59 protein-coding genes and 1 pseudogene (1 of these 60 running past the window's edge) are annotated in these 46113 nt (G+C 65.6%); 19 read left to right on the top strand and 41 right to left on the bottom strand.

Annotated elements, in window-relative coordinates; translation table 11 throughout:
- From ACTFO6_RS05300 to ACTFO6_RS05280, 5 genes are all read left to right on the top strand, one after another.
- On the top strand, nucleotides 1–324 hold a 324-nt coding region (locus ACTFO6_RS05300), incomplete at its 5' end, for an integrase core domain-containing protein (RefSeq protein WP_439933400.1).
- A 63-nt stretch (nucleotides 325–387) separates the two neighbouring features.
- The gene (locus tag ACTFO6_RS05295) at nucleotides 388–738 is read left to right on the top strand and encodes a hypothetical protein (protein ID WP_439933399.1); all 351 of its coding nucleotides are present in this window, start codon (nucleotides 388–390) and stop codon (nucleotides 736–738) included.
- Nucleotides 739–858: 120 nt separating this feature from the next.
- Entirely contained in the window at nucleotides 859–1263 is a 405-nt protein-coding gene (locus tag ACTFO6_RS05290) for a hypothetical protein (protein WP_439933398.1), read from the top strand.
- A gap of 51 nt (nucleotides 1264–1314) precedes the next feature.
- Nucleotides 1315–1749: a NirD/YgiW/YdeI family stress tolerance protein gene (locus ACTFO6_RS05285; protein WP_439933397.1), complete on the top strand. Its 435-nt coding sequence runs from the start codon at nucleotides 1315–1317 to the stop codon at nucleotides 1747–1749.
- 58 nt (nucleotides 1750–1807) lie between these two features.
- Nucleotides 1808–2392 carry a Uma2 family endonuclease gene (locus ACTFO6_RS05280; protein ID WP_439933396.1) on the top strand — a complete coding sequence of 195 codons (585 nt, stop codon included), beginning with the start codon at nucleotides 1808–1810 and terminating at the stop codon, nucleotides 2390–2392.
- A 189-nt stretch (nucleotides 2393–2581) separates the two neighbouring features.
- Here ACTFO6_RS05280 and ACTFO6_RS05275 read toward each other — a convergent pair whose 3' ends face one another.
- A complete protein-coding gene (locus ACTFO6_RS05275; RefSeq protein ID WP_439933395.1) occupies nucleotides 2582–3388 on the bottom strand; it encodes a TonB-dependent siderophore receptor in 807 nt (268 codons plus the stop codon).
- Nucleotides 3389–3569: 181 nt separating this feature from the next.
- Here ACTFO6_RS05275 and ACTFO6_RS05270 point away from each other — a divergent pair, with 181 nt between their 5' ends.
- Both ACTFO6_RS05270 and ACTFO6_RS05265 read left to right on the top strand, forming a co-directional pair.
- A complete protein-coding gene (locus tag ACTFO6_RS05270) occupies nucleotides 3570–4040 on the top strand; it encodes a CopG family transcriptional regulator (RefSeq protein WP_439933414.1) in 471 nt (156 codons plus the stop codon).
- Nucleotides 3994–4281 (top strand): annotated as a pseudogene (locus ACTFO6_RS05265) (type II toxin-antitoxin system VapC family toxin); the annotation flags it as partial. The gene ACTFO6_RS05270 and the pseudogene ACTFO6_RS05265, both read left to right, overlap by 47 nt.
- A 113-nt stretch (nucleotides 4282–4394) precedes the next feature.
- On the opposite strand, the gene ACTFO6_RS05260 reads toward ACTFO6_RS05265, so the two are convergent.
- The gene (locus ACTFO6_RS05260) at nucleotides 4395–4814 is read right to left on the bottom strand and encodes a hypothetical protein (protein WP_439933394.1); all 420 of its coding nucleotides are present in this window, start codon (nucleotides 4812–4814) and stop codon (nucleotides 4395–4397) included.
- Nucleotides 4815–5173: 359 nt separating this feature from the next.
- On the opposite strand from ACTFO6_RS05260, the gene ACTFO6_RS05255 reads away from it, so the two are divergent.
- Together ACTFO6_RS05255 and ACTFO6_RS05250 are read left to right on the top strand one after the other, a co-directional pair.
- Complete coding sequence (locus ACTFO6_RS05255; protein WP_439933392.1) at nucleotides 5174–5416, top strand: DUF2191 domain-containing protein; 243 nt, start codon at nucleotides 5174–5176, stop codon at nucleotides 5414–5416.
- Entirely contained in the window at nucleotides 5403–5834 is a 432-nt protein-coding gene (locus ACTFO6_RS05250; RefSeq protein ID WP_439933391.1) for a type II toxin-antitoxin system VapC family toxin, read from the top strand. The genes ACTFO6_RS05255 and ACTFO6_RS05250 overlap by 14 nt, the downstream gene beginning before the upstream one ends.
- 63 nt (nucleotides 5835–5897) lie before the next feature.
- Here the strand turns inward: ACTFO6_RS05250 and ACTFO6_RS05245 are convergent, their stop codons facing one another.
- From ACTFO6_RS05245 to ACTFO6_RS05150, 20 genes are all read right to left on the bottom strand, one after another.
- Nucleotides 5898–6056 carry a hypothetical protein gene (locus ACTFO6_RS05245; RefSeq protein WP_439933390.1) on the bottom strand — a complete coding sequence of 53 codons (159 nt, stop codon included), beginning with the start codon at nucleotides 6054–6056 and terminating at the stop codon, nucleotides 5898–5900.
- A gap of 36 nt (nucleotides 6057–6092) precedes the next feature.
- A complete protein-coding gene (locus ACTFO6_RS05240) occupies nucleotides 6093–6500 on the bottom strand; it encodes an antibiotic biosynthesis monooxygenase family protein (RefSeq protein ID WP_439933389.1) in 408 nt (135 codons plus the stop codon).
- An 11-nt stretch (nucleotides 6501–6511) separates the two neighbouring features.
- The gene (locus ACTFO6_RS05235; RefSeq protein WP_439933388.1) at nucleotides 6512–6784 is read right to left on the bottom strand and encodes a hypothetical protein; all 273 of its coding nucleotides are present in this window, start codon (nucleotides 6782–6784) and stop codon (nucleotides 6512–6514) included.
- Nucleotides 6785–6878: 94 nt separating this feature from the next.
- Nucleotides 6879–7079, bottom strand: coding sequence for a hypothetical protein (locus ACTFO6_RS05230; protein ID WP_439933387.1), 201 nt, complete (start codon nucleotides 7077–7079; stop codon nucleotides 6879–6881).
- 233 nt (nucleotides 7080–7312) lie between these two features.
- Nucleotides 7313–8335, bottom strand: a complete 1023-nt coding sequence (locus tag ACTFO6_RS05225; RefSeq protein ID WP_439933386.1) for a hypothetical protein — start codon at nucleotides 8333–8335, stop codon at nucleotides 7313–7315.
- Complete coding sequence (locus ACTFO6_RS05220) at nucleotides 8329–9717, bottom strand: TonB-dependent receptor domain-containing protein (protein WP_439933413.1); 1389 nt, start codon at nucleotides 9715–9717, stop codon at nucleotides 8329–8331. Before ACTFO6_RS05220 ends, ACTFO6_RS05225 begins: the two co-directional genes overlap by 7 nt.
- The gene (locus tag ACTFO6_RS05215) at nucleotides 9717–10481 is read right to left on the bottom strand and encodes a TonB-dependent receptor plug domain-containing protein (RefSeq protein ID WP_439933385.1); all 765 of its coding nucleotides are present in this window, start codon (nucleotides 10479–10481) and stop codon (nucleotides 9717–9719) included. Before ACTFO6_RS05215 ends, ACTFO6_RS05220 begins: the two co-directional genes overlap by 1 nt.
- 190 nt (nucleotides 10482–10671) lie before the next feature.
- Nucleotides 10672–10986, bottom strand: coding sequence for a hypothetical protein (locus tag ACTFO6_RS05210; RefSeq protein WP_439933384.1), 315 nt, complete (start codon nucleotides 10984–10986; stop codon nucleotides 10672–10674).
- A 108-nt stretch (nucleotides 10987–11094) separates the two neighbouring features.
- The gene (locus ACTFO6_RS05205) at nucleotides 11095–11730 is read right to left on the bottom strand and encodes a hypothetical protein (protein ID WP_439933383.1); all 636 of its coding nucleotides are present in this window, start codon (nucleotides 11728–11730) and stop codon (nucleotides 11095–11097) included.
- A complete protein-coding gene (locus ACTFO6_RS05200) occupies nucleotides 11727–12350 on the bottom strand; it encodes a hypothetical protein (RefSeq protein ID WP_439933382.1) in 624 nt (207 codons plus the stop codon). The genes ACTFO6_RS05205 and ACTFO6_RS05200 overlap by 4 nt, the downstream gene beginning before the upstream one ends.
- Before the next feature lie 2 nt (nucleotides 12351–12352).
- A complete protein-coding gene (locus ACTFO6_RS05195; protein ID WP_439933381.1) occupies nucleotides 12353–13096 on the bottom strand; it encodes an ABC transporter ATP-binding protein in 744 nt (247 codons plus the stop codon).
- The gene (locus ACTFO6_RS05190; protein ID WP_439933380.1) at nucleotides 13089–14057 is read right to left on the bottom strand and encodes a FecCD family ABC transporter permease; all 969 of its coding nucleotides are present in this window, start codon (nucleotides 14055–14057) and stop codon (nucleotides 13089–13091) included. Before ACTFO6_RS05190 ends, ACTFO6_RS05195 begins: the two co-directional genes overlap by 8 nt.
- Nucleotides 14058–14160: 103 nt before the next feature.
- Nucleotides 14161–15165, bottom strand: coding sequence for an ABC transporter substrate-binding protein (locus ACTFO6_RS05185; protein ID WP_439933379.1), 1005 nt, complete (start codon nucleotides 15163–15165; stop codon nucleotides 14161–14163).
- Between the two features lie 92 nt (nucleotides 15166–15257).
- Entirely contained in the window at nucleotides 15258–17375 is a 2118-nt protein-coding gene (locus ACTFO6_RS05180; RefSeq protein ID WP_439933378.1) for a TonB-dependent receptor, read from the bottom strand.
- A 126-nt stretch (nucleotides 17376–17501) separates the two neighbouring features.
- A complete protein-coding gene (locus ACTFO6_RS05175) occupies nucleotides 17502–19466 on the bottom strand; it encodes an FTR1 family protein (RefSeq protein WP_439933377.1) in 1965 nt (654 codons plus the stop codon).
- A 2-nt stretch (nucleotides 19467–19468) separates the two neighbouring features.
- Nucleotides 19469–19888: an ExbD/TolR family protein gene (locus tag ACTFO6_RS05170; RefSeq protein WP_439933376.1), complete on the bottom strand. Its 420-nt coding sequence runs from the start codon at nucleotides 19886–19888 to the stop codon at nucleotides 19469–19471.
- 1 nt (nucleotide 19889) lies between these two features.
- Nucleotides 19890–20645 (bottom strand): MotA/TolQ/ExbB proton channel family protein, encoded by a 756-nt coding sequence (locus tag ACTFO6_RS05165; RefSeq protein WP_439933375.1) that lies wholly within the window; start codon nucleotides 20643–20645, stop codon nucleotides 19890–19892.
- Between the two features lie 3 nt (nucleotides 20646–20648).
- A complete protein-coding gene (locus tag ACTFO6_RS05160) occupies nucleotides 20649–21380 on the bottom strand; it encodes an energy transducer TonB (protein WP_439933374.1) in 732 nt (243 codons plus the stop codon).
- Nucleotides 21381–21394: 14 nt separating this feature from the next.
- Nucleotides 21395–21544 carry a hemin uptake protein HemP gene (hemP, locus tag ACTFO6_RS05155; RefSeq protein ID WP_439933373.1) on the bottom strand — a complete coding sequence of 50 codons (150 nt, stop codon included), beginning with the start codon at nucleotides 21542–21544 and terminating at the stop codon, nucleotides 21395–21397.
- Nucleotides 21545–21761: 217 nt separating this feature from the next.
- Nucleotides 21762–22010, bottom strand: coding sequence for a MoaD/ThiS family protein (locus ACTFO6_RS05150; protein WP_439933372.1), 249 nt, complete (start codon nucleotides 22008–22010; stop codon nucleotides 21762–21764).
- A gap of 103 nt (nucleotides 22011–22113) precedes the next feature.
- On the opposite strand from ACTFO6_RS05150, the gene rtcA reads away from it, so the two are divergent.
- Nucleotides 22114–23148, top strand: coding sequence for an RNA 3'-terminal phosphate cyclase (gene rtcA / locus ACTFO6_RS05145; protein WP_439933371.1), 1035 nt, complete (start codon nucleotides 22114–22116; stop codon nucleotides 23146–23148).
- A gap of 32 nt (nucleotides 23149–23180) precedes the next feature.
- Here rtcA and ACTFO6_RS05140 read toward each other — a convergent pair whose 3' ends face one another.
- Nucleotides 23181–23480: a hypothetical protein gene (locus ACTFO6_RS05140; RefSeq protein WP_439933370.1), complete on the bottom strand. Its 300-nt coding sequence runs from the start codon at nucleotides 23478–23480 to the stop codon at nucleotides 23181–23183.
- A 378-nt stretch (nucleotides 23481–23858) separates the two neighbouring features.
- Between ACTFO6_RS05140 and ACTFO6_RS05135 the strand changes: the two genes are divergently transcribed.
- Entirely contained in the window at nucleotides 23859–24965 is a 1107-nt protein-coding gene (locus ACTFO6_RS05135) for a phosphotransferase family protein (RefSeq protein WP_439933369.1), read from the top strand.
- On the top strand, nucleotides 24962–26248 hold the full coding sequence (gene eno, locus ACTFO6_RS05130) for a phosphopyruvate hydratase (protein WP_439933368.1): 1287 nt from the start codon (nucleotides 24962–24964) through the stop codon (nucleotides 26246–26248). The genes ACTFO6_RS05135 and eno overlap by 4 nt, the downstream gene beginning before the upstream one ends.
- 10 nt (nucleotides 26249–26258) lie before the next feature.
- Here the strand turns inward: eno and ACTFO6_RS05125 are convergent, their stop codons facing one another.
- Complete coding sequence (locus ACTFO6_RS05125; protein WP_439933367.1) at nucleotides 26259–26876, bottom strand: cation transporter; 618 nt, start codon at nucleotides 26874–26876, stop codon at nucleotides 26259–26261.
- A 161-nt stretch (nucleotides 26877–27037) separates the two neighbouring features.
- Between ACTFO6_RS05125 and ACTFO6_RS05120 the strand changes: the two genes are divergently transcribed.
- Nucleotides 27038–28252 (top strand): DNA polymerase Y family protein, encoded by a 1215-nt coding sequence (locus ACTFO6_RS05120; RefSeq protein ID WP_439933366.1) that lies wholly within the window; start codon nucleotides 27038–27040, stop codon nucleotides 28250–28252.
- A 135-nt stretch (nucleotides 28253–28387) separates the two neighbouring features.
- On the opposite strand, the gene ACTFO6_RS05115 is transcribed toward ACTFO6_RS05120, so the two are convergent.
- From ACTFO6_RS05115 to ACTFO6_RS05085, 7 genes are all read right to left on the bottom strand, one after another.
- Nucleotides 28388–28546: a hypothetical protein gene (locus ACTFO6_RS05115; RefSeq protein ID WP_439933365.1), complete on the bottom strand. Its 159-nt coding sequence runs from the start codon at nucleotides 28544–28546 to the stop codon at nucleotides 28388–28390.
- 128 nt (nucleotides 28547–28674) lie between these two features.
- Nucleotides 28675–29340 (bottom strand): MOSC domain-containing protein, encoded by a 666-nt coding sequence (locus ACTFO6_RS05110; protein ID WP_439933364.1) that lies wholly within the window; start codon nucleotides 29338–29340, stop codon nucleotides 28675–28677.
- Nucleotides 29341–29502: 162 nt separating this feature from the next.
- Nucleotides 29503–30063, bottom strand: a complete 561-nt coding sequence (locus ACTFO6_RS05105; protein ID WP_439933363.1) for an NADPH-dependent FMN reductase — start codon at nucleotides 30061–30063, stop codon at nucleotides 29503–29505.
- A gap of 58 nt (nucleotides 30064–30121) precedes the next feature.
- On the bottom strand, nucleotides 30122–30832 hold the full coding sequence (locus tag ACTFO6_RS05100) for an SDR family NAD(P)-dependent oxidoreductase (RefSeq protein WP_439933362.1): 711 nt from the start codon (nucleotides 30830–30832) through the stop codon (nucleotides 30122–30124).
- Nucleotides 30833–30992: 160 nt separating this feature from the next.
- Complete coding sequence (locus tag ACTFO6_RS05095; protein ID WP_439933412.1) at nucleotides 30993–31868, bottom strand: NAD-dependent protein deacetylase; 876 nt, start codon at nucleotides 31866–31868, stop codon at nucleotides 30993–30995.
- Between the two features lie 22 nt (nucleotides 31869–31890).
- Nucleotides 31891–32262, bottom strand: a complete 372-nt coding sequence (locus tag ACTFO6_RS05090) for a type II toxin-antitoxin system VapC family toxin (RefSeq protein ID WP_439933361.1) — start codon at nucleotides 32260–32262, stop codon at nucleotides 31891–31893.
- Nucleotides 32262–32507, bottom strand: coding sequence for a hypothetical protein (locus ACTFO6_RS05085; RefSeq protein ID WP_439933360.1), 246 nt, complete (start codon nucleotides 32505–32507; stop codon nucleotides 32262–32264). Before ACTFO6_RS05085 ends, ACTFO6_RS05090 begins: the two co-directional genes overlap by 1 nt.
- Before the next feature lie 244 nt (nucleotides 32508–32751).
- Between ACTFO6_RS05085 and ACTFO6_RS05080 the strand changes: the two genes are divergently transcribed.
- Nucleotides 32752–33743 (top strand): IS630 family transposase gene (locus ACTFO6_RS05080; RefSeq protein WP_439933359.1). Its coding sequence is split into 2 segments (ribosomal slippage): nucleotides 32752–33214 and nucleotides 33214–33743, totalling 993 coding nucleotides; the frame shifts between segments, so codons are not numbered across the junction.
- A 55-nt stretch (nucleotides 33744–33798) separates the two neighbouring features.
- Here ACTFO6_RS05080 and ACTFO6_RS05075 read toward each other — a convergent pair.
- Nucleotides 33799–34503 (bottom strand): IS4 family transposase, encoded by a 705-nt coding sequence (locus ACTFO6_RS05075; RefSeq protein WP_439933358.1) that lies wholly within the window; start codon nucleotides 34501–34503, stop codon nucleotides 33799–33801.
- Nucleotides 34442–34954 carry a DUF4372 domain-containing protein gene (locus ACTFO6_RS05070; RefSeq protein WP_439933357.1) on the bottom strand — a complete coding sequence of 171 codons (513 nt, stop codon included), beginning with the start codon at nucleotides 34952–34954 and terminating at the stop codon, nucleotides 34442–34444. Before ACTFO6_RS05070 ends, ACTFO6_RS05075 begins: the two co-directional genes overlap by 62 nt.
- 206 nt (nucleotides 34955–35160) lie before the next feature.
- On the opposite strand from ACTFO6_RS05070, the gene ACTFO6_RS05065 reads away from it, so the two are divergent.
- A complete protein-coding gene (locus tag ACTFO6_RS05065) occupies nucleotides 35161–36105 on the top strand; it encodes a DUF481 domain-containing protein (RefSeq protein WP_439933356.1) in 945 nt (314 codons plus the stop codon).
- A gap of 6 nt (nucleotides 36106–36111) precedes the next feature.
- Here ACTFO6_RS05065 and ACTFO6_RS05060 read toward each other — a convergent pair whose 3' ends face one another.
- From ACTFO6_RS05060 to hyfB, 7 genes are read right to left on the bottom strand one after another with little or no spacing between them, the layout of a single operon-like run.
- On the bottom strand, nucleotides 36112–36399 hold the full coding sequence (locus ACTFO6_RS05060; protein WP_439933355.1) for a hypothetical protein: 288 nt from the start codon (nucleotides 36397–36399) through the stop codon (nucleotides 36112–36114).
- On the bottom strand, nucleotides 36396–36947 hold the full coding sequence (locus tag ACTFO6_RS05055; protein ID WP_439933354.1) for an NADH-quinone oxidoreductase subunit B family protein: 552 nt from the start codon (nucleotides 36945–36947) through the stop codon (nucleotides 36396–36398). Before ACTFO6_RS05055 ends, ACTFO6_RS05060 begins: the two co-directional genes overlap by 4 nt.
- Nucleotides 36948–36971: 24 nt before the next feature.
- Nucleotides 36972–38513: a hydrogenase large subunit gene (locus ACTFO6_RS05050; protein WP_439933353.1), complete on the bottom strand. Its 1542-nt coding sequence runs from the start codon at nucleotides 38511–38513 to the stop codon at nucleotides 36972–36974.
- Between the two features lie 16 nt (nucleotides 38514–38529).
- On the bottom strand, nucleotides 38530–39990 hold the full coding sequence (locus ACTFO6_RS05045; RefSeq protein ID WP_439933352.1) for a hydrogenase 4 subunit F: 1461 nt from the start codon (nucleotides 39988–39990) through the stop codon (nucleotides 38530–38532).
- A gap of 3 nt (nucleotides 39991–39993) precedes the next feature.
- Nucleotides 39994–40653: a formate hydrogenlyase gene (locus ACTFO6_RS05040; protein ID WP_439933351.1), complete on the bottom strand. Its 660-nt coding sequence runs from the start codon at nucleotides 40651–40653 to the stop codon at nucleotides 39994–39996.
- Between the two features lie 5 nt (nucleotides 40654–40658).
- Nucleotides 40659–41618 (bottom strand): respiratory chain complex I subunit 1 family protein, encoded by a 960-nt coding sequence (locus ACTFO6_RS05035; protein WP_439933350.1) that lies wholly within the window; start codon nucleotides 41616–41618, stop codon nucleotides 40659–40661.
- Nucleotides 41619–41620: 2 nt separating this feature from the next.
- The gene (hyfB, locus tag ACTFO6_RS05030) at nucleotides 41621–43639 is read right to left on the bottom strand and encodes a hydrogenase 4 subunit B (protein ID WP_439933349.1); all 2019 of its coding nucleotides are present in this window, start codon (nucleotides 43637–43639) and stop codon (nucleotides 41621–41623) included.
- Nucleotides 43640–43778: 139 nt separating this feature from the next.
- On the opposite strand from hyfB, the gene ACTFO6_RS05025 reads away from it, so the two are divergent.
- Nucleotides 43779–43982 (top strand): CopG family transcriptional regulator, encoded by a 204-nt coding sequence (locus tag ACTFO6_RS05025; RefSeq protein WP_439933348.1) that lies wholly within the window; start codon nucleotides 43779–43781, stop codon nucleotides 43980–43982.
- An 88-nt stretch (nucleotides 43983–44070) separates the two neighbouring features.
- Here the strand turns inward: ACTFO6_RS05025 and ACTFO6_RS05020 are convergent, their stop codons facing one another.
- Nucleotides 44071–44520, bottom strand: coding sequence for a DsrE family protein (locus tag ACTFO6_RS05020; protein ID WP_439933347.1), 450 nt, complete (start codon nucleotides 44518–44520; stop codon nucleotides 44071–44073).
- A gap of 192 nt (nucleotides 44521–44712) precedes the next feature.
- Here ACTFO6_RS05020 and ACTFO6_RS05015 point away from each other — a divergent pair, with 192 nt between their 5' ends.
- The 3 genes from ACTFO6_RS05015 to ACTFO6_RS05005 all read left to right on the top strand — a co-directional run.
- Complete coding sequence (locus ACTFO6_RS05015; RefSeq protein WP_439933346.1) at nucleotides 44713–45261, top strand: sigma-70 family RNA polymerase sigma factor; 549 nt, start codon at nucleotides 44713–44715, stop codon at nucleotides 45259–45261.
- Nucleotides 45258–45965, top strand: coding sequence for a zf-HC2 domain-containing protein (locus ACTFO6_RS05010; RefSeq protein ID WP_439933345.1), 708 nt, complete (start codon nucleotides 45258–45260; stop codon nucleotides 45963–45965). Before ACTFO6_RS05015 ends, ACTFO6_RS05010 begins: the two co-directional genes overlap by 4 nt.
- A 91-nt stretch (nucleotides 45966–46056) precedes the next feature.
- Nucleotides 46057–46113: the start of an acylphosphatase gene (locus ACTFO6_RS05005; RefSeq protein ID WP_439933344.1), read on the top strand. The gene runs 210 nt beyond the window's last position; 57 of the gene's 267 nt are visible here — the first part of the coding sequence; the start codon lies at nucleotides 46057–46059; the stop codon falls past the right edge of the window.

The raw sequence follows: 46113 nt of genomic DNA, 5'->3' as shown, positions 1-46113 counted from the left end.
AACGGAAGTGAGTTCGAATCGAGCTTTGCCAAAACCCTCGAAGCCCACGGCATCGAACGCTGGTACACCTACCCCAAGACTCCCAAAATGAACGCCCACGTCGAACGCTTCAACCGCACCATCCAGGAATCCTTCGTCGACTACCACGAAGACCTGCTGTTCACCGACCTCGCACGCTTCAACCAGAAACTGGCCGACTGGCTCCTCTTCTACAACACCCAGCGCCCCCACCATCGCCTCGGCCAGCGCACTCCTCTATCATTCCTCCTCCAACACCAACCCGAGTGCCAAAGGTGGTGGACTCATACACAGCCTGGCAAATGAGAATAACTTGCATTACACTACAAAGTGTTCCCTCAGTCGGGGATAGCCGCAACGGAGGTCACTATGATGAAGGCGAGGACCTTTCTTTCCTCTTCCGCGGCGGCGGCCGTTCTGCTCCTGGCCGACGGCTTCGCTTGGGCTGAGCCGCCCGGCCTCGACACCGCTCGGGAAAACGTGCGGCAAGGCACGGCCGTGGCGCCGGAAGTGCTCCGGGGCGTGGAGGACCAGGTGCCCGAAGACGCCAAGCCCGCCATTCGCCGCAGCCGCGAAGCCAGCGGAATCGGCCGACGGGAAGCGCTGGAAGCCTTGGACCGGAGTCGAGACATGGGGGGCGGCCCTCCCTTTGGCGCCGTTCCCAGCCGACCGCCCTTCGCCGGCGGGCCGCCCGCGGGCGTGGGTCGGGGCCGTCCCTGAGGAACGGCCGAAAGGCGCGGGCCGAGCCACCCTGACGCCGTTGTCCCGCCCCTGCCCCTCAGGGCGGAGAAACATTGGCGCTCGGGGAGCGTCCAACCGGTAACGCTATCGGAGATCCCCATGATCCTCCGCGATCCGGTTCGGTGGTTGGCCGTGGGCGCGGTGGGCCTTGCCCTCCTCGCCCTCTCCGGTTGCGCGACCCTGGGCAAGCCCCTTCCCCCGCCGCCCACGACGGCGGAGATCGTGCAGATGGCCGAGGACGGCCGCTCCGCCGACGAGATCATCGCCCGCATGAAGGAATCCCGGGCGGTCTACCGGCTGCCGGCCAGCGAGCTGGCGAAGCTCAGGGAGCAGGGCGTGCCGGATGCGGTCATCGACTACATGCAGCAGACCTACATCGAGGCCGAGCGTTACGAGGAATACCGCCGGGCGCGGGATTTCTACGGGTGGTACGCCTGGCCCAGCCCCTACTGGCCTCACCCCGCCTACCGCTACCGGTTCTGGCCGTACTACTGGTGGTGGTAGGAATGCCACCGGGCTTGGCGGGCAAGTTTTCAGCGCAGAAGGATGGCAACCATGAAGAAAATCCGCTACTTCATCGAGCCCCTAGTCGCCTGCCTGGCGGGCACTGGCGCTGCTCTGGCCCAGGGCCCCTTCCCCACCACCGCGGCCGACATCCATGCCAGTCCCACGCCGGGCCAGCTCGTCGAGCTCAGGGGCCGGGTCGTGGAACGGCTGCGGGACAATGAGTTCCGCTTCGACGACGGGACAGGCCACCTCGTGCTGGACGCGGGGCCGCCCTGGTGGCATACGGTCTCCCTGCCCGCCGGCGCCGAAGTCACGGTGGTGGGCCGCGTCAGCCTGGGCCCGCCCCACGCGCGCCGGGCGTTGGAGCCCGAGATCGACGTGCACCGGCTGCAAACGCCCGCAGGCGAAATGATCCGGGTCCGGGATGTGGGCCCGGCGCCGTGGGCCGGCGGCCTTCCGCTGGCGGCTGTATTGAAGCGGTAAGTCTTGCCGCTACAATGGACGCATCGGAAAAGGGAGGTCCCCGGCGGGAAGGGATTTTATGAGCATCCAGAGCGAGAACTGGCTTCCGCGGCACCGGCTCACCGTGGACGAATACCACCGCATGGGCGAAGTGGGCCTGCTGGCGCCCGAGGCCCGGGTGGAGCTGATCGAAGGAGAGATCATTGACATGGCGCCTATCGGCAGCCGGCACGCCGGTACCATTGCCAGGCTTATCCATCTGCTGACTGCGGCGGTCGGCGACCGGGCCATCGTTTATTCTCAGTCCCCACTGCGCCTTGACGAGCACTCTGAACCCCAACCCGACCTCGTTCTCCTCAAGCCGCGCCGGGATTTCTACACCAGCCGCCATCCGACGGCTTCCGACACGCTGCTGGTGGTCGAGGTGAGCGACGTTACCCTGCGCTACGACCGCCAGGTGAAAGTGCCGCTCTACGCGCGCCACGACGTCCCCGAAGTGTGGATCGTCGATCTGGAGAATGCGCTGACCCACTTCTTCCGTTCCCCCGCCGGAGAGACCTACGCCCATATCTCGGCGACCGAGCGCCCGGGTCTCACCCCCATCGCGGCGCTGCCCGGGACCACCGTGGACCTGACCGGCGTGCTGCCACACGCCTCCAGGTAAACCACCCCCGCCTTTTTTGGGCACGGACCGAGGGCGGCTACACCGGCGACTCGTCCCCGAAAGGCCTCCTCCACCCTGCAGACAAGAATTTTCCTCCCGGCTCGTCCATGACGCCCCACCGGGCTTCTCCTTACACTTTTTTTCTTGTCAGCATGGACCGGACGCTCCCTCCGCACGTATCCCGCGCCTTCAGAACGCATAGCGCGCCCGCAGGGTGAACGTGTGGGGCCGGCCGAGCTGGATCTGGGTGGGCGAGCGGGAGCCGAGCATGTAGTCCTCGTCGAGCACGTTTTCCACACTCGCGAACAGGGTCAGGCCCGGGACTTGGGGCACGCGCCAGCTCGCGTCCAAGTCCAACCGGGTATAGCCGTCCACCTGGAAGGGAATCCCGAAATTGGCGCCCTGGCGTTCGCCGACGTAGATGAAGCTTCCGCCGAGGCGCAGGTCGGTCGTCGCGAAATAGGAGAGCCGCAGCGTGGCGGCGAGCTCGGGCGTGTTGGCGAGCCGCTGGCCCTCGAAGCCGTCGTTGTTCTCCTTGATCTCGGAGTCATGATACGTAAACGCGCCGATCAGGCTCAGCCGTTTCGTCACCTGCGCCGAGACGTCCAGCTCCACGCCGCGCACGTTCACCTCGCCTGGGGGCGCCGAGAAACTCGGGTTGTTCGGATCCGCGGCGATGACGTTGGTCTGGGTCAGGTCGAAGAGCGCCATGGTGTAGAACAGCCGCTTCCAGAAGGCGTCGCCCTTCACGCCGAGCTCGAACTGCTCGCCTTTCTGGGGATCGAAGCCACGGCCATGGGCGTCCTGACCGAAGGCGCCTTCGAAGGAGCGCGACCAACCGGCATAGACGGAAAGCTGCGGCGTGAGGTCGTAAACGGCGCCCAGCGACGGGGACAGCCCCGAGTCGCCAGCTAGGGTATTGCCGGTGTTGACGAATTCGTAGCTCCTGTAACGCAGGCCGCCCAGCAGATGCCAGCGCTCGCCGATATCCACCATGGTCGATGAAGTAGACCCCTTGCTCTCTTTCCTCGCTGAGAAACCGGCGGGGTGAAGCGAACGGCGCCGGCAGCAGCGCGCCGAATTGTTGGTCGAACGCCGGTCCAGTGCCGAAGGTACCGATCAGCTTGCGCAGAATATCCCCGTCGCTGGCATAGCGCTCGTAGCCCACGGCGAGCCGATGGCGGCTGGGGCCCAGGGACGGCGAAGGCTTCGGAGAAGGCCGGAGGATTTGATGTATGTCAATGGGACGGCTAGACTGACCTACATGGAAAAAACACAAATATATCTGCGCAAAAAGGAGCTCGCCGCATTGCGCGAGGCGGCACGGCGCTCCGGGCGCAGCGTCGCGGACCTGGTCCGCGAGGCAATCCGCAAGACCGTGTTGAAGCCCGGGGGGAAGGCCCGCTCGCCCTCTGGGACGGCAAACCCAAACGCGTTTCCGCCGACCACGACAGCGTGCACGACCAGCCGTGATACGGCACGGCGAGGCCGCATTCGTCGACAGCGGAGCCTGGATCGCCCTCGCCCTGTCTCGCGATCCGCTGCACACCCAGGCTCGGGAGCAGTAGGAAGGCCTTCAGGGCGCGGGGACGAAGCTCCACACTTCCGTTCCAGTCGTGATCGAAACCTTCAGCTTCCTGGAACGTAATGCCAATCGCGATGTCGCGCTTGCCTGGAAGGAGTCAATCTACCGGCCGGGTACGGTCAGAATTCTTCCCTGCGAACTGCGAGATCTGGAGCAGGCTTGGGAATACTTCCGGCGTCCCGATCGGGGCAAGCTTTCCGCCGTCGATGCGACCAGTTTTGTCATTATGGGGCGCGCGCGGATCCGGCTTGCTTTTGCGTTCGATCATCATTTCGCCGCGGTCGGATTCAGGCTGGTAGGCTAGCCGCGCGAGGGGGCGGCCTTAGCGCCGGCGGATCTCCGCGCTACCGTCTGGAAGGCTTCGAACCCGCACGGGCAGGATGCGGGGCAGCGCCCCGACCAGCGCTTGCGGATCGTTCACGCTGAAGCTGCCGGAGAGCCGCAGCTTGCCCACCTCCTCATCGGCCAACCGGTGGCCGGGTGCGCGGAGTAGCGCGCCAGCTCGCGAACCACTTCGGCCAGCGTCGCCCCATCGAACGCGAGCCGGCCCTCGCGCCAGGCAGTCGCGGCGGCGAAGTCCATGGGACGCGGCGCCTCGATGCGGCCCTGGGCGTCGATCCGGGTGCCGAGGCCTGCCGTGAGCGGCACTGCCTGCGTGCCTCCCGGGGCGGCGCCCTCCGCCTCCAGCAGGCGCACCACCGTTTCCTGTGCCACGTCCTCGGCCTCGAACCGGTCGCCCAGGCGCCGGGTGAGCGTCCCGACCAGCTCGTCGTAATAAACGCAGCACGGCGTGAAGCATCGGGTTACGGGACGTGGAAGCGAGCGGGACGCGGACAAAACCGCTGTCCACGACGAACGGCCGCTCTTGATCCCGGGTCACTTCGAATTCAGAAAAAACGAAACCGTCCCCTATCGAGAACCCGCGGTGGCTGGCTTGCCCCAGGACGGGGCATGGCCGGCTGAATGAGAATAGCTTGCAGTATCGAGACAATCGGACCGCGTTGTCAACGCGCGCCGGCGGACGGGTGATCGAGGCGCTCCAGCGCGCCGCGGCGTGTCATGTGCCGCGCGGAAGCGTTCGGGTGAAACGGCGCGCGGTGCGCGGTTTCCCGGCCCCTAGGTCAAACTCCCGCCGTTTGCATCGAGCCGATGCACGGTGTACCATATCAAACATATCGATAATATGGGTCATCCATATGAAAACTACCATCGAGCTCCCCGACGCGCTGCTCGACCGCTGCCGCAAAGTCGCGCGCCGCGAGGGCACGACGTTAAAAGCGCTGATCGAAGACGGCCTGCGCCTTGCGTTGCGCGCACGCGAGCGTAAGCCGGCGAAAACGCCCGGGCTCAAGCCGTTCAAGGGCGATGGGCTGACGGCGGAATTCCGCGATATGGGCTGGGAGCGGATACGCGACGAAATCTACCGTGGTCGCGGTTGACACCAACCTTCTCGTCTACGCCCACCGCACGGATGCGCCATTTCACGTTGCGGCCCGGGCGCTGATCGAGTCGCTAATGGCCGAAGCCACTGCCTGGGCGATCCCCTGGCCCTGCGCCCACGAGTTCATCGCCATCGTGACGAATCCCCGCATCTTCAAGACGCCGACCCCGCTCGACGTGGCGCTCGCGCAGCTGCGTACGCTCGCCGAGCAGCCCCAGATCATCTGGCTCGCCGAAGGCGACGATTACCTGCCGCGTCTCGAGACGCTCGCGCTGGCGGCGCAGGTCAAAGGCGGAGCCATACACGACGCTCGGATCGCGGCGATCTGTCTGTACCACGGTGTCCGGGAGCTGTGGTCAGCGGACCGGGATTTTTCGCGTTATCCGGCGCTGCGCGTGCATAATCCCCTCGTCTAAGCACGGATCGGAGCCGCCCGGTGGGACAACTTGGGTCGAATTCCCGAGGAGAGGGACCGGGTGTTACGGGTCGTCCACAACGAAACCGCAATGGACGAACGCTTCACGGGTCAGATCGGCCGCCTCGGCCTCGCACCCCACCCGCCCCGGCAGCAAACGGAAAAGCTCCCCCCGCCACTCGGCATAGGCGCTCGCGAGCTGGGCCTTGGGCCGGTCATCCATGGGCGGCGTCTTCGAGGGGCGCGGCCTTGATCCTTTTTAGCGAGCGACGCGCGGGCGAGCCCTAATGGAGTCGTCCGACCGGGAAGCCGCCCAACCCTCGACCCATGCGGTGAGAATGCCCTCTGGCGCGTCCGCCCCTGCGGGGCAGGGATCGATCAGTTCCACCGCCACGCGCTTCGGGGCGACGAAGACCGCAGGCCTTCCGGGAAGCGCCCCGGAGGCAGCCAGAACGAAAGCATCGGACCGGGTCCATTCCCGGAACTGCTCAGTCGATTCCCAGACGCTATAGAGCACGTGGGAAGGCATCCCTTGCGCCGGGCGGGAGAGGACGGCATGGCAGCAGCCCGGCCGCGCCGCCATCAGGCCGAGGAGCCGCTCGCACCAGGCGTCGAACGCTCCGCGGCATTCCGGCGCCACGAAAAACTGTTCGCTCACGACGATCATGGCCACCTCCCTCAATGGATCGAACGCTTTTGCTCGCGCGGGCTCTCGCCCTTCTGCATCCGGTACAGCAGGTCGTACCACCGGGCGATCAGGCGGCGGCAGACGTCCCGCAACATCGGAGCGGCATGGGCATCCGGATGGGTTTCTATGAATTGCAGGTGGCGAATGACCAGCTCGGCCTGAACGGGGCAACCCCGCTCGGCCTGCTTGGTCATGAGATACAAGGTCGCGGCCACGAGGGCCGGCAGCGTGGGATAGTCGGGATTATTAGGGTCGGCGGTCATATACGAGGCCTCATGATTCCAGGTTTTCGATGGCATCTTTGGCTGGCTGATCGGCATGACCGCCGACAGGCTGGCTGTGGTTGCGGGAGTTCCCTTAGTGTTTCTCCGCGCCCATTTCGATCTTGCTTTTATCGATCTCGATTTCCGTGGCCGATGCGAGTTGTGCCACGGCCTTGCCAAAACGAGCCCGGGCTGCGTTATAGGCTTCGTCATGGCTCGCCGCATCGACCCAGGCTTCCATCTCGACTTTATCCCCGTTGTCCAGCAAGTGGGCTAGCTTTACCTTGAAGTTCATCGCTCACGCTCTCCATAAGTAGATGATGCTCTTGTTTAACATCCAGGCCGTCCCGAACCGAATCCGGCGGGTATGCCTGTTCCCTCAATATCCGCTTGAGCAGCGGAATACAGTTGCCGCACTTGGGCAAGCGACCGAGCAGCTTGAAACAAGCCTTGACGCTGCGGGCGCCGTGCCGGCAAGCGAGGCGAAATTCCTCCTGGCCGATCCCGTGACAGGTACAGCAGCTCTTCTCACGCTGCACTCTGATGCTCCGTGTCGTGAGGACGGAGGGTGCGACGCACGGCGGGCCACCCCTCCCGCACCTTGTTATAAACCTTAGTAATTTGAGACAGAGGCTTGTTAATAAGTTTGAGGTTGACCAGGAACACGCCGATCTGGGCAGCAGTGATTTCCTGCGGCACCAACGGCCAGATGCCGGTCGCGGTTAGCACGAGCACCAGGGCCAAGCTCGCCCAATAGGCGAAATCAGCCGTCGCCTCGCTGCTCTGTTTCCAGAATTCGAACTTGATGCGATTGATGTAAAAGCGCTCTTGTCGCTGGTAAAGTTCTTCCCGGTTTCCTTGGGCGACCGCCGAGCCGACGCTGGCGACGAGCCGCAGGACGTTGTGGCTGTAGCGCTGGATCAGGCCGCCGAAGAGCAGCGCCACAAGAAAAGGCAGCAGGCTCGCCACGAGCAAAGCGGGCAGCAGCTCCGGAGAGAGAGACAGTTGCCAGAGGATCACTGCCGGCAAGCCGATCAGGATCGTCCAGAGCTCTTTCTGGAAAAGGTCGAAGATCTTGCGGGCGTTTTCGCAATCGTTGATCGAGCGGGCGACTTGCTCGCCGACGCACCCACTGCCCCGGCGCTCGAACCACACCCGTTGCAGCTCGATGAACAGCCGGTCGTCCAGCATCCGGTTAGTCAGTTTCTCGGCTAAGCGCAGCACCCCGAGCCCGAAAAAAATGCCGATCGCCAACGGCGTATAGGCGAGCAGTTCTTGGATTCTGAAAACATGCTCACCCTTGGTGATCTCCTGTAACACCTCCTTGACCAGCCACGCTTGCACCGGCTCGATAGCTGGCGTGATGATGTTGGGCAGGATGGCGGCGAGCAACAGCCAGGGATGGCGCAAAAGAATGCCCAGCATTTCCCTGAGGAGGGGACGCCAGGCATCCACCGGGGATCGAGATCGGCCTGGCGCCATCACTTTCCCGGAAGAAGCACTAAAGAGCTGGTTTTCGCGATCGGCCATTTTGCCCGGGTGCACTACCATCTGCCCTCCAGCGATACGAACCAGGTGCGGGAAGACTCTTCCAGCCGCGTTTCCCGGGCGCTGAAGCTGCCATCCGGCTTGAAGGTGGTCTCGTCGCGGAATTTGTCGTCCTTGAGCACGTTGCGCACCGCGAGCCGCACCTTGAAATGGCGCCCAAGCGGTTGGACTGCGTACACGTCCAGCAGCTTTTTGGCGCTTTCGAATTTCAGCTTGGTGTTGCCATCCCCGGTAATTTCGCTATTAGTCATAGCAGGCAAATAGTTGTAGATGGCACCGATCGTGAGTCCGTAAGGCTTAATTTCATAATCGAGGCCCACATTGAACACGTATGACGGCTGATCTTTGATCCGCCGTTTCTCTTTTACTCCCGGTGTCGTCACTTCGGAGAAGAGCCGGGCGTAGTTGAAGGTAAGCGCAAGGCCAGTCAGCCCGATTCCGTCCATTCGCGCCTTGAGGTCGACTTCGGCGCCCCAGATCCGGGCATCCCCCACGTTGAAGGGGCGGCTTACGAACCGCCCGCCTTCGCTCACCACCTGCCGCTCGATCAGGTCCTGCACGTCCCGGTAGAAGACATTGAGCCCGACGACCCCTTCCCGGCGGAAAAAGCGCTCGATCCCGAGCTCCAGGCCCCACGCCCGCTCGGGGCGCAGGTCCGGATTCCCCCCTTTATCGGGATTGGTCAAAGTACCGCCCTTGAGGTCGACGCCCGGCGCGAGGTCGTCCAGCTTGGGCAGGCGCAAAGTCCGCGCCACACTGGCCCGCAAGTTGGTAGCCGGGTCCCAGCGATGGAGGAGATGCAGGGATGGATTGAGGACGCCCGTCGTGCCGGTGCGTTCTACTCCGGAACCGTCTTCGCTTTCCCGGCGGATGCGCTCCAGCCGCAGCCCGGGGGTCAATACGCTGGAGCGGCCCATGCGCCATTCGTCCTGGACGAAGGCCGCGACGCGCCGCTCCTCGACTCGGAAGCGATCGGCGGCCGTTGGGGATTTGAAGACGCCGTTTTCAATGGTGGTCTTGTCGGTTTCCCAATCCTTGAGCACGCCCTCGAGGCCGACGCTCCAAAAGTGACGTTCGAAAGCCACGCCGCTCAAGCGGACGCGTCCCGCAAATTCCCGCTCGTCCTGCTCATCCTGCTGCAGGGTGGTCTTGGTGAGGGCACCCGACGCGTTGAAATCCCGGGTTCCGGTGTTCTTTTCCTCCCGGCCTTGCTCTGCCGTCAGTCGCAGGCTGAGCTGCCGGTCGCCTACCAAAGGTCGCGTCCATTCCCCCCTCAGCCGGGCGATCACCCGGTCTTTGTCCTCCGTCTTCTCCTGGCTGCCGCTGGGCGCGCCGGTCGAATTGAACTTGAACACGTCATTGCGCTTATCTTCTTGGCCAGCGATCAGGAAGGGGTCCAGGGTGAAAGACTGCCTGCCGTCCGGGTCCCAACGCAGCCGCGGCGCCAGCGTAAGCTCCTCCGCGGCGCCAGCGTAAGCTCCTTCACGTCGGCGGGTTTCGATTCAACGAGGCTGTCCTTGACCGCCCCGCTGGCGAGAAACCCCACCTTGGTATCCGTGAGCCGCTCGGCCCGATCGACTACGCCCGCGTTCAGCAGGTAACTGAACCTGCCTTGCCGATCGCCGTACTGCAGGCTCGCTTCGCCCACCTCCTCGGAACCGGTACGGCCGGCACCGACGCGCGCGCGAGCGACGCGCTGCACTGGCGCTTTGCGAAGTACGATGTTGACCGTGCCCCCGATCCCGTCGGCGCTGACGTCGGCGGTAGGGTTGTGAATCAACTCGATGCGTTCGATCATGTCCGCCGGCAGGCGATCCACTTGTATCTGCCGCTCCTTGGCACCGCCCACGATAGGCTCGCCATCGATCAGGATCTGGGTGAACCCCTTGTCTAACCCACGCACCCGGATGTCCTTGGTCACCCCCGGGGGCCCGGAATAAGTGATGCCAGGCAACCGCCGGAGTACGTCTCCGACGGTAGCGTCGTCGAACTTTTCGATGTCCTCGCGCCCGTACACCAGTTTCGCGGTGGGTGCCCGGCGCCGCTCGTCCACGGGATCCAATGTACCGACGACCTGAATTTCCCCGAGCCGTGCTTCCCAGGCAACCTCGGCCCCCGCATCGAGAAGCGTTCCCCACAACATCACCATGCAGCCAACCGATGCCGTTCTTTTCAGTCGCATCCAAGCCCCCTCTCTTCTCGAAAAAGCGGACTGGCTGGCTGGCCGGCTTCCGGCCGGCGGGCTGGCTGCCCCCCAAGTGGAGCGCCACGGGACTAATACCCGTGCGCTCCCGTCCATGCAATCAAAAAATCATCGCGGCGCGGCGGACGCTCCTCGTTCATCCCTCTGCCGGCATCTTGTCCTGATGCTTGCGGGCGGCGCGCTGCATCCAGACGAAACCCGTGATCACCAGCGCGAGGGCCGCCGCCTGGGCGGTAAGGGTCTGCACCGTGGGATAAATGCCGAGCACCGGCACCCGGGGGAAAACCACCAGGTCCGCCGGAAGCCTCCCCGCCTCCTGGAGCGCCGCCACGCCCTGGCCGACAAACACCACCGCAAGCAGTGCGACCAGCACGGAACTCACGGTGAAAAAGGGGCCGATGGGAAGCCGCACGCCGTAGTGGAAGACGGTCCAGGAGATGGCAACTAGCACTGCTGATAAAGCTCTTGCCATGGTGCTTAACAAGACTGTCGAACTCGATCTCGATAATGTCTTGAGGGCTTATAATTGCAACTTTGGGTTCACGAATCTTCGATTGTGTCAAACCTCGAACTTCATACTTCGGCTGTCCACGCCGGTCTTGATCCACGCTAAAAATCCTTCCAGGAAACGCTCTGTCACGGGCATGAAATAAGACCCATAGTGGTAGAACGGATCAAGCGTAGTGACAATCAGTGTTCCATTTGTGGACACTCGGTCTTCGTAAAGCAGACACCCTGTGTGGTTCTTGAGCTCGATCAACGGTGTCGCACCTGCGGGTACCTCCAACACGCCGTGGTAGTGCCAGGTTGCGTCAGCAAGCGTGACGTAGCGGAAAAAGTGGTGCGCCGGCGCGCTGGCGACAAGGCCAAGGTCGGCACCGGGTTCGCGCCACCACCAGAAATTGGTCGGACGATAGTGCCATTTCACATAAGGCAACCAGGTGTGGGGCTGGGTCTCGCCCATTACCACGAGCATGCCCCCCTTCGCGAGAAAACTATGTAATTTTGCTCGTGCTTCGCGCAGCTTTCCTGGATGCGTGCGGTCGGTGACGATCAGCACGTCGTAAGTCGCGAGATCGGTTGTCACCAGCTCGCGGATGTCGATCAAGGCGTCAAAGTGGCGTCCGAAGCGCTCGCCATGCAGCGCACGCTTGTGAAAGTAGGTGCCGCCATCCAGCGCCGCGAGTCTGGTCATGCCTTGCCTTCCTGATTGAGGCGCGCGGCGATCCATTGCACAAGCTGCTGCGGTAGCCGTGCGGCGCTGCGATCGCCTTCGCCATACCCCCACAGATCATTGCCGGCGTGCACCAGCAAGCATCCGCCGCCGCAGTATTCGAGTAGCCAGTCGACCGGCATGCGCCTGGGACCGAGCGCGTTCAACACTTTCGCGCCGCGCGGTGGCGGGTTGTGCCCGCGTCCGTAAAATCCGGCCACGCCCTTGCGGAAGGTAAGGTCATCCGGTTCGATGCCATCGAACACGGGATGCCTCATCAGTTTTTCCACATACAGGTCTTTGACGCGAAAGTCGGCGAGCGGCACGAATTCGCTCAAGCCGGGCAAGAAAGGGTAGGCGACGTGGCCGCAAAAGACGATTGTTTTACCCGCAGCAAGAAACGCCTGCAGCTTATCCTGCTGCTCAGCCAGCTCCCGCTGGTCGCAGCCGGTCCCAATCAGCAGGCCGCAAAAACCGGAAAGCTCGGTTGCCCGTAACGCATAGATGTCGATTCCCACGACGGGCACCGCGAGATCTCGGCGCGAGATCAGCGCGGGCGGCGGGTACTGTTCATACGTAATGAGTGCGATCGGCTGGCGCATAATTATGAATAGATCGGAACGAGTCCGGCGTAGCCATGCTCAGCGTCGCCGATCCGGACGCGCTTCACCGGAACGCCGTAGAGGGCTTCAAGATTGGTCTCGTTTAGCACGTCGTTCGCTGTCCCCGTAAGGTAATGATCTGCCGCGAGCATCAGCAGCACCCGGCTGTTTCCGGCTAGTGCATGTTGCGGATGATGCGTGGTGTAAACCACCGTAATACCGTGCCGGCCAGCGAGCTCCTCCAGCAGGCGCAGCACAGTGGCTTGATTTCGCAAATCAAGCGACGAAGCGGGCTCGTCGAGCACCAGGATCTCGCAGCGCGAAGCGAGCGCCCGCGCGATCAACACGAGTTGCCGCTCGCCTCCGGACAACGCATTAAAAGGCCGGCCGGCGAAGGCGGAAAGTCCTACCCGGTCGAGCGCCTCTTCCGCAATTGCATAGTCTTTCCGTGAAGGTTGAGAAAGTAGTTTCAGATGGCGGACTCGCCCCATCACCACCATTTCCAGCACCGAGTATTGAAACCCAGCGTAAAAGACCTGCGGCACAAACGCGGTCGCGCCGCCAAGCTTTATGGTACCTTCGCGCAAACCGATCAGGCCGATCAGCGACTTGAGCAACGTAGTTTTACCACGCCCGTTCGGTCCGAGGATACTCAACACCTCGCCACGACCTGCTTGCAGTGTTAAATTGCGGAACACCCAGCGGTCGGGTATGTACCAGTAACCTGCGTTTGACACCTCAATCATAGTTCCACCCTTTGTGCTGAAGCGAGCGCAGCAACGCGGCAAAAATCGGTGCGCCGACGAGTACAGTCAAAATGCCGAGTGGAATTTCTGCCGGGGTAAGGGAGCGAGCTAAATCATCGACGATAACCATATACATAGCCCCAATCAGCAACGACGCAGGGAGCAGCCGTCGATGATCCGCTCCGACCAGCATCCGGGCGATGTGCGGAATAACGAGCCCTACCCAGCCGATCACGCCACTTACCGATACCTGACCGGCGATGATGACGCAGGTGGCGATGAGAATTGCCCAGCGCATAGGCTGAACTTTGACGCCGAGCGCCGCGGCATCTTCGTCTCCCAGCGAGAGCAGGTTTATGCGCCAGGAAAGAATGAGTAGCGCGACTGCGCCCAGGCCAGTGGTGAACACAATAATCCCAAGCTTGGCATAATCGGCGGTCGCAAAACTGCCCAGGAGCCAGAACACAATACCGGGAAGCTTTTGCTCTGGATCAGCAACAAACACGAGAAGACTCGTGAGTGCACTAAGCAACGCGCTTGTTATCACGCCAGCGAGCACAAGCATGAGCACTGAGGAGCGACTTTTTACTCGGCTTATCAGCATGACAGCCAGAAGCGCGACAATGCTCCATGTAAACGCGCTTATTACCTGTCCGACCACGCTTGTGCCAAGCAGAATAGCGAGCGCTCCGCCAAAACCAGCGCCGGATGAAACACCGATGATCTGTGGCCCGACCAGTGGATTGCGAAACACGCCTTGCAACGCAGCGCCGCACAGTGCGAGGCCGGCTCCAGCGCAGGCAGCCATCAGCACGCGCGGGACCCGGACGATCTCGATTACCGTCTGCTGTGCCGGGGTCCAGGCGACGCCAGTGTCGATAAATCTACGCAGCAGAATAGCGACTGTCTGCTCCATCGGTACGGCGAACCTTCCTACGGCGAGCGAAAGCAGCAGGATCAAAACCAAAACCAATGCGAGCGCCGCCCAAAGCAGTGCCCACCTTACTGCTGCCTTCCCGGACTGGACACCGCGGCGCGCTGCGCCCGCGGGCTCCGGCAGCGCCTCAACGCTTGGCGTAGCGAGAGTAGTGGGCAGAGTCAATGTTGTCCTCCATCAAAAGAAGCCGGTCGAGCTCGGCATCGGTGAGTTCGTGACTGTAGAGAAACCGGAAAAGTTTTCGTACTTCGCGCCGCAGATCGATGCTCGTGTCCTCCGGGTGTAGCAGCCCGTAGAGCCACAGCCACATCAGCGGCGACTCGTGGCTGGGAGGATCCCAACGGTAGCCGCCGACCGGCACTTTATAGACGCGTTTGTCGCGCACCGCCTTGAGCGCGCGCCATTTTGTGTCGGCGTAGAGCGTGGCGGGCAGCACACCGTCGAAGCCGCCAAGTAAAATGACATCGGGATCCCACGCAAGCACCTGTTCGAAGGTGACGTCGGCGCTGGCGCCACTGATGCCTTGTGCTGCGTTCGCCCCGCCCACGAGGCGCACGTAGAAATCGTTGTATGATCCGGTGCCGGCCGGCCTGAGTCCGGTCTCGAAACGCTGAAAATAGAGCACCTTCGGACGCCGCGCCGCCGGTGTGGCAGCGGTCATGGCCTCAAGCTTCGCGCGCACGCTGCGATGCCAGGCGATAAGCTCAGCGGCCTTCTTTTCCTTGCCGGCGAGCTTTCCCATCGCCGCGAGCAGGTTTTCGAGATGTTCCTGCGTCCCGTAGCGCATCCCGAATACCGGCAGGCCGGCACGCTCGATCGCAGCAATCACGTCCTGCGGCTGGTCGGCCCACTGGAACACCACATCGGGCTTAAGGGAGAGCAGCGTCTCGATATTCGGCGTGAACTGTCCGCCCTTGACAATGTCGGTGGAGATCGCGAGCACCCCGGGGAACATGGTTTGCAGGATCCCACCGCGGATCGCAGACATCGACCCCGGGTTCATCCCGACAATACGCGCACTCGACCCGTCGATGGCCATGAATATGGAGGGCGCGGGCATCGGAATAAACGCAAGCCGCTGCGGCGGGGCGGCGAGCGACAGCGTCTTGTCGCGCTGGTCGACGACCGTCACTTTCTGAGCGCTCGCAGCGCACGAGACAAGCGCGACCGCGATCGCGAGCCAAAGCCGTGGTCGCGAAAGCTGGTATGGGTAGTGTTGAGTGATCATCGCCCAATGGACGAAACGAGGTTGATTGTGACCGACCGGCCAGGCTCGACCAGCGGGTTGGTAATGCTAGCGGGAAATGCGACGTTCGCCTGCGTCACCGGGTTGACGTAGGTCTTATTGGCGAGATTCTCGATTCCGAGCGTGAGTCGATAGTCCTTCAGCAGCGAATCAAAACGGCCGAGGTCCACACCGGCATAAATGCTGAGCACGCCGTATCCTCCGGTAGGCCGTTCCTGCGAGGGATCGATGCGGGTCTTGTTCACTGACCAACGCGCTGTCGCCTCGATCCAATAGGCGTTGTTCGGCAGTGCATAGCGCAATGACACCAACCCATTCAGCGGCGGGATGTAGGCAAGCGGGGTATTGGTTCGTGTGTTGGTGCCGCGCACATTCGCAGCATTGAAGCGCAACGCCAGCTCCTTCGTCATGGCATAAGCGCCGTCAAGTTCGAAGCCCTCGATTGTCGCTTCGCCCGTGTTTTGGCGCTGGCGGGTGGTGGCGTTGAGCACCACGGTCTGCAGCAGATCCTTGTAGTCGCTGCGAAACGCGGTCAGATTTACGCTCAGACCCTGCAGCCTAATCCGCGCGCCGATTTCATAGTTCATACTCGATTCCGGCTTTAGCCCCGGGTTCGGAAGGGTAGTCACCGCGCCCGCCACCCCTCCGAAGAATTTTTCAAACGTGGCGGGCACCCGAAACGCGGTGCTCACGTTACCTATAAAATGCAACGCATTGATGGGCCGGAAAATGAGCCCAGCGCTTCCGGTGACGGCGCTGTCTTGCACGGACCGGTTCTGGGCGAAAGCATTGGAAAGCACCGCACTTTCGCCGACCGCTGGAGTGCCTTCAACTTTGGTGCGGACGAGGTCGTAGCGCGCGCCGAGCGACGCGGTCCAACGTGGCGACGGATCCCAGTCGTTGTGGGCAAAGACGCCGACATTGGTCTGCGTGGCGTTGCGGTTGCGCTTCGCGCGTGCAGTAATAGAGGTCGTGACACCGGCCGCATTGACGGTGCGCGCATCATTTTCTGAACCCGGCCGTTCCTCATAATAGAAGTCAGCGCCGTACGAGAGTACGTTGCTGCTAAACGCCGAACGGGCCAACAGTTTACCCCCGTAAATCGTTGGACCGATTACGTACTGGTTGCTAAAGCTGACGCTACCGTTCGTCGCGGTGCGGCTCTCGGTGCGAATTATGGTCGACAAATTCCTGACATAGAGCGATGCTTCTAGGCCGTCCAGCCACGTCGCAATCCTGTTTTGCGTATAGCCGAGACGAAGATAACGTTCCTCGATCGGATCTTCCCGCACCTTGAGGAGCGGTTCGCCCGGGGCGCCGCCGATCCCGCCGGCGCGCCCGGACTCAACTCTGGCGGTCTTGCCGATGATCTCGAAGCGCTGGGTGGCGCTCGGCGAGTAGCCGATCCGCGCATTCAGCGACTGCGAAGTGAAGTCGCTGTTCGGGATTTCGCCCAGCGGAGTGTTGTAATTGCCTGCCGAGCGGATGTTGGCGCCGATCAGTGCATCAATCCCGTTGCCCAGACCTTGCAGCTCGAGCCGGGTTGCCCCCAGCGCATTCGTGCTGGAATAGCCGAGCGCGTAGAGGCGCGGCGTGAGGGAGAAGGGCTGCATCGGGTCGCCCGCCGCGCGTCGCGTGATGACGTTCACCACGCCGTTCATTGCATCCGAGCCATAGAGCGCGGAGGCCGGGCCGCGGATCACTTCGATGCGTTCGATCTCGTTTGGATCGAGGAGGCTATACTCGAGCGTATTGCGGCCCCGGAAGCGGTCACCGTCGACAAACAACACCATCCGCGGATCGTTCGAGTTAAGGCCGCGAACGACCAGCTGGCCGCCGAGACCCCCGGCGCGCGAGTAGGAAATGCCGGGCACGTCGTCGAGCAACGACTGCAGGTTCGTCATCGGCCGCGACTCGATCTGTCGGCGATCGATTACACTTATGGATTTCGGACTGAGATCGATCAAGCGCTCGCTGCGGGTCGCTGAAACAACAACTTCGCCTAGTGCAGTCTGGGCCAAGATCGAGCTGTGCCATGCCGCGCTGAATGCCGCAACCAGCATAGCGATCTGCTTCGTATACCAGTAACGTGACATCGCTAACCCTTTCCCAGTAGAGATCTCCAAATGCTGGCTATCCACGCTAGGAAAGCGGGAGTGGCTGGCTATATATTATTTAAAATCAAAGAATTAAGTTTACTCTGCTCCTGAGGATTTTTTAGCCTAAGCTGTTGTTTTAGGTGTACGACCGGCAGATGAGCGATTCCACGCAAATCCGGCAATTACGAGGGCAAGCACGATGGCCTGGGCAAGTAGCGTCTGCACCGTGGGATAAATGCCGAGCACCGGCACCCGGGGGAAAACCACCAGGTCCGCCGGAAGCCTCCCCGCCTCCTGGAGCGCCGCCACGCCCTGGCCGACAAACACCACCGCAAGCAGTGCGACCAGCACGGAACTCACGGTGAAAAAGGGGCCAATGGGCAGCCGCAGCCCGTAGCGGAAGATGCCCCAGGAAATGACCACGAGCGCCGCCGCGCCGCCCAGGAAACCCACCAGGATGGAGCCGCCGCCGGTGTCCCCCGTCTGCGTCCACAACGCCTGGTAGAAGAGCACCGTCTCGAATACTTCCCGGTAGACTGCGAGAAACGACACCGCCACCAGGGCGCTCACGGTGCCCCGGGAGAGCGCCCCCTTGAGCCGCTGTTCGATGAAGGCCTTCCAGGCTTGGGCATGGGACTTGCCGTGCAGCCAGAAGCCCACGTAGATGAGGATCGCCGCGGCAAGGAGCGCAGTGATTCCTTCCGTCAACTCCCGGCCGGCGCCGCTCACGCTGACCAGGTGGCTCGCCACAACCCACGTGGCGAGCCCTAGAAGCAGCGCCCCGGTCCAGCCGGCGTGGACGTACTTGAGGAGATCGCGCCGCTCGGCCTTCACCAGGAAGGCGATCACGGCGGCCAGCACCAGGATCGCTTCCAGCCCTTCCCGCAGCAGGATGACGAAGGCGGACACCGCGGCCGCCGAGGGTGAGAGCGCCTCACCGCCGAACAGCTCTTCAGCCCGGGCGAGCAGTACATCGATCGCCGCGGCCTTGCTTTCCACCTCCGCGACGGTCGCGCCCGAGCGCAGAAGGCCGCGGTAGGCCATCATGGCGGCTTCCACTTCGATCCGCAGATTCCTTGCCACCGTGTCAAGACCCGCCTCGGCGAGCTCGAAGCCCTCGAGATAGGCGGCGACCGCCAGCCGCTGGGCCTCGGCCCGGTCGCCGCGCCGGTAGGCGTCCACGCTTTCCGCGAGCAGCCGGCGGCTTTCGGCGATGGGCGAGCCGGCGGCGGGATCGAGGGCCTCGGGGTGGGCGGCGAGCCAGGCCATGACGGCGGCCGCGTCCTCGCCGTGCTTTTCGGCCACCTCCTTGCGGGTGAGGGTCGCCAGGGGTTTGAGCCCCGCGAAGACATCTCGGCCCACGCCCTCCTTCCACAGCGCCGCTCCCTTTTCCGCCAGGGCCGGGTCGATGCCTATGCCAGCGACATAAAAGGCGAGGGCCCAGCGGTCCTCTTCGGAAAGATGCCGGAAGCTCGTCATGGGCGTGCCCGCCACGCCGAGGGTGATGGTGCTGTAGAGGCCGTAGACGCTGCGGCTCGCCATGCGCGTCTGGTCGTGGAAGTCGCTGGGCGGCGGGTCCATGCCCAGGGCCGCCGGGCCGTCGCCGCGTCCCTGGGCGCCGTGGCAGCCGGCGCAGTGTTCCGCGTACAGGGTTCGGGCGCGGGAGAGGTCGGGGGCCCGCTTCGGGGTGACAGCGAGATTGTAGGCGTCGATCACCGCCCAGCGCAGCGCCGAGGCGAGCCGGGCGATCTCTTCTCCCGGGGCTTTCCCTTCGATGCGGCGCTTCAGTTCCGCCGCCTGCGCCAGGAGGTCCGCCTGCTGCGGTGGCGGCGGCAGCGTCTGGAGCAGCGCCAGTACCTGGCCGGCGAATTCGAGCTGCTCCCGGTACTCGGCTTCGTCCAGCACCTGGCCGTCGCGCACGAATTCCGGGTAGTCCACGCTCACGTAGTCCAGCATGTGCACGATGCTCTGCGCGTCCCGCAGGTTCGCTTCGGACAGGGCCGCGCGCGCCTCCATCGCCGCGATCAGCGCCGCGGCAAAGACGGCGGCGAGCCAGAAGCCGAGGGCGGATCCGCTCCTTTTGGACATGGCTAAGGCTCTCTGGGGTCGGTCACGAACCCGATGCGGGTGAGCCCCGCCTTGGCCGCCAGCGACAGGACTTCGGCCACCTGGCGGTATTCGCTGGCTGCGTCCGCCCGCAGGTGCAGCTCGGGCTGGGGCGCAAGGCGCGCGGCCTCCTCGAGCCGCTGGCGCAGTGCGAAGCGATCGATTTGCTCGCCGTTCCAGAATATTTCCCCCGTCGAGCGGATGCCGAGCTGCACGTGCTCGGGCCGGGTGATGTTCACGTGGCTCGAGGCTTTCGGCAGGTCGATCTTCACCGCGTGGGTGAGCAGCGGCGCGGTGATGATGAAGATGATGAGCAAGACCAGCATGACGTCGATCAGCGGGATCATATTGATCTCGCTCACTGGCTGGCTGGGCCCGCCGCTTTGAAAGCCGCCGAAGACCATCTCAGCCCCCCCCTTGGGCGGCCGCCACCGGGCGAACGGCTGGGCGCGCCTCGGTCGGGCTGCGGCCGCGGGCGTCGGCGGCGCGCACCCCGGTCACCATGAAAGCGAAGACGTCGTGGGCGAAGCCATCCAGCTCCGAGAGCAGGACCCGGTTAGCGCGGGTGAAGGCGTTGTAGGCGAGCACGGCGGGGATGGCCACCGCCAGCCCCAGGGCGGTCATGATGAGGGCCTCTCCCACGGGTCCCGCCACTTTGTCCAGCGTACCCTGGCCGGAGAGGCCGATGGCGAGGAGCGCGTGGTAGATCCCCCACACGGTGCCGAAGAGGCCGATGAAGGGGGCGCTCGAGCCCACCGAAGCGAGGAACGTGAGCCCCGACTCCGCCCGGGCGGTCTCCCGCTCGATCACCCGCCGCAGCGCCCGGGTCAGGAATTCGTCGGCCGAGCCCGTCTCGATGAGGCGCGCCTGGTCCCGGCGGCGGTACTGATCGCAGGCCGCGAGGCCCTGCTGCACGAGCCGCGAGAAGGGATCGTGGGCCCCTGCCTGGCGCAATCCCTCCTCCACCGCCGCCAAGCTCTCCGCCGTCCAGAAGCGCTCGAGAAAGCGCCGGCTGTGGCGGCGCACGAGGGCGTAGGCGACCGCCTTGGTGAGGATGAGATACCAGGAGGCGGCCGACATCAGGACGAGCAGCGCCAGGATGAATTTCGCCACCGCATCCGCCTGGGCGAGAAAGTGGGCAAAGCCCAAGGATTCGTGCATCGGTCAACCCCGCAACGTAAAGGAAATCGGAATGAGCACCTGCGCCTCGACCGGCGTCTCGCCCCGGCGCGCCGGCACGAACTTCCAGCGCTTGACCGCGGCCGCGGCAGCCTCGTCCAGGCGCGCAAAACCGCTTGAGCGCCTCACCTCCACGGCAAGGGGCAGCCCCTCCGCGCTCACCCGCACCCGCAGCACCACCTGGCCCTCCTCCCCCAGCCGGCGGGAGAGGGCCGGGTACTCGGGCGGAGGATTCAAGAGGTAGTCCGCGTCGAAGCGCGGCGGGACCAGCGGCGGGGGCGGCGGCGCCGGGGGCGCCTCCACGGGCGCAGCGGGCGGCGCCTTGACCGGCGGCGACTCGGGGGCCTTCGCCACCGGTACTTCCACCGGCGGGGCCACGGGGGCAGGCACCTCCTCGGGCACTGCCAGCAGCGGCGGCTCGGGCGCCTTCACCGGCTGGGGCTCAGGCTTCTCCTTGGGTTTCGGCTTCGGCTTAACCGGCAAGGGCTCGGGCTTGGGCGCCTCCTTCGGCGGTGCCGGCCTCGGCTGCGGCTCGACCAGGCTCACCATGAGCGTCACCGTGGTCTCCAGCGCTGCCCGCACCGGCGCGTAGGACCACAAGGCCCACAGCGCAAGCCCGTGGAGCGCGGCCACCAGGAGCAGGACGAGTCCCCGTACCAGACCCTCGGCGCGCCACGCCTCACCCATGAGAGAAGCCTCGACGGCAGTGTGGGACACGGCACCACCTTTCCTCACGCCGTCAGGATGAGCTTGCCGTTGGCGGTGCGCCGCAGGCGGTACTCCCGCTCCCCGTGCACGATGATGAGTTCCCCAGCCCGGCCCAGGAGCTCGTCGCTGGTGGCGCGCCGGGGCTTGCCCTCCTCTGCCGGGGCAGCCGTCATCGAAAGGGGCTGCTGGCCCGCAGGTCTCCCAGCGTGTCCTTGTTCCATCATGCGAATGAGAATACTTCTCATTCTTTGGCTTGTCAACGGCGGCAGTCCGGGAGTGGTCATCCCGCGCCGGAGACGGGCAGGAATGAGAGCGGAAAAGTCGTCGCGATAACGCGGACGGGAAACCCTGCGGTCAGGGCATCGCCCAGAGCGGCCGGAGAGAGAAGGGCTACCCGCGGCGCGCGGGCACGATGGCCACGTCGTCCCCGTCGGTCACCAGGGCGTCCAGCTCAACGAACTGCTTGTTGATCGTGACCTGCACCCGGTCCTCCCGCAGGTGAACGCTCCAGGGGCTGCCCCGCGCCCGCAGCCGCGCCAGCAGCATTCCCACGGGAACACCGGAAGGAGGCACCGGCAGCTCTTCGGAACTTTTGCCAAGGGCGTCCACCAGGGAAGCGAAGTAAAGAATGCGCGCCATCCGCCCATCCGCCAGGGGAAGAGAACGAGCAACATTCTAGTGCAGCTCAAGGCAAGGAAACGGCTTGCTGCCCCGGAGTCCTTGCCCCACACTCCAGGCCCGTATGCTGGAGATCGACGGATCCTACGGCGAAGGCGGCGGCCAGCTCGTGCGCACGGCCGTCGCCCTCGCGGCCGTGACCGGTCGCGGCGTGCGCATCCGGGGGATTCGCGCGCGCCGGCGCACCCCGGGCCTCGCCGCCCAGCATCTGACCGCGATCCGCGCCGTGGCTGCCCTGGCCCAAGGGGAACTCGAGGGGGATCGGATCGGCTCGATGGAAATCGCCTTTCGGCTCGGAGCGCTCCGGGGCGGGGAATACCGGTTCGCCGTGGGCACCGCCGGCAGCATCACCCTCGTGCTCCAGGCTCTGCTGCCGGTGGCGGTGAGCGCCCCTTGCCCGAGCGCTTTTCGCATCACGGGCGGGACCGACGTGCCTGCCTCGCCGCCCCTGGACTACCTGCGCTGGGTGCTGCTTCCCATTCTAGGGGCGTTGGGCGTCGAGGCGAAGGTAGAGTGCCTGCGGCGAGGCTATTACCCGCGCGGAGGCGGCGAAGTGGCGGTGGAGGTGCGCCCGGGTCGTCTCGGGTTCCTGGTCCTCGAGGGGCCGGGACCGCTGCAGGCGCTGCGCGGCTACGCCCATGTGGCCGGGCTTCCCCGGCACGTGCTGGAGCGCATGGACCGCGCCGCCCGGGCCCAGTTGGGCCCCCAGTTGGGACAGCCGGTGGAGCTGGAGGAGAAGCTCTTGGGCGCGGAAGAAGCCCTGGGCTCCGGTGGCGCCCTGGTGTTGGTAGCAGAAACCGCCCATACGCGGCTCGGCGCCTCCGCCGTCGCCCAGCGGGGCGTGCCTGCCGAGCGGCTGGGAAGCACGGCCGCACAAGCGCTCATCCAGGAGCTCGCCTGCGGGGCAACGCTGGACCTGCACGCCTCGGACCAGGTGCTCGTGTACCTGGCCCTCGCGGGCGGGATCTCCAGCTTCTACGCCCGGGCCCTCACCGCCCACGCGGCCACCGCCCTCTGGCTGCTCCAGCAGTTCCTGCCGCTACGCTGGGAGGCCCGGCCTGAGGGCTCCCGCACCCGCATTCGCCTGGAATGCGGATAGGCGCTTCCGAAAAGCGAGGGCGGGGCGAAAAGTTACTTGACCTCGCTCCTCTCTTTCTCCTGCTCGGGGGTCATGGCGCCGCCCGAGGACGAAACCGTCCCGCCTGCGGACGGGGTACCACCGCCGTATTCGGGGGGAGTTCCGCCACCCGCCGGGCTGTCCTGGGCGGACGGGGTTGACGGGGGCAATCCGGCAACGCCGGTTCCCTGACCCGAGGACTCGGCGGGCGGCGTCGCGGCCTCGCCCGTGGTGGCGGTTTCCTCTTGCTTTCCGCAAGCGGAAAGCAGCAGGGCAACCGCTGACACGGCAACAAGCTTCGACAGGGTCTTCATAAAGGCCTCCATTGACCTTGGCGTTGTAAACCCCGGCCATCCCGCGTTGCGCTAAGGCGGAACGTGGCAACGGCCCCGTACCGTGCCTCGTGCAAGCGCCGTGCCCAGGGGACGGAAACCCTGTCGATTCAAAGATAAATCTCCTGCTCCAGGCGCTTCACGATCCCGGGTTCCGGGGGACATGGGGGTCCGGTTGTCGCTGCGAAGCAACAGCTTTTCCCTTCTCCAAGGCAAAGGCGAAAGAATCGAAGGGGTTAGAGCGTTGGGGATCGGCAACAGCCGTGAGGAAGCATTCCGGGCTTGTTGAGTGCGGGGTCGTCGGTTATCTTGGTCTTGCACCCATCCCTGTCCCGGCCCCGACCTCAGCCGCTGACGGCCATGCATCCGGACGCTCCCCTTCGAGCCGCGCCGTCCCAGGACGCGATCCATGCCGCCCTGGTGCGCATGGGGCTCATGGGGCCCGGCGAGCGCCCGCCCCTCGTCCCCCTGGGCGGGGGCGTGTCCTCGGACATCTATCGGGTCGATCTGCCCGCCGGCCCCGCGTGCATCAAGCGGGCGCTCCCCAGGCTCAAGACAGCGGCCGAGTGGCTCGCCCCGGTGGAGCGCAACCGCTGGGAATACGAGTGGATGCAGGTGGCGGCGAAAATCGTTCCCGAGGCAGTACCGCAGCTTTTCGGGCGCGATGAGGAAAGCGGCGCCTTCGCCATGGAATACCTGGACCCGGCGATCCATCCGGTGTGGAAGGCGCAGCTTCGCGACGGCGTGATCGAAGAAACCACCGCGCGGGAAGTGGCCCGCCGCCTGGTGGCGATCCACGCCGCGACGGCGGGGGACGGGGAGATCGCCCGGCGCTTCGCCACCGATCACATCTTTTTCCCGATCCGCCTGGAGCCCTATCTCGTCGCCACGGCGCAGCGGCACCCTGACATTGGCTGCGCCCTCACCGAGCTGGCCGAAGCGACCGCCGTGACCCGGCGGACCCTGGTGCACGGAGACGTGAGCCCCAAGAACATCCTGGTGGGTCCCAAGGGACCGGTCTTTCTCGACGCGGAATGCGCCTGGTACGGCGACCCGGCCTTCGATCTCGCCTTCTGCCTGAACCACCTGCTCCTCAAGTGCCTGTGGCGGCGTAAGTGGCGGGACCGCTACCTCGCCTGCTTCGATGCCCTGGCGGACGCCTATCTTCGTGGCGTCACCTGGGAACCGCGAAGCGAGCTGGAGTCCCGGGCCGCCCAGCTCCTGCCGGCGTTGTTTCTCGCCCGGGTGGACGGGAAGTCCCCCGTGGAATATGTGACCGAGGAGAGGGACAAGGCCCGGGTGCGGCGCGTGGCCCGCTCGTTTTTCTTCCGGCCCGCGCGCCGCTTGAGAGAAATACGGGACGCCTGGACGGCCGAGCTCGCCCCGGGACGCGCAAACTTTTCCATCCGGGCGGAGGAACAAGCCGGCTGCGATTTCAATCCGGCGCCGCCCCCGGATCGATCATGACCGACACCACCATCACCCGCCTGCAAGCCCGCCGGGTGTGGGACTCCCGCGGGCGCCCTACCGTGGAAGCGGAAGTGCACCTCGCCTGCGGCGCGACGGGGCGGGCCATCGCCCCGGCCGGCGCCTCCCGAGGCACCCGGGAGGCGGTGGACCTGCGGGACGGCGGTCCCCGCTTCGGCGGCCTGGACGTAATGCAGGCGGTGGCCCACGTGGAGGGCCCCATCGCCCAGGCCCTGCTGGGCCGGGACGCGGCGGCGCAGGCGGAGATCGACGGGGAGCTCGCCCGCCTGGACGGCGGCCCCCACTTCGCCCGCCTGGGCGGCAATGCCGCCATCGCGGTGTCCATGGCGGTGCTCCACGCCGCGGCCACCGCCCACGGGGAGCCCCTGTGGCGCTACCTGGCGGAAGGCGAGCCGGTGCGCCTGCCCCTTCCCCAGATCCAAATCTTCGGCGGCGGGGCCCACGCGGGCCGCCGGGTGGACGTGCAGGACTTCATGGTGGTGGCGCTGGGGGCCGGGACCTACGCCCAGGCGCTGGAGATGACGGCGGAAGTGTATCGGGCGGCGGGGCAGCTTATGGCGGAAGCGGGCCGGCTCCAGGGGGTCGCGGACGAAGGCGGCTACTGGCCCGCCTTCGACTCCAACGAACAGGCGCTAGAGACACTTACCCGGGCGATCGAGGCGGCCGGTTTCACCCCCGGGGACGAGGTGGCCATCGCCCTGGACGTGGCCGCCTCCCAGTTCGGCGCCAAGGGCCACTACCGGCTCGCCCTGGACCGGTGGGAACGGGACCGTGATGGCATGATCGAGCTGCTCCTCGGCTGGATCGACCGCTATCCCATCGTCTCGGTGGAGGACCCTCTGGCCGAGGACGATGCCCTTGGCATGATGGCCTTCACCCGGGCGGCGGGCAACCGGGTGCAGGTGGTGGGGGACGACTACCTGGTCACCAGCGCCGAGCGGGTGGAAACCGCCGCGCGGGAAAAGACCTGCAACGCGGTCCTCATCAAGCCCAACCAGGCCGGCACGGTGACGGCGGCCCGGGCGGCCCTGGAGACAGCGAAGCGCTCCGGCTTCGGCACCATCATCTCGGCCCGTTCCGGGGAGACCGAGGACGTGACCATCGTCCATCTCGCCGTGGGCTGGGACGCCGGCCAGCTCAAAGTGGGCGCCTTCTCCCGCTCCGAGCGCATGGCCAAGTGGAACGAGGGCTTGCGCATCGAAGCCGCCCTGGGACCCGCCGCCCGGTTCGCCGGAAAGGCAGCCCTGCGGCGCGCCGGCTGAGGAGAAGGAACTACACCCGCGCCGCCGCCAGCGCCCGGGAGGCGCTGCGCATCACCCCCAGGGACGAGGCGAGCCACAGGGCCGCCAGGGCCAGGCCCACCGCGATGTCGGGCCAGGCGGAGCCGAAGACGAGCACCGCGCCGGCGGCTCCCAGGACCGAAACGTTGGCGACGATGTCGTTGCGGGAGCACAGCCACGCCGAGCGCATGTTGACGTCGTCCCCCCGGTGGCGCCACAGGAGCGCCAGGCAGAGGCCGTTGGCCGCCAGGGCGAGCAGCCCCACGCTGCCCATCAGGGACACCTCGGGAAGCTCGGGGATCAGCATCCCGTGGACCGCCTTGACCAGGACGAACAGGCCGAAGCCCGCCATCACCGCTCCCTTGAAGAGGGCCGCGCCCGCCTTCCAGCGCTCGCCCCGGGTCACCGCCAGCAGGCTCACCCCGTAAACCAGGGCGTCCCCCAGCATGTCCAGGGAGTCGGCGAGAAGGGCCACCGACCCGGCCGCCAGTCCCGCCGCCAGCTCCACGACGAACATGGCGCCGTTGATCCCCAGCAAACGCTTCAACACCGCCGCCTGGCGGCGGGTGAGCCGCCCGGTCCCGCACCCTTCGTGTCGACAGCAGCCCATCGGGAAAACGCCTCTCGATCTTCGATCCTATCTTCCGGGACGACGACTCTCAAGCCTGGAAACTGCCCCCGACCCGTCCTTCCAGCCGCGGCCCAGGGCGGGCTTGCCCAAGCCGCGTTTCTGTATAAATATACAGAAAAGAGACGGTCCGGAGCCAAGCCATGCCCCTGCGCGCCCTGTTCGTCGACTTCGACGCCTACTTCGCCTCCGTGGAGCAGCAGGACGACCCGGCGCTGCGGGGCCGGCCGGTGGCGGTGGTGCCGGTAATGGCGGACACTACCTGCTGCATCGCCGTGAGCTATGCGGCCAAGCGCCACGGGATCAAGACCGGCACCCGGGTGGCCGAGGCGAAGCGACTCTGCCCGGGCCTCGTGCTGCGGCCCGCCCGCCACGAGCGCTACATCGAGATCCATCATCGGCTGGTGCAGGCGGTGGAGTCCTGTATCCCGGTAGATGCGGTGCTCTCCATCGACGAGATGGCCTGCACGCTGACCGGGAGCTGGTGCGCGCCCGATCGCGCCCGGGAAATCGCGGGCAGAATCAAGGCTGCCGTTCGGGAGGTGGGGGAAGCCCTCACCTGCTCCATCGGTATCGCCCCCAACCGCTTCCTGGCCAAGACCGCCTCCAAGATGGACAAGCCCGATGGCCTTACGGTGATCCAGGAGAAGGACCTGCCGCAAGCCCTGTACCGGCTCCAGCTCGGCGAGCTGAACGGCGTCGGGCCGCGCATGCTGGTGCGGCTCGCGGCGGCGGGAATCCGCACCGTGGAGGATCTGTACGCGGCGAGCGCCGCGACCCTGCGCCAGGCCTGGGGCGGCGTGGAGGGAGAGCGGATGTACGCCCGACTGCGGGGCGAGACGGTCCCGGAACCCGAGACGGCACGCGCAAGCATCGGCCACTCCCATGTTCTGCCCCCCGACCTGCGGAAGGACGAGGCTGCTGCTGCGGTGCTGCACCGGCTGTTGCAGAAGGCCGCCTGGCGGCTGCGCCACCTGGGTTATTTCGCCGGCGGGATAGGGTTGCAGCTCCGCTACCTGGACGGGGGGCGCTGGTACTGCCGGCGGCGGCTGGAAGCGACCCAGGACACCTTGGCCTTGGCGCAAGCGATGGGGGAGCTGTGGGACAAGCGGCCGCGCCGCCGGCCGCCCTTGCTGGGGGTGGGGGTCACTCTGACTCATCTGTCCGAAGCGCGCGGACAGTCCCTGGAACTCTTCGCCGAGGCCGCCGCCCGGGGGCGGCTCTTCGAGATCGTGGACCGGCTGAATGCCCGCTTCGGCAGAAACGCGGTCTACTTGGGCGGCGCTCACGGGGCGCTGGAGGCCGCCCCCATGCGCATCGCCTTCACCCACGTGCCGGATCCGCGGACGGAGCGCTGAGGCCCCGCCCTGGTCGGTTCACCGGACCAGCCCGACCTTCGCCTTCCTCGCCGCCCGGATCAGAGCCTCGTCGAGGGTCGCCAGCGGCGCGTCCCCGGCGCATGGCCAGTTCCAGATAGGCGGCATGGTAAACGGTCAGGCCGTAGCGCTCGGCGAGGGGTAGACCACGCGCGCGGTACGCCCGTAATCGGGCTCGTCGATGGCGGTTCCCAGCGCACCGAGGTCCTGGATTCGCGCCATGGCCTCGGACGAGGAAATGGGGCCGCGCCGCACCATCATCAGCAAGGCGCTCAATACTTCCTCCAGTCGGATCGCAGGAACGATCGGGTCCTCCGTAGCCAATAGCTTCGGTAACCGCCTTGGGGGTCGCTCATCGGGGGCAAAACAGACCACGGTAGCGCTGCTATCGAGTACCAGGCCCATCAAGAGCGCCCTTCATTGACCCATGCGGCGAATCGCCGCGCCGCCCGCTCCCGCCAACCGGGCGAGAGCTCGGGAAGCTGCGCCAGGGCGGCGAGCGCCTCGCGGTCGGCGTCCCGGGCGAACAGCGCCCGCAACACCCGGAGCACGGACCACTGGGGGCAGGGCCGTTCCACCCCCACGATCGGGTCGCCGCAGCGCACCCATCCTTCCTCCAGCACCCGGTAGTACCAGCCCGCCCGCAGGGATTCCAACACCAGCGCCACCATGCGCGGCTCGCCGAAGCGCAGGTTCAGGTTGCGGCACGGCTGCCGGCCCTGGGAGACCTGGACGAGCGCCGTGCCCATCCGGTACACGTCGCCCACGCACACGTCGGCTTCCGTGATCCCGAGGGTGGAAACGTTCTCGCCGAAGGCCCCCGGCTTGGCGAGTCGCGGCGCGAGGTGGGGCTGCTCCTCGCGCCAGACCCGATAGTGATCCCGGGGATAGTGATGCAGCGCCTTTTCCGGACCGCCGTGGTGCTTGGCGTTGGCGTGCTCGTCCCCCACGAGCCCGGTCCAGGTCACTCGCAGCGGTCCGGGAACCTCCCGCTTGTCGATGGCGCTCAGGGTACCGTCCTCGCCCAGGGGCTGGACGCGGCCGATGCGCAGCGATTCGATGCGGACCATGACACGCATATCTTTAAGCAAAAGCGAGCCACGAACGGGCACGGATTTCCACGGATAAGGACCGGGGTGGTCTCTTCATCCGTGGCTGAAGGGTCTGGAAAAATTGCGCTTCAGCGCGCCGTTCAAAGCCAACCCGGTGCGTTGCGCTCCACGCATCCTTCGTCATCGGCGCAGCCGGCGCGTCCAATCCACCAGCGCCGCCAGGAGCTGTCGGATGAGTTCCCGGGTCGATTCGTCTTTGAGCGCGCCGTTCTCGTCGAAGCGGCTCGGCGCCTGGGAGATCATCACCTCCGGCCTGTTGAGGATGTGGGCGTTGAGATAAATGAAGCATTGCCGCAGGTGGTACTGGGCCCGGGCGCTGCCCAGCATGCCGGGGCTCGCTCCCATGATGGCGATGGGCTTTTCGTTGAACGGCTGCTCCGGCGGACGGGAGGCCCAGTCGATGGCGTTCTTGAGCACGCCCGGCACCGAATAGTTGTACTCGGGGGTGACGATGAGCAGCGCGTCCGCCGCCCGGATCTGCTCCCGCAGCCGCGCCGCCGGTGGTGGGAAACCTTTTTCCTTCACATCTTCGTTGTAGAGGGGCAGGTCTCCGATCTCGGCGAATTCCATGCGGGCGCCGGCGGGCAGAAGCTCCGCCGCTGCATTGAGCGCCGCCGTGTTGTAGGATCGGGCCCGGAGGCTGCCGGAGATGCCGAGTATGCGAAGGGTCGGATCGGTCATGGGTTCTCCCTTTTTCACGTCATCATGTCCAGCGCGGCCCTTTCATTCCGTGGCGGGCTCAAAACCGCTCGACCCAAGGCCGAAGGTCGAGTTCCTGAGTCCAGGCGCTGCGTGGCTGCCGGTGCAACTGGTAGTAGGCCTCGGCGATCGCCTCCGGCTCTAGCAGGGCGTCTGGACCGCGCTGGGCCAGCAGATGCTCGTAGCGCTCGGAGCGGATCTGGCCGTCGATCACCACGTGGGCCACGTGGATGCCCTTGGGCCCCAGCTCCCGGGCCATGCTCTGGGCCAGGGCCCGCAGGCCGAACTTGGGCACCGCCAGGTTGGCGAAACCGCTGCTTCCGCGTAGCGACGCGGTCGCCCCTGTAAAAAGGATCGTGCCCCGGCCCCGCTCCACCATCCCCCGGGCGGCCGCCTGGCCCACCAGGAAGCCGCCGAGGCAGCCGATGCGCCAGCAGCGCTCGAAGTCCGCCGGATCGATCTCCAGTATCCCGCCCGGCCGATAGGCGCCGACGTTGAACACCACCAGGTCGGGCGGGCCGAGCTCCCTTTCGACCTGGTCGAAGAGGGCCGCCACGGCCCCCGCGTCGGTGGCATCGCACGGGTAGCTTCGCACGCCAGTGAGCGGCTCGCGCTGGAGCAACGCCTCGAGCCTTTCCTTGCCGCGCGCCGCCATGGCCACCTGCATCCCCGCCGCGGCGAAGCGCTTGACCAGAGCCCAGCCCAGGCCCGGGCCCACACCCACCACCACCGCTACTTCCCGTTCTTTCATGGCTCACCTCCGATTCGAGCATCGGATTAACAACCGAGCGACCCAAAACGCCTGACGATGCTCGACCCTGGTGTGCTCTTTATTGCACAGGGCGAGCGGTAGGGTGCATAGAGCGAAGCGAAACGCACCGGCGCTACCGAGCGGTGCACCGGTGCGCACTCTACAACTCCGCCCGCGCTTGGAACAAGGCCCGGGCCAGCTCCGCGAGAACGACCGCGCACGGCGCCACGATCTTCAGTTGTAGAAGTTCGTCGGCCCGGGTGCGCCCCAGGTTGATGGCGGCGACGGGTTTTCCCATTTCCCGGGCGGCGAGACAGAACCGGTAGCCCGAATAGACCATGAGGGAAGAGCCCACCACCAGCAGCGCGTCGGCGGAGGCTAGCGCCTGAAGGGCGGCGTCCACCCGCGCCGGGGGCACGCCGGCGCCGAAAAACACCACGTCCGGCTTGAGCAGGCCGCCGCAGCGGAGGCACTCGGGGACGCGAAAATCGTCCAAATCGGCAAGCGCCACGTCGGCGTCGCCATCCGGAGCCAGCCCGGCCGATAGGGACAAGAACGCCGGGTTCTGCGCCTCCAGTATGCGCTGGACAGCGGCTCGCGGGAGCACCTCGCCGCAGTCGAGGCAAAGAACCCGCTCGAGGCTGCCGTGCAGCTCGATGACCCCTCGGCTGCCGGCCCGCTGGTGCAGGCCGTCCACGTTCTGGGTGAGCAGGGTGTGCACGCATCCGGCCGATTCCAGGCGGGCGAGGGCCCGGTGGGCGGCGTTGGGTCGGGCGGCTGCGACGCGGGGCCAGCCGATCAGGCTCCGCGCCCAGTAGCGTCGGCGGGCCAGCTCGGAGCGCAGGAATTCCTGGTGGCTCAAGGGTGGCGTGCGCTTCCATTGGCCTTCCACGTCCCGGTAGTCCGGAATGCCGGAGGCGGTGCTTACCCCCGCGCCGGTCAGCACCAGCAGCCGAGGATGGGCGCGGACAAAGCGCGCGAGGGCCTGCGTTTGCGTCATGGTCCCGGACGCCGCTTTCGAACCTCGAAATGGCAGGCGATCGCCATTCCCAGAAAAACTATGGCCGGTACGGGCGCTTCAACCCCTTGAGCATGGGAAAATGCTTCAGATTGAGGGTTGCTAGTTGCAGATTAGCGCTCTTCGCCGTCGCGGCAATGAGCGCATCGATCGGATCAACGCCGTGGCTTGGCCCGTATTGGCGAACATAGTCGCCGGCGAGACTTGCTGTCTCCAGCCCGATGTCATGGATTTTATATACTTCCAGAAGCCGCTCTATCTGCCGGCGCTCCCGCGCATTGCGGACACCTGCGATGAGCCCCGTTGCCGTGATCGCCGACAGCGATGGCGCTTCGGGCAAACCGTTCACGAACGCTAGCGCCACCTCTCGCCCGCGCAACACGTCGATTACGATACAGGTGTCCAGAAGCATCAAGCCCGCTCGTAAACGGACCCAAATCGCCGCTTGGCCGCAGCGCGAATCTCTTGGCTCAGGTTTTCGAGGTCCGTCCGATCTTTCCACATTCCCGCGACCGCGCGCGTCGCTTCCCGCCAGTCGACATCCTGGCGCTGCGCCCTGTCAATCAGAAGATCGACGCTCTTCCGGATCAGATCGGACTGCTTCTGCCCTGTGCGCGCAGCGATGGATTTCAGCGCAGCCTTCTGATCCTCGCGCAAAAAACCTGGATTTTCTGGATGCTTGTCGCCATTCCATAGACGACATACATTTTATGTGTCGATTTGAATTGAGGTCAATCAACACTGCTGTCCAAAGCAGCCGAAACCGCGAGGGTGCCCCCTTGATCTGACGCGGGTTCTGGACGAGTTACGACGAGATTCTATTGAGAATTACGTAACCTCATGACAACCTTTTTCTCCCTGATGCGTTATATCGATGTTGCGATTGCATCGAGGAGGGAGCATGGCGGTCAAGATGGACGAGGCGGCAAAACGGCGGGTGCGTGCGGGCCGGTTGCTGATGAAGGGCAAGAAGCCTGCGGAAGTGGCGAGGGCGGTTGGCGCACCCCGGCAGACCGTATATCGCTGGCTGGGCGTATTGCAGGAGAAAGGCATCGATGGGCTGTGCATGATGAGCAAGGGCGGACGCCCGTCGCGAATGTCCGCCGAGCAGGTCGAAGAGCTGCGCGAAGCCTTGCTGGCCGGGCCTGTAGCCTGCGGATACGGCACCGATTTGTGGACGCTCAAGCGGGTGCGCCTGCTGATCGAGAAGCGCTTTGGCATCCGATACAGCGAGGTCCAAGTCTGGCGCATTCTGGGCGCCATGGGCTTTTCCAGCCAGAAGCCGGAGAAGCGCGCCATCGAGCGCGACGAGGAAGCCGTGGCGCACTGGAAGAGGCGCACTTGGCCTCGGCTCAAAAAAAAGCCCAGCGGGAAGGCCGCGTAATCGTCTTCATCGACGAGTCGGGGCTGTCGGAGCGTCCCACACGCGTTCGCACCTGGGCGCCCAAGGGGCAGACGCCGGTGATCCAGTTCCATTTCAACTGGAAGCAGTTGTCGATGATTGCCGGGGTGAGCCGTACCAATGCCTACTTCCGCCTGCACGAGGGATCGATCAAGGGTCCGCAGATCGTCGAGTTCCTCAAGGCGCTCGTCAAACAGATCGGACAGCGGTTGTTGATCATCTGGGATGGTCTCAAGGCCCATCGTTCCCGCTTGGTACGGGACTACGTCGATGGCCTGGCGGGCAAGATCGAACTGGCCTTCCTGCCGCCTTATGCGCCGGAGCTCAATCCGGTCGAATACCTGTGGGCCTGGCTCAAGCGCCACGCCCTGGCGAATTACTGCCCCAACTCCATTGCCGACCTTGCCATCACCGCACGCGGCAAGCTCCAATCGGCACAGCGACGCACTTCGCTCATCGCCGCCTTCTGGAAACAGGCTGAGCTGTTCTGATGTCACGAGATTATGTAATTCTCAATAAGATCGGGCCTCCTTGTGCTGTCCAAGATCAGGCGAAGGCGAGCGCCGCTTGTGGCTGCGCCTGAAGATTGGGCGGCGCGGCGAAGGGCTCGTTCAACCAGGTGCGCAGGTCGCGATGGGTGAAGAGATTCATGCGCGGCAGCGCCACCAGATTGGACAGACTCCAGCCGAAGCGGGAGATCAGCTGGAGGTAGCGCAGCAGCAACATGGCAATCAGCGCCGTCCAGATCTGGATTCTCACCGCGTTGGCCGAGGTGCCGACGAAGGTCTTGAGTCTCAGGTTTTGCTTGAGCGCCTTGAAAAAGAGTTCCACCTGCCAGCGATCCTTGTAGATGGCGGCGATGGTGCAAGCGCCCAGGCCGTGATGGTTCGTCAGGAACACGAGCCGCTCGCCGGTGTCCTCGCACACGGCTTCCACCCGGCGCAGCAGGTGGGGGCACTTGTCCTGGGCGCCCACGCCGGTGAGCCGGATGCTCTGATCCTTGAAGATGTTGCGATTCTGCGGGACGGGTCGTTCCTCGACCACCTCGTACTGGGCGTTGTCTTTCATGCGGGTGACGAAAAAGACTGCCGAATCCGTCCAGTAGGCGAAGAGGCGATAGTCGTTGTAGCCCCGGTCATCGACCACGATGGTGCCAGCCGGGAAGGGAATGCGCCAGGCGACCTTGACGTCATGGACGGCTGCCTCGGTGATGATCCCGTAGGTGAGCAGACAGCCGTCGTGGTCGAGCACCAGATGCGGCTTGACCGCCCCCTTGGGTAGCGGCGGAACCTCGCCAGTCGAACATCGACAGGCACAGATCGATGACCGTCGAGTTCAGGCTCACCAGCTTGCTCTTGAAGCGGAACTTCTTCTTGCCGACGAACTGGGCAGCCACCCGCTCGAACAATGCGTAGAAGACCTTCTCGTACAGCTCCCAGGGGCGATGTCCATTGGCGTAGAACAGCGAGGAGCGCGCCGGCGCCTCGATGCCCAGGTGGGCGAGCTTGCCTTCGCAGCTCTTCAGCCCACCTTCGAGCTCCCGCAGCGAGGGGGCGCGGCCCAACTGGCAGAACATCATCGCCACGAACTGACTCCAGCTCGACAAACCCTTCGCAGCACGTTCGGAGCCGGCTCCCTTGACCATGCGCTCGAACTCGGATAGCGCGGAATCAGCTTGAGTATGTGACTGAACATGCTGCATGATGCGCTCACAACGGGCCTCCTTCGGTCGGGTACAGGTGGGTTTGGCGATTCACCCATACCCTACACCTCGGATGGCCCGCTGTCATAAGCTGTTTTGGACAAGAGTGGAGGAATATGCATTCTTTGACGAAGCGCGCATCGGCTTGTTTTTTGACCTCCCTCTGTCTGGCCACGGTCACCTCGGCGCGGGCGGACGAGGTCCGGATGAAAAACGGTGACCGGCTGACCGGTACCATTGTGCGCAAGGCGGATGATACCCTCATTCTGCGCACTGACTATGCCGGCGAGATCCGGCTGCAGTGGTCCCAGGTGGAGGGCATCTCCACCGACCAGCCGGTGGAAGTCCTCCTCACCGACGATGTCTACCTGAAAGCACGGCTCGAGGCCGCCGGGCAATCCCGCGTCGCCTTGGAGGGACAGGATACCCCGGTCGCCCGCGGCATGCCCCTGGAGCGCATCGCCTACATCAACCCGTCCCCGGAGCAGTCTGGACGGGGCGTGACCTTCAAGGGGCGCGTGCAGCTGGCCGCCGCCCAGACGAGCGGCAATACGGACACGGAGCGGCTCAACGGGGAAACCGAGATGACGCTGCAAGCCAAGCGCTATCGCTATATCCTAGGTGGCGACGCCAACCAGGAAAAAGACGACGGACGCACCTCGGCGTCCAACTGGCGGGGGCACACCAGCTTCGACTGGTTCTTCCGCCCGCGCCAGTTCCTCTACACCCGCGCAACCTTCGAGCATGACGAATTCAAAGACCTGAAGCTGCGCTCCACCTTCGGCGGCGGCTACGGTTACCAAGTGTTCGAGACTGAAACCACCCGTTTGTCGATCCAAGGCGGCCTGAACCACGTGAACGTAGACCGGATCGCCACGGACGACGAAAGCTATCCGGCAGCGGGCTGGCTCATCCGCTTCGAGCACAAGCTCTGGGGCGGTCCCATGACCCTATTCCACGTGCAAGACGGAGACGGGAGCCTCGAGGACGCTGGCGACCTCGTGGTGCGCACCAAGACTGGCCTGCGCTGGCCGCTGGCGGGTGGCCTGAACGCCACCGCCCAGCTCAACCTGGATTGGGACCACGATCCCGCGCCAGGACGCAAGAGCACGGACCAGACGCTGCTGCTGGGACTAGGTTACGAGTGGTAGGGGCGATCAGCACCGGGTGAGGCTGTCGCCACGCACGCAGGGCACGCTCATCCAGTAGTGGATCGGCCCCTTCGGCGCCGGCGGATATTCTCCGTAGCGCATGACCCAGGTGGCACCGGACTCCTTGTCCATGCGCACCAGGGCGTCCTTGCCGTCGGCGTCCTTGATCAGCATCAGCTCGTAGCGTCCCAGGGCCTGGGCCTGCCGCGGCGTTTTCGTCTCGGCCGAAACGGAGCCCGCAGCGAGCGCGGCAAATGCCGCGGCGAGCGCTGAAACCGTCTTGATGATTTTCAAGCCTGATCCTCCCTTCTTGCTTCGAAAGCGGTCTGGGGCATAGGGCGGCGCAACGCCGTCAACAGGCCCTGGAGCAGGGCCACCGGCGTGGGCGGGCAGCCGGGCACCGCCACGTCCACCGGGATCACGTTGGAGACCCGCCCGCGGCTCGCGTAGCTTTCGCCGAAGACGCCGCCGTTCGATCCGCAGTCTCCCACCGCCACCACCCGCTTCGGCTCGGGCATGGCCTCGTAAGTGCGCTGGAGAGCCTGCTCCATGTGTTTCGACACCGGCCCGGTCACCAGCAGCAGGTCCGCATGCCGCGGGCTCGCTACGAAACGGATGCCCAATCCTTCCAGCATGTAGTAGGGGCTGTTGAGGGCGTGGATTTCCAGCTCGCAGCCATTGCAAGAGCCCGCGTCCACGTGGCGGATGGCAAGCGAGCGGCCCACCACTTCCCACGCCGCGTCGAAGAGGGCCTGGCGCGCCAGCCTGAGTTTCTCATCCGGCTCCGGCGGCGGTTCGGTGATGATGCCTGTCACGGCGATCTTTTTCAGTATCCGATACATGGCTTGCCCCGTGTCTGCGGGTGTTCAAAGGTCATGCCCGCTATAGCTCAAATTGAAGCTTTTGTTGATCAGGGGAAAGTCGGGGACAATGTTGCCCAGCACCGCGTGCTCCAGCACCGGCCAGTTCTGCCACGAGGGATCGTGGGGATGGCAGCGATGGATACGACCGTTCTCGCCCAGGTGCAGGGCCACCAGCACCTCCCCGCGCCAGCCCTCCACCCAGCCCGCGCCGAAGGCGTCCGCCTCGAGGACGCCGAGATGCTCCCGTACCGGCCCGCCGGGCACGTTTTCCAGCAGCTCGCGCACGAGCCGCAGGGATTCCCGCACCTCTTCGAAGCGCACCGCCACCCGGGCGGCCACGTCGCCGTTGCGGTGGGTCGCCATCTGCACCTCCAGGAGATCGTAGGGCGGCACGGGAAACCGCACCCGCAGGTCCCATGCCAGCCCGCTCGCCCGGGCGACCAGGCCGGTGGCCCCCAGTTGCTCGGCCAGGGCAGGCGGCACCCGCCCGCAAGCGATGTAGCGGTCCTGCACCCCCGGGTGCTCGTCGTAGATCGAGCGCAGGCTGTCCACCTCCGCTTCCAGCCGCTCGCACAGCGCGAGGAGCCTCCCCGGGCCTTTGAGGGGTAGGTCCCGGGCGACCCCGCCCGGGACCACCAGGTCCATGAGATAACGGTGGCCGAAGAGCTCGGCGTTCAAGCGCAGCAAATCCTCCTTCAGCCGCCAGAACTGGGCGAAGCCGAAAGCGAGCGCCACGTCGTTGCCCAGATAGCCCAGGTCGCCCAGGTGGTTAGCGATGCGCTCCAGCTCCAGGGCGAGCCCCCGCAGCCAGGCCGCCCGGGCCGGGATTTCCACCCGGGCGGCGCATTCCGCCGCCATGGCGTAGGCCCAGCCGTAGGCGACCGTGGCGTCCCCCGATACCCGGGCGGCGAGCCGTGCGCCTTCCTCCACGGTCTTCCCCTCGAACAGCTTTTCGATCGCCTTGTGCTTGTAGCCGAGCCGCTCCTCCAGCTTGAGGACCTTCTCCCCCACCACGGAGAAACGGAAATGGCCGGGCTCGATGGTGCCGGCGTGCACCGGTCCCACCGGGATCTCGTGCACCCCGTCCCCTTCCACCCGCACGAAGGGATAGTCGTCGGGTTCGCCGGCATGCTGAGCGCCCAGCGGAAAGTCCTTGCGCAGCGGGTACGCCCGCTCGGGCCAGGCGCCATGCCTCAGCCAGGGACGCGTATCCGCAGCGCCGTCCGCAGCGATCCCCAGCAGGTCGTGCACCGCCCGCTGCATGCGGCCGGCCGCCGGGAAGATGCGGGATACGTCCGGATAGCGGGGCGGCGTCTCCGCCAGGGGCAGGCTGAGGATGAGCAGCCCGTCGGGAACCAGCAAGGCCGCGTGCACCGCGAAGCCGCCCGAGCGGGACCGCTCGTCCGATCCCCACAGCGCCACCAGCCGCCCGCCGGCGGCGCGGGCGCGCTCCATGGCCCCGCGCCATTGCGCCTCGTCCACCTGGGCGTGCCAGCCGGGGTAAGGCGCGGCGAGGGGAACGGCGTTCAAGCGGGCGAAGGGCATCTCGTCCTGCGCTCCCTCATCCTGCCCCGCCGATCATGGCCGCCGCTTCCCTGTACCAGGCGGCGAGGAAGGGCGGGATGTACAGCCCCAGCATCAGCACCAGGGCGAGGTGCACGAACACCGGCGCGATCGCCGGCGGGTGGGGCAGCCGCCGGGCAGTGGTCTCGCCGAACACCATCGGTTGCACCCGGCCGAATATCGAGGCGAAGGCGATCCCCAGGCCCATCAGCAGGAAGGGCGTCGCCCAGGGGTGCTCGCGCATGGCGGTGGTGAGGATCAGGAACTCGCTCGCGAACACGCCGAAGGGCGGCAGGCCCACGATGGCGAGGCTGCCGATCGCCAGGCCCCAGCCCACGGTGGGGCTCACCTGCAGGAGCCCCCGGATCTCGTCCATCACTTGCGTGCCCGCCTTCTGGGCCGCATGGCCGACCGCGAAGAAGATGGCAGACTTGGTGAGGGAGTGCACGGTCATGTGCAGCAGGCCGGCGAAGCTGGCCACCGGCCCGCCCATGCCGAAGGCGAAGGTCATGAGCCCCATGTGCTCGATGGAGGAATAGGCGAACAGGCGCTTGATGTCCTTCTGCCGCGACAGGAAAAAAGCCGCCACCACCACGGACAGCAGCCCGAAACCCATCATCAGGGCACCGGCGAAACCGCTCTCGAGGGCCCCGTCCACCAGCACCTTGCAGCGGACGACCGCGTACAGGGCCACGTTGAGCAGCAGCCCGGAGAGCACGGCGGAGATGGGCGTGGGCCCCTCCGCGTGGGCGTCCGGCAGCCAGTTGTGCACCGGCACCAGGCCTACCTTGGTGCCGTAACCTACCAGCAGGAACACGAACGCCAGGGAGAGCACGGTGGGCTCGAGCCCCGCCTTCATGGCGTCCAGGTGGGTCCACAGGAGGGTCACCTCCCCCTGCCCGCCGATCACCCGCTCGGCGGCGAAGTACAGGAGCACGGTACCGAACAGGGCCTGGGCAATGCCCACGCCGCACAGGATGAAATACTTCCACGCCGCCTCCAGGCTCGCCGGCGTGCGATAGAGGGACACCAGCAGCACGGTGGTGAGGGTCGCCGCCTCCATCGCCACCCACAGGATGCCCATGTTGTTGGCCAGCAGCGCCAGCAGCATGGTGAAGGTGAAGAGCTGGTACATGGCGTGGTAGAGCCGCAGCCGCCCGGGGTTGAGCTTGCCGTGGCGCTCTTCCACGCGCATATAGGGCCGGCTGAAAAGGGAAGTGGTGAAGGCGACGAAGGCAGTGAGCACCACCAAGAACACGTTGAAGGGGTCGACGAAGAGCTCGTCCTCCCAGGCGAACCGGGGGCCGCTTTCCAGCACCCGGAAGGCGAGGACAAGGGAGGCGGCCAAAGTCGCGAAGCTGGCGGCGGCGTTCGCCTCCGCCGCCCAGGGGCGATGGCCCACCAGCGCCAGCAGCAGGCCGGCGGCGAGCGGAATTGAAAGAACGGCGAAGATCTCCACCTTTCAGCGCTCCCGCAGCCGCTCCATGTGGCGCAGATCCAGGCTGTCGAAGGTCTCCCGGATCTGGAAGAAGAAGATGCCCAGGATCAGCACCGCCACCAGGATATCGAGGCCGATGCCCAGCTCCACCACCATGGGCATGCCGTAGGTGGCGCTGGTGGCGGCGAAGAAGAGGCCGTTCTCCATGGCCAGAAAGCCGATCACCTGGGGCACCGCCTTGCGCCGGGTGATCATCATCAGGAAAGCGAGCAGCACGCACGCCAGGGCGATGCCGATGGTCCCGCGGGTGATGGTGCCGGCGAGCTGGGAGATGGGCAGCGCCAGGTTGAAGGCTAGCACCACCAGGACGATGCCCACCAGCATGGTGGTGGGGATGTTGATCAGGGTCTCCACGTCCCACTGGACGTTGAGCCGGTGGATCAGCCGGTGGAGGATCCACGGCAGCAGCAGCACCTTGAGGGCGAGGGTGATGAGCGCCGACCAGTAAAGGTGCCCTTGTTCCGTGGACACCGCCACCACCAGGGTGCTCAAGGTGAGCACCGCCCCCTGGGCGGCGAACAGGTGGATCAACGACAGGATCCGCCGCTGGGACAGCATGGCGAAGGCGATCAGGAGCAGCAGCGCCGCCAGCAGGTGGATGAGTTGGGTGGCGAGCGACGGCATGGGCCTCAGGCTCCGAGCAACAGCAGGGTGAGCATGCCCAAAACCGCCAGCAGGAAAGCGGTCCCCAGGTATTCGGGAACGCGAAACACCCGCATCTTAGCCGACACGGTTTCGATCAGGGCGAGGCCGAACCCCGCCAGAGCGAGCTTCGCCACCAACGCCACCAGGGCCACCGGCACCAGGAGCCACTGGCCGGCGGGTGCGATGCCCCACGGCACGAAGAGCGCGATGCCGATGGCGGTGTAAGCCATGAGCTTGAGGGAAGCGGCCCATTCGATCATCGCCAGATGCCGGGCCGAGTACTCCAGCACCATGGCCTCGTGGATCATGGTGAGCTCCAGGTGGGTGGCTGGGTTATCCACGGGGATGCGGGCGTTCTCCGCGAGCAGCACCATGATGAACGCCACCGCGGCGAAGGCGAGGCTCGGGTAGATGGCAAACTCCCGGTGCGCCAGCGTCTCCACGATGGTGGTGAGCCCGGTGGACTGGGAGATGAGGGAGGCGGTGAAGAACACCATGAGGAGCGCCGGCTCAGCCAAGAACGAAACCAGCATCTCCCGCCGCGCGCCGAGGCTGCCGAAAGCCGTGCCGATGTCCATGGCAGCGAGCGCCAGGAACACTCGGGCGAGGGCGAATACGCCCACCAGCGCGATCACGTCCGCCGCTGGTGCAAACGGAAGGTCGGTCGCCAAGATCGGCACGATGGCCAGGGCGAGCAGCATGCAGCCGAACACCACGTAGGGCGCCGAGCGAAAGAGGGGCGAGGCGCTGGCGGCAATGACCGCATCCTTGTGGAACAGCTTGACGATGGTGCGGTAGGGCTGGACGAGGGGCGGCGCTTTGCGGTTTTGCAGCCAAGCCCGCCATTGGTTGACCCAACCCAGGTAGAGGGGCCCTAAGGCGACCGCCACCGCCAGTTGCAGCGCCTGGGAAGCGAGGGCACTCAGCGCGTCCAGCCAGCTCATCTTCAGTGCACGAACAGCAGCAGCAGGAGCAGCGTGCCGAAGCTGTAAAGAAGATAAATATGGATACGCCCGTGTTGCAGCACGCCGATCAGGGCCGACAAGCGCTCCACCGCCCGGGCGACCGGCAGGTACAGCCAGTGCCACAGCCGGTCCTCGACTTTCAGGTAGTACACCGGGCGCTCGTCGAAACCCGTGGGGAGCTGGCGTTCGGTGCGGAAAAAGGCCTCGAAGATCTGGCGGATCGGCTGGCCGAAGCCCTCGGCGGTGTCCTGCATGCGGGGGTTGAGCCCGGGGAAGCCGCAGTCCCAGGGGTCCGTCCGGCGCAGCCGCCCGTGATAGAAGCGCTTGACCAGGAGCACGGTGAGGACCACAGCGAGGAGGATGACCAGCAGGAACAGGAGCGGGGCGTAGCTCGCCCGCTCGGGGGCGACCGGGGTGAGAAACCACCAACTGCCGCCCGCCGCGCTCGGCGCGAGGCTCGCCGGGACCAGGACCTCGACGGCGGGGCTCAAGGCGACGATGGCCGCCACCGGGAAGACGCCGAGCAGCACGCACGGCAGGGCCAGCCAGGCAAGCCCGGCCAGCTCCCACGGGCCCGCGTCGTGGGCCTCCTTGAGCGTCTCCTCCCGCGGCTGGCCGAGGAAGATGACCCCGTAGAACTTCACCATCACGTAGGCGCCGAGGGCCGCCGAGAGGACCACCGCGGCGGCGGCCAGGGGGATCAGCATGACGAGATAGGTGTTGGGAAGCCCCGGGGAGAAGAGGAAGGCCTGCAGCAGGAGCCATTCGGAAACGAAACCGTTCAGGGGCGGCAGGGAGGCGATGGCCAGCACCCCCACCAGGGCGAGGCCCGCGAGCCACGGCATGCGGTGGATGAGCCCGCCCAGCTTGCCCAGGTTGCGGCTGCCGGTGGCGTGCAGGACATGCCCGGTGGCGAGGAACAACAGGCTCTTGAACAGCGCGTGGTTCAGGCAGTGGTAGAGGGCGGCGGTCAAGGCCAGGGCGGCGAGAAGACTCAGGCCGTAGCCGTGGAATACCAACGATAGACCCACTCCCGTAATGATCGCCCCGATATTTTCGATGGACGAATAGGCGAGCAGCCGCTTCATGTCGGTCTGCACCGCGGCGAACAGCACGCCGTAGAGCATGGTCACCAGCCCGAGGACAAGGGCAATCACGCCCCACCACCAGAGCTCGATCCCGATCAGATCGTAGGCGACCCGCAGCAGCCCGTAAACGGCGGTCTTGAGCATCACCCCGCTCATCATGGCGGAAACCGGCGAAGGCGCCGCCGGGTGGGCCTCGGGCAGCCACACGTGCAGCGGCACGAGGCCCGCCTTGGCGCCGAAACCCGCAAGCGCCAGCAGGAACGCCACGGAAGCCCAGAACGGGGAATGGGCGATGCCGCGCATGGCGGCGAAGGTGTAATCTCCCCCGCCCGCCTGCAGCACGCCGAAGGCGAGCAGGATGGCGATCGCCCCGACGTGGGCGATCAGCAAGTAGAGGAAGCCGGCCCGGCGGATCTCGGGGATGCGATGCTGGGAGATGACCAGAAAGTAGGAGGCTAGCGCCATGGTCTCCCACGCCACCATGAAGAGGTAGGCGTCGTCGGCCATCACCACCAGCGCCATGCCGGCGAGGAACAGGTGATACTGGAGGCACAGTAGCCCCGGGGCGGTCCCTTCGCCGCTGCGGAAGTACCCGGCGGAGAACAGGGAAATGCCCGCGGACGCGGCGCCCAGGAGCAGCAGGAAAAAAGCGGACAGGGCGTCCAGCCGCACGTGGAAAGGGAGATCGGGCAGGCCCAAGGGCAGCACCTGGCTTGCGGCGGGAGCGTGCATCGCGCTCAAGCCCACGGCGAACAGCACGAAGCCCCCCGCCGCTCCCAGGGGGAAGAGGAGGTGCCCGACGAAGCGCACGCTGTGCGGGCGAAGCAGGCCGAGCAGCCCGACGGCGATCCACCCAGACACCACCGCCAGCGAGGCGGCCAACGCTAGGCCAGCCGCGGCCTCAGCGGCCATTGTAAGCACCTTGAATCTTCATGCACTTCCGGCCTTCTCCCTGGAAAGAAGAGCCGGCCATTCGGTCGATTCCAGACTTGACATATGTTAATCTTATTATCATCCTACACATTAGGAATGTAAATATGATGCGTAGCCAATGCCTACCGAAGAACGGACGGCCCGGCTGACCGTCCTCATCGATCCGCGCAAAAAAGCGGTCTTCGAACGCCTGTGCGCCCAGGAAGACCAGACCCCTTCCCAAGTCGTGCGGCGTCTGATTCGGGGGTACATCGAGCAGCGCCTCGGCCGGCCCTGGAAACCCGGGGAGACCGTGGAGGACACGCTCCGGGACCTGCCTTGAGAAGCCGGCCACCGGCCGATCCGTACCAGGCCGGAGCGCCAAGAAAAAAGGCGGCTCACGCCGCCTTCTCGCGGGAACTTGCGTAGCGCTACGGCTTCAAGTACACGAAGCCGTACTTCGCCTGCAGCAGGCCGATCTCGGCCACCCCGGAGGGCACGATGTCCGCCTCCGGAATCACCTTGCTCTTGTCGATCTTGCGCGAGACCAGGGTGTTGTTGCACACCTTGAACTCGACGCCCCGCTCCTTGAGGGTCTGCACCGTGACCTGGTACGGGTTCTTGTTCTTGTCTTCCGCCCCCTCCAGCAGAAAGTCGATCCCCTTTCCGTGGGTCACCACCACGATCTTGGACTTGGGATCGGCGTCCAGGTGGTTGCGCACGTTGCGCAGGGCCGCCATCGCGTTTTCGCTGTCGTTGATGTGGTAGACCACTTTCTGGCTGTAGTCTCCTTCGTAACCTCCCGCTTTCGTCGGGACGGCGACGCCCAACAGGGGGGCCGCCGCCAAGGCGGCCAACAATGCGCGCTTGCTCTTGACCATGGTTCCATGCCTCCTCGTCACGTTATCCATCGGTAGTCGGCCGGGACATGCCGGCAGCCGGGACTTGCCCGCGCCACCGGCCGACCTTCAAGCCGTTCCCGCCAGAAAATACTCAAGAAACCGCGGTTTTATTCCCGAGCCGGTAGAATCCCGGGAATAAGACGGCGACAAAGCCGGTAAAAAAGGAAGAAGGTGCGTCTGAGGGGCACAAACGAGCGCTTCGAGCGGCTGGTCATGGCACACATGGACGCCGCGTACAATCTGGCGTACTGGATCACCCGAGACCCCCACGAAGCCGAGGAAGCGGTGCAGGAAGCGATGCTGCGGGCCTACCGGTTTTTCGATTCGTTCCATGGCGAAAACGGGAAGGCTTGGCTGCTGGGAATCGTCCGCAACACCTGCTACACCCTGTACAGCCGCAACCGGCCGTCCCGGGAACAGGAGGCGTTCGACGAGGAGCAGCACACGCCCAACGGCCCGGCCTGGGAGTTCGCCCTCTCCGATCCCGAAGCGGCGGCGATCCGGCACGCCGAGCGGGACTTGGTGAACCGGGCCATCGAGGCGTTGCCGGCGGAGTATCGGGAAGTGCTGGTGCTGCGGGAGCTGGAAGGGATGTCCTACAAGGAGATCGCCCGGGCCCTGGGGATTCCCATGGGCACGGTGATGTCCCGGCTCGCCCGGGGACGGAGCCTGATTCAGCGCGCCCTGGTCGCCCGCTTCAGACAGGAAGATCGGGGATGAACTGCCACGAAACGCGAGAGCTGCTCCACGCCTATGTGGACGGGGAGCTGGACCTGGTCACTTCGCTCGCCCTGGAGCGGCACCTGGCCGGATGCGCCGCCTGCCGGGGGCAGCAATCCGCGGCCCTGGCGGTGCAGAAGGCCATCGCTCGCGGCGCGGCCCGTCATCCGGCGCCGCCGCGCCTGCGGCGCGGGGTACAGCGCCGGCTCCGGACCCTCCGGGACGCCCACGGCGGGAGCGGCTGGCGCCGCTGGCTCTTGCCCGTTACCCTTCCGGTCGCCGGCGCCGCGCTGGCCCTCGCCCTGTGGGTGGGAATCCTGCCACCCGAACAGGCTCCCTTCGCCGCGCCCGCGGTGGAGAAAGTGGTCTATCACATCAACGACAGCGGCACCGCCGCCGCCGCGCTGCGCAATCTCTCCAACCACCTGGAGCAGTCCCCCAACGCCCGCATCGTGGTGGTGGCCCATAACGACGGGGTCGATTTCCTTCTGCAAGGCGCCCGGGACAGCGAAGGCCGGCCGTTCGCGATCATGGTGTCGGAGCTCAAGGCCCGGGGGGTGGACTTCCGGGTCTGCGGCAACACCCTGACCCGCCGGCACATCGAGCCCGCCCGCCTCATTCCCCAGGCCACCCTGGTGCCTTCGGGAGTCGCCGAGATCGCCCGGCTCCAGACCCGGGAAGGCTTCCGTTACTTGAAGCCCTGACCCGGCTTCAGGACCGGAAACTCTCCCGCCGGTTACAATGGAGCCGCGGGCGCCGCACGATAGCGCCCGGTCGATACCGAAATCGAACCGCGTGAACGTCTGCAAGCATCTCGTGATCCGCGGCCGCGTCCAGGGAGTGGGGTTCCGC

Origin of the sequence: Pelomicrobium sp. G1 (assembly GCF_051905455.1) — a bacterium.
Classification (GTDB): domain Bacteria; phylum Pseudomonadota; class Gammaproteobacteria; order Burkholderiales; family UBA6910; genus Pelomicrobium.
This window is presented reverse-complemented; position numbering and strand designations above follow the sequence as displayed.

What these genes read in the sequence shown, in the direction of transcription:
- ACTFO6_RS05140 (WP_439933370.1), bottom strand. Translation starts at nt 23,480, where the DNA reads ATGAAGACCCTGTCGAAGCTTGTTGCCGTGTCAGCGGTTGCCCTGCTG.
- ACTFO6_RS05225 (WP_439933386.1), bottom strand. Translation starts at nt 8,335, where the DNA reads ATGGTAGTGCACCCGGGCAAAATGGCCGATCGCGAAAACCAGCTCTTT.
- ACTFO6_RS05055 (WP_439933354.1), bottom strand. Translation starts at nt 36,947, where the DNA reads ATGTATCGGATACTGAAAAAGATCGCCGTGACAGGCATCATCACCGAA.
- ACTFO6_RS05105 (WP_439933363.1), bottom strand. Translation starts at nt 30,063, where the DNA reads ATGACCGATCCGACCCTTCGCATACTCGGCATCTCCGGCAGCCTCCGG.
- ACTFO6_RS05065 (WP_439933356.1), top strand. Translation starts at nt 35,161, where the DNA reads ATGAAAAACGGTGACCGGCTGACCGGTACCATTGTGCGCAAGGCGGAT.
- ACTFO6_RS05280 (WP_439933396.1), top strand. Translation starts at nt 1,808, where the DNA reads ATGAGCATCCAGAGCGAGAACTGGCTTCCGCGGCACCGGCTCACCGTG.
- ACTFO6_RS05290 (WP_439933398.1), top strand. Translation starts at nt 859, where the DNA reads ATGATCCTCCGCGATCCGGTTCGGTGGTTGGCCGTGGGCGCGGTGGGC.
- ACTFO6_RS05050 (WP_439933353.1), bottom strand. Translation starts at nt 38,513, where the DNA reads ATGCCCTTCGCCCGCTTGAACGCCGTTCCCCTCGCCGCGCCTTACCCC.
- eno (WP_439933368.1), top strand. Translation starts at nt 24,962, where the DNA reads ATGACCGACACCACCATCACCCGCCTGCAAGCCCGCCGGGTGTGGGAC.
- ACTFO6_RS05245 (WP_439933390.1), bottom strand. Translation starts at nt 6,056, where the DNA reads ATGGATGACCGGCCCAAGGCCCAGCTCGCGAGCGCCTATGCCGAGTGG.
- ACTFO6_RS05125 (WP_439933367.1), bottom strand. Translation starts at nt 26,876, where the DNA reads ATGGGCTGCTGTCGACACGAAGGGTGCGGGACCGGGCGGCTCACCCGC.
- rtcA (WP_439933371.1), top strand. Translation starts at nt 22,114, where the DNA reads ATGCTGGAGATCGACGGATCCTACGGCGAAGGCGGCGGCCAGCTCGTG.
- ACTFO6_RS05200 (WP_439933382.1), bottom strand. Translation starts at nt 12,350, where the DNA reads ATGCGCCAGCCGATCGCACTCATTACGTATGAACAGTACCCGCCGCCC.
- hemP (WP_439933373.1), bottom strand. Translation starts at nt 21,544, where the DNA reads ATGACGGCTGCCCCGGCAGAGGAGGGCAAGCCCCGGCGCGCCACCAGC.
- ACTFO6_RS05275 (WP_439933395.1), bottom strand. Translation starts at nt 3,388, where the DNA reads ATGGTGGATATCGGCGAGCGCTGGCATCTGCTGGGCGGCCTGCGTTAC.
- ACTFO6_RS05195 (WP_439933381.1), bottom strand. Translation starts at nt 13,096, where the DNA reads ATGATTGAGGTGTCAAACGCAGGTTACTGGTACATACCCGACCGCTGG.
- ACTFO6_RS05090 (WP_439933361.1), bottom strand. Translation starts at nt 32,262, where the DNA reads ATGCTTCTGGACACCTGTATCGTAATCGACGTGTTGCGCGGGCGAGAG.
- ACTFO6_RS05040 (WP_439933351.1), bottom strand. Translation starts at nt 40,653, where the DNA reads ATGCCGTCGCTCGCCACCCAACTCATCCACCTGCTGGCGGCGCTGCTG.
- ACTFO6_RS05170 (WP_439933376.1), bottom strand. Translation starts at nt 19,888, where the DNA reads ATGGTCTTCGGCGGCTTTCAAAGCGGCGGGCCCAGCCAGCCAGTGAGC.
- ACTFO6_RS05035 (WP_439933350.1), bottom strand. Translation starts at nt 41,618, where the DNA reads ATGAGCTGGCTGGACGCGCTGAGTGCCCTCGCTTCCCAGGCGCTGCAA.
- ACTFO6_RS05235 (WP_439933388.1), bottom strand. Translation starts at nt 6,784, where the DNA reads ATGACCGCCGACCCTAATAATCCCGACTATCCCACGCTGCCGGCCCTC.
- ACTFO6_RS05205 (WP_439933383.1), bottom strand. Translation starts at nt 11,730, where the DNA reads ATGACCAGACTCGCGGCGCTGGATGGCGGCACCTACTTTCACAAGCGT.
- ACTFO6_RS05010 (WP_439933345.1), top strand. Translation starts at nt 45,258, where the DNA reads ATGAACTGCCACGAAACGCGAGAGCTGCTCCACGCCTATGTGGACGGG.
- ACTFO6_RS05165 (WP_439933375.1), bottom strand. Translation starts at nt 20,645, where the DNA reads ATGCACGAATCCTTGGGCTTTGCCCACTTTCTCGCCCAGGCGGATGCG.
- ACTFO6_RS05110 (WP_439933364.1), bottom strand. Translation starts at nt 29,340, where the DNA reads ATGGTCCGCATCGAATCGCTGCGCATCGGCCGCGTCCAGCCCCTGGGC.
- ACTFO6_RS05020 (WP_439933347.1), bottom strand. Translation starts at nt 44,520, where the DNA reads ATGGTCAAGAGCAAGCGCGCATTGTTGGCCGCCTTGGCGGCGGCCCCC.
- ACTFO6_RS05150 (WP_439933372.1), bottom strand. Translation starts at nt 22,010, where the DNA reads ATGGCGCGCATTCTTTACTTCGCTTCCCTGGTGGACGCCCTTGGCAAA.
- ACTFO6_RS05175 (WP_439933377.1), bottom strand. Translation starts at nt 19,466, where the DNA reads ATGTCCAAAAGGAGCGGATCCGCCCTCGGCTTCTGGCTCGCCGCCGTC.
- ACTFO6_RS05025 (WP_439933348.1), top strand. Translation starts at nt 43,779, where the DNA reads ATGCCTACCGAAGAACGGACGGCCCGGCTGACCGTCCTCATCGATCCG.
- ACTFO6_RS05070 (WP_439933357.1), bottom strand. Translation starts at nt 34,954, where the DNA reads ATGCAGCATGTTCAGTCACATACTCAAGCTGATTCCGCGCTATCCGAG.
- ACTFO6_RS05270 (WP_439933414.1), top strand. Translation starts at nt 3,570, where the DNA reads ATGGCGGCTGGGGCCCAGGGACGGCGAAGGCTTCGGAGAAGGCCGGAG.
- ACTFO6_RS05135 (WP_439933369.1), top strand. Translation starts at nt 23,859, where the DNA reads ATGCATCCGGACGCTCCCCTTCGAGCCGCGCCGTCCCAGGACGCGATC.
- hyfB (WP_439933349.1), bottom strand. Translation starts at nt 43,639, where the DNA reads ATGGCCGCTGAGGCCGCGGCTGGCCTAGCGTTGGCCGCCTCGCTGGCG.
- ACTFO6_RS05180 (WP_439933378.1), bottom strand. Translation starts at nt 17,375, where the DNA reads ATGTCACGTTACTGGTATACGAAGCAGATCGCTATGCTGGTTGCGGCA.
- ACTFO6_RS05240 (WP_439933389.1), bottom strand. Translation starts at nt 6,500, where the DNA reads ATGATCGTCGTGAGCGAACAGTTTTTCGTGGCGCCGGAATGCCGCGGA.
- ACTFO6_RS05295 (WP_439933399.1), top strand. Translation starts at nt 388, where the DNA reads ATGATGAAGGCGAGGACCTTTCTTTCCTCTTCCGCGGCGGCGGCCGTT.
- ACTFO6_RS05120 (WP_439933366.1), top strand. Translation starts at nt 27,038, where the DNA reads ATGCCCCTGCGCGCCCTGTTCGTCGACTTCGACGCCTACTTCGCCTCC.
- ACTFO6_RS05285 (WP_439933397.1), top strand. Translation starts at nt 1,315, where the DNA reads ATGAAGAAAATCCGCTACTTCATCGAGCCCCTAGTCGCCTGCCTGGCG.
- ACTFO6_RS05100 (WP_439933362.1), bottom strand. Translation starts at nt 30,832, where the DNA reads ATGAAAGAACGGGAAGTAGCGGTGGTGGTGGGTGTGGGCCCGGGCCTG.
- ACTFO6_RS05255 (WP_439933392.1), top strand. Translation starts at nt 5,174, where the DNA reads ATGAAAACTACCATCGAGCTCCCCGACGCGCTGCTCGACCGCTGCCGC.
- ACTFO6_RS05215 (WP_439933385.1), bottom strand. Translation starts at nt 10,481, where the DNA reads ATGGTGATGTTGTGGGGAACGCTTCTCGATGCGGGGGCCGAGGTTGCC.
- ACTFO6_RS05230 (WP_439933387.1), bottom strand. Translation starts at nt 7,079, where the DNA reads ATGAACTTCAAGGTAAAGCTAGCCCACTTGCTGGACAACGGGGATAAA.